The organism is Methanosarcina sp. MSH10X1 (genome assembly GCF_004099695.1).
GTDB lineage: Archaea > Halobacteriota > Methanosarcinia > Methanosarcinales > Methanosarcinaceae > Methanosarcina.
The window spans coordinates 1-45,681 of record NZ_SCHL01000023.1 but is presented as its reverse complement, the minus strand read 5'-3'; the positions used below and the strand labels follow the sequence as shown (position 1 = coordinate 45,681).

The 45,681-nt window shown below is 40.5% G+C and carries 35 protein-coding genes; 9 read left to right on the top strand and 26 right to left on the bottom strand.

All coding sequences use genetic code 11. The features are described from left to right. Positions 1–420: 420 nt before the first annotated feature. From EQO05_RS13665 to EQO05_RS13600, 14 genes are all read right to left on the bottom strand, one after another. On the bottom strand, positions 421–1,095 hold the full coding sequence (locus EQO05_RS13665; protein WP_128507413.1) for a PHP domain-containing protein: 675 nt from the start codon (positions 1,093–1,095) through the stop codon (positions 421–423). A gap of 517 nt (positions 1,096–1,612) precedes the next feature. Beyond that, on the bottom strand, positions 1,613–2,899 hold the full coding sequence (gene hflX, locus EQO05_RS13660; RefSeq protein ID WP_128507411.1) for a GTPase HflX: 1,287 nt from the start codon (positions 2,897–2,899) through the stop codon (positions 1,613–1,615). Continuing rightward, complete coding sequence (locus EQO05_RS13655) at positions 2,896–3,291, bottom strand: DUF2209 domain-containing protein (RefSeq protein WP_128507409.1); 396 nt, start codon at positions 3,289–3,291, stop codon at positions 2,896–2,898. The genes hflX and EQO05_RS13655 overlap by 4 nt, the downstream gene beginning before the upstream one ends. Before the next feature lie 90 nt (positions 3,292–3,381). After that, entirely contained in the window at positions 3,382–4,434 is a 1,053-nt protein-coding gene (endA, locus tag EQO05_RS13650; RefSeq protein WP_128507408.1) for a tRNA-intron lyase, read from the bottom strand. A 366-nt stretch (positions 4,435–4,800) separates the two neighbouring features. After that, positions 4,801–6,288, bottom strand: coding sequence for a Ni-sirohydrochlorin a,c-diamide synthase (cfbB, locus tag EQO05_RS13645; RefSeq protein ID WP_128507406.1), 1,488 nt, complete (start codon positions 6,286–6,288; stop codon positions 4,801–4,803). A gap of 57 nt (positions 6,289–6,345) precedes the next feature. Further along, a complete protein-coding gene (gene cfbC / locus EQO05_RS13640; RefSeq protein WP_128507404.1) occupies positions 6,346–7,143 on the bottom strand; it encodes a Ni-sirohydrochlorin a,c-diamide reductive cyclase ATP-dependent reductase subunit in 798 nt (265 codons plus the stop codon). A gap of 37 nt (positions 7,144–7,180) precedes the next feature. Then, positions 7,181–8,293 (bottom strand): Ni-sirohydrochlorin a,c-diamide reductive cyclase catalytic subunit, encoded by a 1,113-nt coding sequence (cfbD, locus tag EQO05_RS13635; protein ID WP_128507402.1) that lies wholly within the window; start codon positions 8,291–8,293, stop codon positions 7,181–7,183. Between the two features lie 340 nt (positions 8,294–8,633). Beyond that, entirely contained in the window at positions 8,634–10,094 is a 1,461-nt protein-coding gene (cfbE, locus tag EQO05_RS13630) for a coenzyme F430 synthase (RefSeq protein ID WP_128507400.1), read from the bottom strand. 25 nt (positions 10,095–10,119) lie between these two features. Then, positions 10,120–10,512: a sirohydrochlorin nickelochelatase gene (gene cfbA, locus EQO05_RS13625; RefSeq protein ID WP_128507399.1), complete on the bottom strand. Its 393-nt coding sequence runs from the start codon at positions 10,510–10,512 to the stop codon at positions 10,120–10,122. A 231-nt stretch (positions 10,513–10,743) separates the two neighbouring features. Next, positions 10,744–11,130 (bottom strand): DUF2267 domain-containing protein, encoded by a 387-nt coding sequence (locus EQO05_RS13620; RefSeq protein ID WP_255420863.1) that lies wholly within the window; start codon positions 11,128–11,130, stop codon positions 10,744–10,746. Between the two features lie 396 nt (positions 11,131–11,526). After that, positions 11,527–12,006, bottom strand: a complete 480-nt coding sequence (locus tag EQO05_RS13615; protein WP_128507395.1) for a YgaP-like transmembrane domain — start codon at positions 12,004–12,006, stop codon at positions 11,527–11,529. Positions 12,007–12,276: 270 nt separating this feature from the next. After that, complete coding sequence (locus EQO05_RS13610) at positions 12,277–13,149, bottom strand: transglutaminase-like domain-containing protein (RefSeq protein ID WP_240664709.1); 873 nt, start codon at positions 13,147–13,149, stop codon at positions 12,277–12,279. A 778-nt stretch (positions 13,150–13,927) separates the two neighbouring features. Beyond that, positions 13,928–14,158 (bottom strand): ChaB family protein, encoded by a 231-nt coding sequence (locus EQO05_RS13605; protein WP_128507393.1) that lies wholly within the window; start codon positions 14,156–14,158, stop codon positions 13,928–13,930. Positions 14,159–14,552: 394 nt separating this feature from the next. Then, positions 14,553–14,813 carry a hypothetical protein gene (locus EQO05_RS13600; RefSeq protein WP_128507391.1) on the bottom strand — a complete coding sequence of 87 codons (261 nt, stop codon included), beginning with the start codon at positions 14,811–14,813 and terminating at the stop codon, positions 14,553–14,555. Between the two features lie 197 nt (positions 14,814–15,010). Here EQO05_RS13600 and EQO05_RS15650 point away from each other — a divergent pair, with 197 nt between their 5' ends. Next, positions 15,011–15,148, top strand: coding sequence for a hypothetical protein (locus tag EQO05_RS15650; RefSeq protein ID WP_164888563.1), 138 nt, complete (start codon positions 15,011–15,013; stop codon positions 15,146–15,148). On the opposite strand, the gene EQO05_RS15645 is transcribed toward EQO05_RS15650, so the two are convergent. The 5 genes from EQO05_RS15645 to EQO05_RS13580 all read right to left on the bottom strand — a co-directional run bounded on the left by EQO05_RS15645 (position 15,145) and on the right by EQO05_RS13580 (position 20,899). Then, entirely contained in the window at positions 15,145–15,303 is a 159-nt protein-coding gene (locus EQO05_RS15645) for a hypothetical protein (RefSeq protein WP_164888562.1), read from the bottom strand. The two genes, EQO05_RS15650 and EQO05_RS15645, sit on opposite strands and share 4 nt — an antisense overlap. Before the next feature lie 68 nt (positions 15,304–15,371). After that, the gene (locus tag EQO05_RS13595; protein ID WP_128507390.1) at positions 15,372–17,624 is read right to left on the bottom strand and encodes an amino acid permease; all 2,253 of its coding nucleotides are present in this window, start codon (positions 17,622–17,624) and stop codon (positions 15,372–15,374) included. Between the two features lie 1,488 nt (positions 17,625–19,112). After that, positions 19,113–19,460: a hypothetical protein gene (locus EQO05_RS13590; RefSeq protein ID WP_128507388.1), complete on the bottom strand. Its 348-nt coding sequence runs from the start codon at positions 19,458–19,460 to the stop codon at positions 19,113–19,115. Positions 19,461–19,830: 370 nt separating this feature from the next. Further along, positions 19,831–20,133, bottom strand: coding sequence for a hypothetical protein (locus tag EQO05_RS13585; protein ID WP_128507386.1), 303 nt, complete (start codon positions 20,131–20,133; stop codon positions 19,831–19,833). 463 nt (positions 20,134–20,596) lie between these two features. Further along, positions 20,597–20,899: a hypothetical protein gene (locus EQO05_RS13580; RefSeq protein ID WP_240664707.1), complete on the bottom strand. Its 303-nt coding sequence runs from the start codon at positions 20,897–20,899 to the stop codon at positions 20,597–20,599. Between the two features lie 1,127 nt (positions 20,900–22,026). Here EQO05_RS13580 and EQO05_RS13575 point away from each other — a divergent pair. Then, entirely contained in the window at positions 22,027–22,425 is a 399-nt protein-coding gene (locus tag EQO05_RS13575; protein ID WP_128507384.1) for a cupin domain-containing protein, read from the top strand. A 166-nt stretch (positions 22,426–22,591) separates the two neighbouring features. Here EQO05_RS13575 and EQO05_RS16150 read toward each other — a convergent pair whose 3' ends face one another. Both EQO05_RS16150 and EQO05_RS13570 read right to left on the bottom strand, forming a co-directional pair. Next, entirely contained in the window at positions 22,592–22,720 is a 129-nt protein-coding gene (locus EQO05_RS16150; RefSeq protein WP_255420862.1) for a hypothetical protein, read from the bottom strand. A gap of 1,229 nt (positions 22,721–23,949) precedes the next feature. Beyond that, the gene (locus EQO05_RS13570) at positions 23,950–24,660 is read right to left on the bottom strand and encodes a DNA alkylation repair protein (RefSeq protein WP_128507383.1); all 711 of its coding nucleotides are present in this window, start codon (positions 24,658–24,660) and stop codon (positions 23,950–23,952) included. A 151-nt stretch (positions 24,661–24,811) separates the two neighbouring features. On the opposite strand from EQO05_RS13570, the gene EQO05_RS13565 reads away from it, so the two are divergent. Beyond that, a complete protein-coding gene (locus EQO05_RS13565; protein WP_128507381.1) occupies positions 24,812–25,306 on the top strand; it encodes a GNAT family N-acetyltransferase in 495 nt (164 codons plus the stop codon). Between the two features lie 196 nt (positions 25,307–25,502). On the opposite strand, the gene EQO05_RS13560 is transcribed toward EQO05_RS13565, so the two are convergent. After that, on the bottom strand, positions 25,503–25,859 hold the full coding sequence (locus EQO05_RS13560) for a hypothetical protein (RefSeq protein ID WP_128507379.1): 357 nt from the start codon (positions 25,857–25,859) through the stop codon (positions 25,503–25,505). 685 nt (positions 25,860–26,544) lie between these two features. Here EQO05_RS13560 and EQO05_RS13555 point away from each other — a divergent pair. Next, positions 26,545–27,372 carry an ABC transporter ATP-binding protein gene (locus tag EQO05_RS13555; protein ID WP_128507377.1) on the top strand — a complete coding sequence of 276 codons (828 nt, stop codon included), beginning with the start codon at positions 26,545–26,547 and terminating at the stop codon, positions 27,370–27,372. A gap of 360 nt (positions 27,373–27,732) precedes the next feature. Here the strand turns inward: EQO05_RS13555 and EQO05_RS13550 are convergent, their stop codons facing one another. Beyond that, positions 27,733–27,957 (bottom strand): hypothetical protein, encoded by a 225-nt coding sequence (locus EQO05_RS13550; RefSeq protein ID WP_240664706.1) that lies wholly within the window; start codon positions 27,955–27,957, stop codon positions 27,733–27,735. Between the two features lie 638 nt (positions 27,958–28,595). Here EQO05_RS13550 and EQO05_RS13545 point away from each other — a divergent pair. Genes EQO05_RS13545 through EQO05_RS13525 form a run of 5 tightly spaced genes read left to right on the top strand, consistent with a single transcriptional unit; the run spans position 28,596 to position 33,915 of the window. Beyond that, positions 28,596–29,357 carry a glycosyltransferase family 2 protein gene (locus tag EQO05_RS13545; RefSeq protein ID WP_240664704.1) on the top strand — a complete coding sequence of 254 codons (762 nt, stop codon included), beginning with the start codon at positions 28,596–28,598 and terminating at the stop codon, positions 29,355–29,357. A 37-nt stretch (positions 29,358–29,394) separates the two neighbouring features. After that, on the top strand, positions 29,395–30,507 hold the full coding sequence (locus EQO05_RS13540) for a DUF354 domain-containing protein (protein WP_128507375.1): 1,113 nt from the start codon (positions 29,395–29,397) through the stop codon (positions 30,505–30,507). After that, positions 30,504–31,568 (top strand): non-hydrolyzing UDP-N-acetylglucosamine 2-epimerase, encoded by a 1,065-nt coding sequence (wecB, locus tag EQO05_RS13535; RefSeq protein ID WP_128507373.1) that lies wholly within the window; start codon positions 30,504–30,506, stop codon positions 31,566–31,568. The genes EQO05_RS13540 and wecB overlap by 4 nt, the downstream gene beginning before the upstream one ends. Before the next feature lie 20 nt (positions 31,569–31,588). Continuing rightward, complete coding sequence (locus tag EQO05_RS13530; RefSeq protein ID WP_128507371.1) at positions 31,589–32,791, top strand: hypothetical protein; 1,203 nt, start codon at positions 31,589–31,591, stop codon at positions 32,789–32,791. Beyond that, positions 32,734–33,915 carry a glycosyltransferase gene (locus EQO05_RS13525; RefSeq protein ID WP_240664702.1) on the top strand — a complete coding sequence of 394 codons (1,182 nt, stop codon included), beginning with the start codon at positions 32,734–32,736 and terminating at the stop codon, positions 33,913–33,915. The genes EQO05_RS13530 and EQO05_RS13525 overlap by 58 nt, the downstream gene beginning before the upstream one ends. Positions 33,916–34,065: 150 nt before the next feature. Here EQO05_RS13525 and EQO05_RS13520 read toward each other — a convergent pair whose 3' ends face one another. The 3 genes from EQO05_RS13520 to EQO05_RS13510 form a co-directional block, all read right to left on the bottom strand. Next, entirely contained in the window at positions 34,066–37,896 is a 3,831-nt protein-coding gene (locus tag EQO05_RS13520; RefSeq protein ID WP_240664701.1) for a LamG domain-containing protein, read from the bottom strand. Between the two features lie 654 nt (positions 37,897–38,550). Continuing rightward, positions 38,551–43,746 carry a PKD domain-containing protein gene (locus tag EQO05_RS13515; protein WP_128507364.1) on the bottom strand — a complete coding sequence of 1,732 codons (5,196 nt, stop codon included), beginning with the start codon at positions 43,744–43,746 and terminating at the stop codon, positions 38,551–38,553. A 2-nt stretch (positions 43,747–43,748) separates the two neighbouring features. Continuing rightward, positions 43,749–45,407, bottom strand: coding sequence for a hypothetical protein (locus tag EQO05_RS13510; protein WP_128507362.1), 1,659 nt, complete (start codon positions 45,405–45,407; stop codon positions 43,749–43,751). Positions 45,408–45,681 lie beyond the last annotated feature (274 nt).

The window sequence follows — 45,681 nt, the reverse complement described above, 5'->3', positions numbered from 1 at the left end:
GTATCCTCAAAGAAAATAGAAAATTCGTCAAATTTCCCGGCCATTAGAATTTCCCCAAAACAAAATAAGTAAAAATTTAACTGAAACAAAAAATTATTAGAGTTTCCACAATAAATACTTTACTTTGAAAAAGAAAAAATCGATTAATATCAAGAATTTAAAAATGAAAGTAAATTAAAGAAGAAAAATGAAAATCAGTAACATCGTGGTTACATTCAATGTAATAGTACCTATCATATTTGTGATAGTACCCATCATATTTGTGATAGTACCCATCACATTTGTGACAATTATTGTAAAATCAGTATACAAGTAAAAAGAGGATTGACAGTAGGCAATCATAAGAAGATTATAGCTCCTGTTAAGGATATTGTAATCCCTTTGAGACTTCAGATTATGTTAAAAGTTTTATTTTGATTCTCAGGTTTTACGAAACATTTTTCTCTTAATCTTTCGCCCGGCACTGCCTGACATCTGTTTAAGAATAATGTGCGTGGGCGTATTTTTTCCTGCAGGGGCTACTTTTCCTTTCCGGATAGCTTCCAGCACGGCTTCAAGAGTATTTTTCGACGCATCAATCTCGGTGTACGCCTGACCCACCATTTCAGCGATGTGGGAATCGCTTCCTGCAACGCCAGGGATTCCAAGCCTCTTTGCCTCGGTTGCGGCTTTCCGGTTGGCGCTATTGAAAAGGCAGCGGGAGTTGAAAACCTCAACAGCGTCAATATCAAGCCCCTCAAAACTTCCTATGCCGTGAGAACTGCGCTTGAAAGGGTGAGGGATAATAACCGTGCCCCCAAGTTTCCGGGCTCTTGCGATCGTTTCTTCCGGACTCAGAAAGGGCTCGATATTCTGGCTGACTCCGAGCACCAGAATGTGCCCTTTCGAACAGGTAACCTCTACCCCGGGAATGACCGTAAGCTCAAAGCCAAGTTCCAGAGCCCTTTCTCGACAGGTAAGCCCGCCTTCCACAGTATCGTGGTCACAGATAGCAAACCCGTCAAGTCCTTTTTTATGCGCTGCTTCAAGAATGGCGTCGTGGCTCGATTTGCTATCCTTTGAATGCTCGGAGTGTACGTGCAGATCGAATTTCATGCAAACAGGAAAATGAGAAATGAATTTATATAAATTTTGAAACGAAACCTGAAAAAATTCGTCGTATTACGAACGAATCGAGTCATAAAAAATAAAACATAGGAGGAATTGCGAACGGGCCGAAACATAGCAAAATCTGGTTTTAAGGGTATAGTTTATGATATTAGGAGGGTCTGATGTCTTCAGTAGACGCCCGTTCGCATGTATACAAACGACTTTTGAATATAAATACCTTTCGTACTTATACGAACAGTACTCCAGCCATACAAAAAATTTTATAAGAAAAAGATATTGCAAAACGTTCTATTAATATTCCAGCACCTTTTATAAATTTGAAAAGGCTTTATAATCTCCAGAAGAACCTGGGAATGGTCCGGATGCCTTAAGACTTCTTCTGGTCCGAGGAGAGAGTGTGCCAAACTTTTCAGAAAAGTTTGATCAAAACAATATTTAAGTTTCTTTGGGTCCGAGGAGAGCGTGTGCCAAACTTTTCAGAAAAGTTTGATCAGAACAATATTTAAGTTTCTTTGGGTCCGAGGAGAGCATGTGCTCTGTTGATTATCTCGGTTCTAGCTTCATAATCCACATGGATCAGCTCTCCGAATTCAACCCTGTGTACAATTCCCTCTTCATAGAGCCAGGAAAGAATTGACATTCCTTCTTCCGAATTTGGAAGAGAAAGGGAACAAAAACACCACGGAGGCAGGTGCTTGACTATCTCGGCTTTTAGCGCAGTAATGCCGGTACCTTTTTTTGCGGAGACAAATACAGGGTTCGGAGCCATATAACCGATCTGTTCCAGAATACTGTCAAGTTCGGATTCGTCAACCAGATCGACCTTGTTAAGCACAGTGATAATAGGAGCTCCCTGAATCCGGTCCCAGAGAGTGTCGTGAGATGTAGAAAGTTTCTGCAGGATCATCTCGGGTTTTTCGCTTACATCCACGACCAGGAGTATAAGGTCCGAGAGAAAAATTTCGTCAAGGGTGGATTTAAAGGCATCAACCAGCCAGTGGGGAAGATCCTCTATAAATCCCACGGTATCGGTCAGAAGAGCTTTTCGCCCGCCGAGATCCAGAGCCCGGGTCACGGGTACAAGCGTCGTAAAAAGCATATTCTTTGCCTCGACACACTCACTTACAATAGCATTGAAGAGTGTGCTTTTTCCGGCATTTGTATACCCTGCAAGGGAAATTAAGGAAAAGCCTTTTCTATGCCTTAAAGCCCGAAGGGACTCATCGTCTTTTTCTGCCGATTCGAGTTCATTCTCAATCCTTGCTATTCTTTTCTTCAGGTCCTGTTCATACGAATCCTCGTAATCTCCAAGCCCCATGAACCCTGCTCTTTCTTCTTTTTTAACAAGAGAAACAACGGCTCTTGCCCTGGGTACCTCGTACCTCAATCTTGCCAGTTCTACCTGCAGTTTTGAGCGGTGGGTAATCGCCCTTTTTGCAAAGATCTCAAGGATGAGCTGGAATTTATCAATAATCTGGCATTTACAAATTTCCGAAATATTGAAGAGCTGGGTCGTAGAAAGCCTGTTATAGAAAATTACTTTATCTGCACCCGTGTTCCTCACAAGCTCGGCAAGCTCCTCAATTTTCCCCCTGCCCAGCTGATACCTTGAGTCGGGATACCTGGTTTGCTTGAGCTCACCTACCGGCAGGTAACCTGCTGCTTTTGCAAGTTCTCTGAGTTCCTGAAAGAGGTATTCCTCACGCTCCGGATCAGAATTGGGAATTGTCCGTTTAGCAAGAATTACCCTGTTCCCGTTTCCGGGTTTCTGTTCTGCTGAAATTTTCATGCCTCGATTTGAAGTTCTTTTATCAATAGATTGCGGGTGCTCAGGGAAATATGGTGCACGAGCTCGATGGACCGTCTCTCGGCAATGGACTCCTGATACTTGAAAGCTCTGGAAAACATGCTTTCGGTCACCCATCTCGGTTTATTGTACATGTCCCCTTTTTCTGCAACAATTGTGCCCTCGAAGGAAAGCTGGTCAGCCGTATCTTCAATCAACTGCACAATATCCAGCAGGCTGGGAGCTCTTTTTAGCCAGAGGGGCAGGATTTTGACCTGCTTGACCTTCTCAATATAGTTAGCCGAGACCGTCAGAGCTGCTGCTGCACATACCATGTAATAGCCTCCTTTAATCCTGTGCCTGCCAGAGATGTCTACTGCAATTATATCCCACATTTATACTCATCCTCGGCTGAAGATCCTATTCTATGAATTCTAAGGAATGTTGACAGCAGGAGAAAATACTCTGTACATTCCGGACAGGGATCACATTTTCGTCCGGCTGATGTCCAGATATTCGAGATTTTCCCCGTTCTCAACTGCAAAAAGCATAGTTTTCCGCACGCTGTTTGCAAGCCTGACCGCTCCCGACATAACCGGAAGCCTGAACTCGAAATCTATAGGGATGGCATTAACAAGGTACTCCGAATGTGGAATTTTTTCAATCGACTCGACTTTCCGGTATACCCTGAAATTCGTCCCGAACTTAAAGCCGGTTTTGACTACATGCCCAGAATCCCTGAGGTCTTTATATGCACTGTACTTTCTCAGGAAAGAGCTCTCAATCTCCGAGGCTTTCCTGATAAACTCGTCGAATGAAAATACCTTGCCTTTTCTGTCCCGAACCGTTATCACACCTCTGGAGAAGAGGTAAAGGGACTCCACCAGGGAGAGCTGCAGCCTTTCAGAGTCCAGCATTTTCCCGTAAAAGCCCTTTGAATAGAGCGTTTCCGAAGCCTGGGCATCCCACACTATTACCCTGTCTTCCAGGAAAGTAGCATCGGTTTCGACCGCGGGATACGGCTCAGGCATATCTCCTTCAGGGACTGCGGTTTTAACCTCATAGAATGTGAGGTCGCTTTCCTCATCCACCACAGCCAGGATAAACTGCTTGCGTACATTCTCTGCCGAGGCGACCGAGTCCTGCAGAAGTTTTACAGGAAGAAGTTGTCTTTCCGACTGGACATGGACAAAGATCTTTGCTGCACTTTTACCCGGATGGCTGCCTCTGGGGTACACCCGGAAATCCGCGGCTGATGGCTGGACATAATAACCCCTCTCCTTGAGATCCTTGTAAACGATATATTTCAGCTCAAAATTCGGCTGCCTCAAAGAAGCCTGTTCGAAAAAGGTTCTGAAATCAAGCAATTTACCCTCGAGTTCGATTTCCAGCTTTCCTCTGGACAGAAGGAAAGCAGCTTCTACAAGTGAGAGTTCGAGCCCATCACCTTTAGGGCGTCCGAAATAACCAGTTTTGTAAAGTTCGGCTACCGCTTCCTTTCCGGCAAGTACACGGTCTCCTTTAAGTTGTGTTTTCAATAGATTCACCTGAAAAGAAAATAAAATGAAAATAAGTTTCTATAACAGGCTGGCTTGTTGTAATCGACCTGTTATAATTTTGCGTGCAGTAGTCTAATTTATTATAATGTGAGTTATCTTAATCTGGATTCTCATATATAATTTGTTACAGTCCATTTACTATAATCTAACTTGTTATAATGTGGTTTAATATAATATTGCTCTTTCGACCTGCAAAGGTTCAGGCTTTCGGGATTTGAACCTGCAATCTGGAATGTATCATACGGATTAGTTGTTTACAGGCATATCTTCGTCTGAATCCGCACACGTTATTAAAATAATTGCAGCATACGTAAGATGCCTGTATTAACGGAAGTCCTGTGCATACTATGGAAGAGTTCTGGATTCCCGAAACTTCCTTGCAGCCTCTACAAGTGAGCCTGCAAGTTCCCTGTACGCAACTCCATGCAGGTGAGCGTAAGAGCCAAGGGTATTTCCGGAAATCAGCCCGTCCTTATCGTGTTTTATGCCAGTTCCCCTCGACAGGGTTATTGCAAATTCGGCATCCTCGGGAATTTCCCTTATTTCTGAGTGGTGGAACTCGTGCCCTTTGAAACTGTTGCCTTTTTTCCCGATAAGGCAGTCCTTTGTAAGGATTCCGATATTGTAGCTGACCACTCTTGTCTGTCCCATAACAGTGTGTCCTGGGAGAGCCCCGACCATTGAGTACGTGGACTCCGGCATTGAAGCATCGTGATAGGTTCCCTTCCCTGGGACTCCTGTGCTTATTTTTTCCGTAAGGTACATAAGCCCCCCGCATTCGGCGTAAATAGGCATGCCTGCAGCAGAAGCTTTTTTGATATCCTGGCGCATGGACTCATTGGCTTCAAGTTCGGCTGCAAAGAGTTCAGGATAGCCTCCCCCGATATAGAGCCCGTCAACCTCAGGAAGGGATGTATCCTTAACCGGGCTGAAGTAAACTATTTCTGCGCCTGCAAGTTCCAGAAGGTCGAGATTATCGCGATAGTAGAAGTTGAAAGCCTCGTCCAGAGCTACACCTATCTTCAGTCTGGAGACTCCGGCATTGGGAGCAGGAGAAAAAACGCTATTTTCAGGGCTTTTCAGAGGCTCTGCCCTTTTTGCGATTTCCAGGAAACGGTCCACATCAATACCTTTATTGATAATTTCCTCAATGCCCTGAAGGCGGGCATCAAAACCTCCGTCCCCAAGCCGTCTTCGGCCCTCGAGCGCTGGTATAAGCCCTAGATGGCGCATGGAAATCTGCATCGAAGGGTCTCTAGGAACAATTCCTATAACCGGAACGCCTGTATAATACTCGATCGCCTCCTTTGCCTTCTCGGCATGGCGGCGGCTTCCGATGTTATTAAGGATAACCCCTGAAATTTCAACATCAGGGTCAAAGTTTTTATATCCGTTGACAAGGGCGGCACTCGAACGGGTAATGCTTCGTGCATTGATTACAAGAATTACAGGGCATTTGAGGATTTTTGCAACCTGGGCAGTGCTTCCAAGATCGCTCAGGCTCTCAAAACCTTCGTAAAGTCCTCGAACCCCTTCGATAATCGTAATATCAGCCTGATCTCCGGCCTCGCAGGCATGGGTATAGACATCCAGAATCCCGCTCTCGCCCATAAGGTAGCCGTCAAGATTCCTGCAGAACCTGCCCGTTATTTCAGTATGGTAACTCGGATCTATGTAGTCCAGAGCGACTTTGAAAGGCTGGACTTTGTATCCCCTTGAGACTAGGACAGCCATTAAACCCATGGAAATTGTGGTCTTGCCTGAAGAAGAACGGTCTGCGGAGATGAGAATCCTTGGAATGCTCCCTGCTGCGGATTGCCTGTCACTAAGCATTTTTTCGATACCCCTGATCTATTTCATGCGATATTATAAGGTTAAATATGCTTCAGTTCACTTTGTCAATTCCCTTAATCGCTCGTCACTCAGGGAATCGGATGTAACTTTTTTCTCGTTTTCAAGGATTTCTTTTCCAAGTTTGCGGTAAGTATCTGCAATATCGGACTCGGGTGCCTTTTCCATTACAGAGTAACCCTCCCTTTCACAGTCCTGGACAACCTGACTCTTCGGGATAAAAGCCATAAGCCGGCTGCCGATCTCTTCAGCAAACTTCGCAACGATTTCTTCTTCCCTGCTTGCATTTCTGGAATTGCAGATTATTCCGCTGAGAGGCATTCCTATCTTGGAAAGGCCCTTACAGATATTATTAGCTGCGTAAAGGGGCATGTACTCTCCTGAAGTCAGGACATAGGCCTCATTTACGAATCCTTTCCTGACAGGGGCAACAAACCCGCCGCAGACAATGTCTCCGGGCACGTCGTAAATTATCAGATCCTGCTCTTTCAGGAGATCTCCTGAAATACTCTTCAGTTTCTGGATTGCAACAATTATCCCTCGTCCCGCACACCCTATACCGGGTTCGGGGCCGCCGGCTTCCACGCATTTGACTCCTGCATATCCTTCAAAAACCACGTCTTCTTCTTTTATATCCACGCCCTCGCGCAGGAGGTCCAGAATGGTTGGAATTCTCCTGCCTCCAAGCAGGGTGATTGATGAGTCGCTTTTAGGATCGCAGCCTATGATCATTACTTTCTTGCCTGCTTCAGCACAGGCGGCGGCAACGTTTGAGGCCGTACTTGATTTGCCTATGCCGCCTTTTCCGTAGATTGCTATGATCTTTTGTTTTTTCAAAGGATCTTCCTCCTGATTTTATCCCATTTCTTCTCGCTCAGGCTTCCTTTGCAATTTCCCTTAAGGTAGCCCCGAACTCGGATTCCACGATCTCACTGACACCCAGAGTTTTCGGATGAAGGTCGATTTCGACCAGCACATATTCGTGTCCCATCTCTTTTAAGGGCAGGACCTGTCTCGGGCCGTTAGTAATCGAAATCAGCTCCATGCCCCTTATGTGCTCCATAGGGATTGCATGAGGAACGCCCGTAATGATCGCAAAATCGAAATCGCTGTATTTTTCCTTTATAAGTTCACTAACCTTTTCCCCTGCAACCGGATACTCGTCCATGCCGCCAATGATTTCATGCACCTTAACGCCGTGTAAGTTCAGGTCTCTCATTATGTATTCGGCATGCTGCCTTACTCGCGGAAGCCCGAGCTTCGGATCGATATTTGCCATATTAATAAGATTGTCTTTTTTCCCGAGGGCTGCTGCAACCTCATTGACTGCAAGGGTGATATCTGCAAACATGTAGCCGGTCTCCTTTTTGGCATTCATTATGACCAGGCCTTTCTTGCCTTCTTTGAGAAGTTCAATTACACGCTTTGCAACTTTATATTTAACATCCCCCCGGGAGGGGGCAAGATATTCCCTGCTTGCAGCCCCAAACCTCTTTTCCACGTCTGTGGCTTTTGCAAGCAGGTACTCCTGGCGCTCGAATTCTTTATGGTCGATAATCCCGGCATCGAGTGCGGATTCCAGGGCAAAGAGCACGCCTTTTGTATTATTGTGGTAGCCTGCGTGCACCTCAACTTCGATTACAGGGACATCGGGATTTGCCTCAAGCACGGCTTCGTGCATCTCTTCTCCGATAATCATGCTGGCGCAGGTGCCTACAACTCCGATAACCCTGGGGTTAAAAAGTTCCACAGACTTGTTTATTAATTCTACAAGCCTGTCGTGCCCCCCGAAGACGAAACCGCTTTCATCAAGACCTGTGGTTACGACATGTATGCCATCTTCTTCGAGCAGCCTTGCATGCTTGAAAGAGCAGCCGGGAGGCCCGTGCAGGATAGCGACATCGACATTTAAGTCCCTGAGAGTATAAAGAGCCGCAACTATGGAACTCGGGCGGGGATGGATGATTGAAATCTCTTTTCCAGTCATGACAAATCCTCTTATTCTGATAATTGATGCTGATAGGAATAATAAGGTGTGTTTCTTTCAGATGGCTTCTGCATCCAGTGGCATAGGATACCGCCTGTACCGCATGAAGGGTCCGGAAACGCGATCAGTTGAAATTTAAACAAATAATGAGAACGGATACAGATTGGAAGAGCCTGTATAAAACTATATCATAAAAATTCCGGAAAGACACCTGAAACCTTATTTCGGTCTGTATCCGGAATATGGCTCTTCGGAATAGTTACCCGGATAGAAATGTCTCCGGTAATTCTACGGAATTCCTCAGTAATTCTTCAGTGGAAATAACCCGTAAAGGGAACCTTTAACGGAAACATTTTACCGAAGAAAGTATTATATCGTCTCCTCCTGCAAATTCCGAAGCTTTCGAAAGCCCTTCAGGAAGGTTCTGCGCATAAGATACATTTTTTCCGATTATTGCCCTCATCCGCTCTCCTACCAGGATAACCTGCCTGCACTTTGTACCGAATTTTGTTACAAAACCCTGAACGGATTCTGGGGGCAGCCCCTCGCAGACCTGAGAAGCTTCTTCTCCAAGCACGAGGATAATACCTTCCTTTTTCTCGTCCTTTTTCTTAAGAAGAGCATAATCAAGGGCTTTTTCGGCGGAGAGGATATCCATGCCTGAGTTGGAATTATCTATCAGGAAGATCCCGTTTATTTCCTTCTCCTGCATTCTACCCGAAAGCCCGGTGAACCTCTCGATTACTGATATAACAGCTTCACGTCTAGCTCCAAGTTCGAGGGCGGCTGCTGATGCTGCAACGAAGGCAGTCCTGTAAGCCAGAATATTATATCCCGGACGCGGGAAAGCTGAAAAAATTTCCTTTCCCCTGCGCATTAAGCGAACGACAGAACCTGATAACCCCGGAGATGTCGACAATTCTGAAGATGTTAGCGGTTCCCCGGTCCTGTATCCGGTCTCCAGTACAAAATCGGCTATCTGCCCCGAGGTTTCAGAGAATTCGGTATTGAAAGGGTCTTTGAAGGTTAGAATCCCTGCCCGGGTTGTTTTTGCAACTTTAAGGGCTTTTTCGGCTCCTGAATTAATGAGAAGGATACTTCCGGGTTTTGCGTGCCTGACAAGCTGGAGTTTTGCCTCGCTTGCAGGGACGGTATTGTTTGCTATTCCGTAGTCCTGCGAAAGGGTGGTAAGGATCCCGAAATCGGCAGTGCCTGTGCCTCCTATTGAGATTTCAAAGATAAAAAAATCCGGCCTGAAACCTGCTTCAAAAACTTTCTCAACTGCGACCAGAATACTTCCGGGAGTTATGCTCAGACCTTTGTAGATCAGGGAAGAAACGCCCGCTTTCCAGTATTCTAGCCCCCGCGATGTATGCAGCGCTACTTCAAACTGCCCGGATAGCATATCGGCAAGGAGGGATGCTGTACTAGTTTTCGCTTTTACGCCCGTAACCTCAACCGTTTTCATTCCGGAGAGTCTTGAATCGCCTTTGAGAATCTCTCCAACAACTTCATGGTGCGAAAGGACAATTTTTCCCTGCTCTCTGGCTTCTACGAGCATGGGATAGGCAGGGTCCAGATGTACGGGCGCGACCAGGAAATCGAATTCGGAGACAGGAAAAGGAGTTTTTGAGCTGTGTATCCCGTGTTTTTCCTCAAGTTCAAGCAATATACCAGGCTCGACTGTCCCGTAGACGTCTATGCCGGATACTTCGTTTCCAGCGCCTGCAAGACTTTTTGCAATTGGAATGCCGCCGTGGGTCAGGTCGAGCACGGCGAACTTTTTCCTATGCAGGTCCATGATATAACCGGACCAGGCTATGAATTTAAAGGGCTTCCTGAGCCCTTTTGAACACAAGTTCAGCGATAAGCTCATCGGCCCCGAGAGGCTTTGCATAGCACACGGGAATCGTCTTTCCATCAATTTCCAGGGTACCACAGCCTTTTTCATCAAGGCTCAGGATTTCCGGGATATCCTTTGTTATATGAACTCCCGAAGCCAGGAAAACCGGCACTGCTGCAACTCTTGTAACGCCAGTTCCTGAAAAGCCTTCAATTGCTTTTTCAAGCGTTGGTTCACTATTCTCCATAAAACCGGCTCTCACAACAACATCGGAGTGCTTCTGTGCGATATAATTTGCGATCTGAGTCACAACTTCCTTGTTATAAGGCAGCTTGCTCCCGTGGCCTATGGCCAGAATTCCAAGTTTTTCTGTCATTTTTAAAACCTCAATCTCTATTCGGGCTTAACACAATTATCTGAATTTGTAACATTGAAGAGTTTAACATAGTTAGGATTTATATGATATAATTCTTTTGAGAAAGGAACAACGGGAGAAAGTTTTGAAGGAAATGAAGAAAAGATATTTCTAAAGGAAAGAGAAAGAAAAGAGAAACCCGGAATGGACAGATGGAGGGTTTCAGAAAAAATCCAATTAAATGCACGCTTATTATCCCTTTGGTGCGACCTCCTCAGGGAACCATTCCTGAATTTCTTTCGGCATATTCGATCTTACATCCCGAAGCTCGCCTTCACCCATATGCCTGTACATTACCCGCAGCACAGCACGGATAACTTCAGCAGGATTTATATTATCATCGAATTCAAACTGTGCGTGCACCCTTCTTGCAAACTCTTCTTTTTTGAATTTCTCAGGCTTGTCCCTGAGAGTCCAGCCGTCATAATACATCCCTTTAATCACAAGGGGCAACTGTGCCGCGAGGTCGACGGCTTCTTCTGGCGGAAGCCTGTCCCTGAGCGCGTGCAGCGTGCCCCGCAGTGCCTGATAGCCGCTTTCCTTGCTCTGCCACCTCAACTGGCTCAGAATATCCCGTATCCATACATTGGTCAGGTCAATACTTTTGTCGAGATTACCTACTCCCGTAGACGTTTCAATTCCCCCTTAAGTTTAAAAAATGAATATCGTTCGGCAGAATCAAATTATGGTCTGTATTTATTTAATAATATCTAAGAATAAAATTCGAAGAGGAAAACGGGAATTACAGGATGCCGTGGCCAGGAGCAGAAAAGGATTCAGGCTTAGCAGATCAGCAGGGCAAAATTTCCCGAACGAAATAAGCAGGAAAGCCTGGACTTTAATGATTTCAGAAAGCAGCTAAAGTTTCATCAAGCAAACTTAAAAAATAAATCTAGTAAGAAATTTTACTGCAATTAAATCTCAGGCATTTTTGCTGGATATGCGACTCTTATCGTACTATTTTTATCGTAATTATTAGACACTTCTACTGTCAGTTACAGCCTCTTTTGCACGGCTTACGGTGCTTTCCTGATCGGAGACATCGTCAAAGTCCCCGCGCAAAGCTTTAAGTGCGTATTTCTCCACCTCGATCTCACGTCTTGTACGTATGCCAAGCCTTCGGAATACGGATACTGGAGGACACCAACCCTGCACCGCGTGTTGGAGCAGAAAAATCGCTACTGTAAGAGGAAGAATAAACCAGATCCTGCCCTTTTTTAACCCCATTGCAGATCCGATAACGGTAAGTATAGCTGCATTAGCTTCCAGATAGCGCTCGATATCCCATTCCGAATCCAGCTCTATTATCCTTTTGGAGACTTCATAATCGGTTTTGCTCGCATAGAACCGAACTGATGCAGCTATTTCAGTATCGATTGTTTGATTAATCTCGGGAGGCGTATTAGCCCGTACTCTATCTCCACGTATTAGTTCACTGTAGTCGTTCATCATCATAATACTCCCCTTTACTTCTTTTTTAAGATATATAGCCCGTCCGGAATTTCTTATTACTAAAGAGGTAGAGGTATGCCCATATAAAGTTAATCATAAAAATTTAGTTTCAATACTAAAGCCTTTTTCAGGAAAAGGAATCAGACATACTTTGCCGCAGACTTCTAATTTCCTGCCTGCCAGGAAGAAAAATAAAAAGTAATGAAAAAGAAACGGGAAAAATAGGAAAGAGATGAATTTCTACGCTCAAGAACGGGCTCTGGGGAATTTAATTTATGTCCTTATCCGGAACTCGATTAATCCATTCGGATAGTAAATTACCTCAGCTCCTTCAAAATATGCCCCTCCAGGATGCCTGGACCCATTTGAACCACTCCAGTCGAAGTTCAACCAGTACTGAATTTCCCCTCCTTCAAGTTCCCTGCCCGAGCACAAAATGCTTTCAGCATAAGGATATCTGCCATGTACATATCCGAGAATCTCATACGCAGCTTCTTTATTATCCCCTATGTAAAGCTCAGGATAGGCGTGTCCGTAACCCTCATTTGTTGCAGTAACGATCCTTGTATTGAATCCCATATTCCTTAAAAGGGCAGATACGACTATGGAATAATCATCACAGTCGCCTTTATAACCGTCATTTATAGTCTGAGCAGCCCCAAAGAAGAACTCGGCATTTTCATCGTAACGGTATTTCCAGTGCCGGTTCACATAATCAAAAACATCACATGCATCTTTAATATCGTATCCTGAAGTCTTTCCGGTAATATTGAAGATCTCAGATGCAATTTTCTCACTTCCTGACCCGATGCCTCTCTGGAAATTCAGGGATAGCAACCTGTATTCCTTAGGATAAACAATAATTGATTTTTCTTCGGAATAAGTCGGAACATCCGGGATCCCAGAGGATACGGGATCTGCCGGACCTGAAGTACCTTTATTCCTCTCTATATTATTTCGCTCTCCTGAAGCTGCCTCTTCGGGCAAAGAACTGTTTATTCTGTCAGGCATTGAGTCCTGCATATCCTTTACCGAAGCTTCTGAATCCTGATCAGAAGCAGGAGTTACATCAGTAGCCGCAGGATCTATACGCCCGGCAGTGAATCCGGAAGGATAAGAAGGAACAGAAGCAAGCCCAATAGACATAAAGATTTTATCCTTATCACATTGCCAGCTCCCCAAAGTATAATATAAATTCAAAATTGAATATGGATAGATAAGGTTTAGACTTTTAGATAAGCTTTAAGGATTGCCTGTAAAATCCAAGTCTGCGAGTTATAGACCCGTAAGTTGAATACTTTTCAAGTGTAAAATTATTTGGACTACCGGATACTCCAGAGAGATGATACATCCGTGGAAGAACTTAAAAACTTAGATTTCCCGTTGCCTTTTCAAAAATAGCCCGCACTTACAGTAATCCGATCCTTCGCAGTATTTACCTCCTTTCTGGAAATGCGAACATGAAGTACGGTATTTACATTTGCGGCGTATTATGAAGGATAACATACCCATTTTTGATACCTTCCTGCATATATTAAATACTTTGTCCGAATATATAAGAGGTTCTGTTGCCTTTCACTCCATATCCCTATCTCCTAACCTGTATCCCTCAAGCTTCAGGTCTTTAAAAAATCGGTACCCTAAACACTTTAGCACAGTAATTTTCGATTAACTTTTTATAAAAGATGGTTGCGGAGAAATACATTAAAAACTTGCAGAGTCCTCAAATTACTTTATCCATTGTTGACGTGGGCAAAGCCCTCACAAAACAGAAAAAAATTTAGAAAAGTATTCAAAAAAAGTATTCAGAAAGATATTCAAAAAAAGTATTCAGGAAGGTATTCAAAAAATTCAAAAAAATGTTCAAAAAAGAATCCAAAGAAGAATTTAGAAAAGAAACAGCATAACTTTAAAAATCAAGATTTTAATCCTTTTTTACCCAGTTTCCTTTCGAATCCTTCTCGTAGACTCTCTTGACTGCGCTCCAGGCGACCCTGTGAGCAGTCTCTTCCCTTGTGGCATCTCCCCGTCGTTCGGAAGGCTCTTTATACTCTTCCCAGGCGCTATTGAAAGCTTCCCTGTAGATATCCTGCCCGTGTTCCGGCAGGTTCTCCTTAACCGTTTCCGGAAGTTCGGAATTACACCTGTACGGCATTTATTACCCCCATTTAAGTATGGGAGACCATTTTAAAAGGATTTGTACAAACAACGAGGAATCAGTATTGACGGTATTTTCAATGCTGGTTTAAGAAATGCCCTGTGTTCGCATCCGTCTCAGGATTGAGAATAAACTAAATTACAAAAAAAGCAAAAGATATCAAGAATTAAACTGGATTTTAGTGTATAACCCGGCCCAATTTCTTTTATCGATTTAACCAGATTGAGAAACTATAAAAAATAAATAATAATTTAAAACAAGCACCACAATATTTAGTTTTTATTAATATTCTGAGCGCATAAAGATAACTGAAATAACACATTTTCTACAGATTGTATCCGGGCTTTACATGAGTGAATTGTTTTTAGCGGATATTACCTGCAGGCTTACGCTAACAGAGAGCTCCTGAGTATTTTTTGGTGCTGTTTTTCCCCCTGCTGTTTCCGGAGTTTACCCTGGTTATTTCGAAGTAGGGCAGCCCTTTAATAGCCAGATGGGCCATAGCGAGTTCAATATCCTGAGCAGGCTCCTTAATTTTTTCCGGGCCTGCGATTGCGTTGAGCAGTTCCGCGAGTGCAGGACTGTTCGAGCTCCAGGTGCCGTCTCTTCGGGTCTCGGCTGTAAAGATTTGCCATTCTATTTTAACTGACATTAGATTCCCCCTCTCAAATATGCATTGTCCATCAGGACTGCGCACTCAAAAAACAAAAGCTCATTAATAAACTGTTTCAATTATTTTTATAAGCTTTTGCCTATAATGTTATATTAATCTTATATCATATATAGCTCAACTTTGTAACTAAAACCCAGAGCTCTAAAAAGGAAAGGGCAGACGAGAGGGGGCACAGTGTGATAAAATTTACAGTAAGCCATATTCTGATTTATGTTTCTGCGGGGCTTGGAACTCCAGGTTCCAGTTCATCGGGGACTACGACTTATAAGCAGCCTGGAGTCCCGCTGACAATTATCAGCGATTTGACCATTTAAGGGCATACGAGCATAAAATTTATAGCCATTTTTCTGCCAGGAGAGCGGCGCAACACATGTGCACGCCCTATTCCGAGTTCCTGAGGCAGGCAGTATAGATCCTGACGGCGGGAAACCGGCCCGGTTACAGAGTCGGATTTCCCGAAACCGCGCATTCAGAAACGAAGAATCCTTTAGTATTAAATAAAAGCGTCCAACTGCCTTCCATATATCACTATCAAGATTATTCCGGTTTTAACTTTTTACTTTGACCTTTTTTCGTCAGCGGTCCGGCATATATTCTGCGGAAGGATTTTTTAACAAGATAGTTAAAACTTTCTTTAGAAATCGGCTTTGATTTTTTGACTATCACTATAGGTTTCCTGGAATGTCTGGCAACCCTATGTGATAAAGTGCCAAGTAAAGAAATCTTAAATCTTTCACTTGAATCGCCAATGATTGTCAGGTCACTGTTATTTGAAGCCTCGAGCAGCGCATCTTCTATGGAATACTTTTCCAGTATTCTGAAGCTAACAGATACTGAACTTATTTTCTCAATAAGCCTCTCAAGTTCATCAGTAAGTTTCTGCCTTGTTTCCGGAGATTCATCAGGGCTAACGATGCTCAGAATTTCAATTCCGGCTCCTGTATTCGTAGCCAGCTTTTCTGCAAGATAGAGGCCGTAAACCGAATTTTCTCTTCCATTATATCCTACAAGGATTTTATTTATTCTGTCAGGCAGATGCCCCTTTAATAAAGCAATCGGACTTTTCGAAGATTGGAGAATATCATTTGTTACCCCGAGTGAATACTGGAATCTTTTTGATTCATGCCATCCCATAATGATCATATCTACGTTTTCGAGCTCAGCCTGCTCAAGGATTGAACTCGATATGTTGTGGTCAAAGGCAATGATATATTCCCTTTTATGCCCGAGGACTGCAGGATAATTATCAAATTCCTCCTTGAAATGGGAGTCCATCTCGATCTTTCTATCGTGATAGGCTTCCTGAGCTAACTTTAAGGTTGTCTGCCTCGGAACCTCAATGACATGGAGACAAACCATCTCGCTTCCCATGAAATCTGCCAGTTTCAAAAGGTCGCGCTCATGTTTCGGGTTGGAAATCGGCACGAGCACCTTAACCAGGGAGACAGGCTCGACATCCTTTTTTTCGACAGTATCTTCCAGCAGATCGAATAAATTGTATTCTGGCACGGCTTTGCCCCTTCCGTAGAATGAATACCAGCCTACTCCAGCAAAAATCATCATTACGGTGAAAAAAAGAGGTAGTCCTCCAAGCAAAGGCAGCAGTATTATGCTCCCGACTACCCCGAAGATTTGCGTATAAGGGAAAAACGGGTCGCGGAATGTGGGCTCATATCCAGGCAGTCTTCTTTTTCTAAGGATAATCACTGCCATATTTAATAGAATAAATATTAAAATGTTAAAAGCCCCACCCAATCTTGCAAGTTCCTCGATATCGAACAGGAACAAAAGCAGGACCATTACCGTACCTGTTACCAGTATAGCATTGTGAGGAGTCTCGAACTTTTGATGGATCAGAACAAACCATCCAGGCATAAGCGCATCCCTGCTCATGGCAAAAGGAAAACGTGAAGACGAGAGTATAGCCCCGTTGGCTGTGGAAAGCGTTGCAAGCAGCGCGCCCAGAGAGATTGCGATTCTTCCGGATTCGCCTGTCATCACGCCTGCAATATCTGCCAGGGGAGTGACTGATGTCCCGGCTCCCCGAGGATCAGAGAATCCGACAATTACTGCCATTATTCCAACATAAAATAAGGTTACTACAACTGCTGAAGCAATAAACGCCATGGGCAGGTTCCTTGAAGGGTTTTTTACTTCCTCGGAGACTGCAGCAGTCTCTGCAAGTCCCAGATAGGAAATAAAAATCACCCCCGCTGTTGTAATTATCGAAGCGACTCCATGAGATGTGGCAGATGAAAAGTTAGCCGGATCAACCACAAAAGACACTCTGGTTATGAAAAGAGCCAGGATTACAAGCAGGAAAACTACAATGAAATTCTGCAGCGAACCACTACTTTTTGCCCCACGATAGTTAATCACTAAAAGCATCACACCTGTAGCAGCTGCTACGAAATAAAGAGGCAGGGGATAGAAGATTTGGAAATATTCTGCAAGTCCGATGAGTGCAAACGTGCCTTTGAAAATTAAGGCTAGCCAGGAACCGAGGCCGATTACTGCGCCAAGTGCAGCTCCCATTGTTCTGCTGATATAGTAATAGCTGCCGCCTGCCATAGGCATGCCTGTCGCCAGTTCTGCCATACTGATGGCTGTGGCTATTGAGATAAGCCCGCCTATCAGAAATGAGATTATTGCTCCGGAACCCGCACCTGCTAAAGCAATTCCCGGAAGAATAAATATCCCGGCACCAATCATTGTACCGGTACCGATTGCGAAAGTCGAGAAAAAGCCAAGGCTACGCCCCAATCTCTCGGTCGTTTCAACTACTGCCATTTCTATCTCCGTCTGTCATAAGGCTTTCAAACCGGTAAATCCATCCGTTTATAAGTCTCAGATCGCTCTTACTTTGACAATTCGAACGTATATTTCAATTCCATACGTCCGGGCAAACAGCAGGGGTCTTTTGTCCCTGCTGCAATGGATCTGCCTTTTGAATAAATAGCTTCGAAGCACGTGATTTCTCCTGCATGTAGTTTTGATGTCTCTTGAAGCTGAACGGCTTCAATGTCCTATTAATGAGCTTTATTTTTAATTATTTAAAGAGATAAGGCAGCTCGCTCCTGATTAAGGCATTTTAAATCTTATTTTAGTGGATTTTGTTTTCAAATAGTACATATATCTATCCGTTAGAAGGCACATTTCATAAAGAGAATTATACATATTGACAGTATCGGTTTAAAAAGGAAAAATGTTGATTAAAGATTAACAGTAGACGGTCTCAGCTCCTGCTTCAGCAGACCGTACCCGCGAATCTAGTAATAAAAGGGGATTTTTGGATTGCGCAACTGCGGGCAGATAAGTAGATAATAAAAACAGAATTGATAATGGAAGTAGAATACCGTAATGACAGCATAAAATTGCCAGCTGAAGAGTGCAGTGGTGACAGTACAATAAGTGAAGCGAATACCCATTACAGTAACATGAATATCTAAAAAGTGAAAAAGCATTGATTTATACATAAGCAATAGCATTGAGTTAAGGGGTTAATACACAATTATTGGGCGGATATGATGCAAAGTAATGATCTTATTAAAGAGCAGATATTACAGTTAAAAATAGAAATCGCGCAGTTAGAGGCCGAAGTTAATAAATTGGAAATTATGATAGGCGAAAAGAAGTACGCTTTAAATAGATTATCCGAACTATTAGAAATCCGCGGAGTGGCTTTAAACGACAATAGATGAGCTCACTTCATTATAAAGAATCAGCATTCGACACCAACAGATCTTCATCTGGTCAGCAAATAAAATTCATGCCAGTAAGCTTAATTAAACCAGCTGAAGAATGTATTGTTAAAAGCAGAGGTATTACACTGTCAATAAAAAAATGCATGCTGCTAGCAAAAAATTAACGTTGTCAATAGATATAATGTTCAGTTTAAAATATGGCAATTAAGGTTTATTGAAACAGTATACAGTAACGCAAAAGCATAATGAAATGATTACATTGTGAAAGAACGATGTATCTCACGGAAGCTGCGAAAAAAGATAATATTTATGGATGAGCACATACAGCGCATTATTATACTACTGAAAACCCCTGGTTTCAGTTAGAGAAAAAATGAAGCAGCTACTTTCAAAGTAATTAATAATTAACGGAAAAAAGTAATTAATAATTAGAGAAGAAAGTAATCAATGATAGGAGAGATAACAATAGTTAATAAAAGAATTAATTAAAAATTAATAAATTGAGTCAATATATAATAATGAATAGTCAATAAATAATAGAAGTCAGAAATGAATTATTAATTTTGACCCTTACTCATACAAAATTTTTTATAAATTCTGCAAATAGCATTTTAGATTTTTCGAATCCCCGGTCTATTCCTTCTAAATGGCCTCTGGTATAACGCGGTTTTTCGACAACAGTCGTGTCTAAAAGCATTTCAAATCTATCCTGTAAACTTTTTATCTTCGCATCCCTGTCTTCATTCGAATTACTTGAATTGGAATAAACAAATTTTTCCGCGTTCTCCTCAAAAGCATCCTTGGCTATTTCGAGCCCATGGTTTATTCCTTCTTTATAATCAGAATAAGGTTGCCTGTCCTTGTTCCTCTCAATCAGCTTACTGAACATACCAATTGCATCTTTAGCTTTTTGTTCATCCAATCTACCCTCTCCCAATCTTAAAAACTAAAAAAAATTATCTACGCCGTAAAAGGAAGTTTTAACCCTTGATTAAATTAACATGCTTCCAGATAATTAATTGATATATTATATATATTTTATTTCGAATCGATCAATTCATTTAATTCGTCGAGTGCTATAATAAGAAAGGAGAGATAGAGTGGAAAATTAAAACTGATAGAAAAATAAAGAAATAAAGAGGACGCAAAACATAAAAAGGAATAAATTCGAAAGAATAAAAAACTAGAAACCAAAGGCTAAAAAATCAAAATGGAAAAAAGAATAGAACCGGGTAAAAGCAAAATAAATAGAAAGTGGGAAAGTAGAATAACTCAAAATAAAATATGGAGAGTTACATCTTCCACTTTTTCATCTGCTCTTCACGCCATTTTTCCATTGCTTTCCAGATAGGCAGAGGATCAATGCCATGAACTTTGATATATTCGTCTCGCATATACTCATTCATATTTCCGTCTACGAAGCGTAAGGTAGCCTGATCGGGCTGTAGCCTTGCCCCTGCCGGTATTGCTGCAGGGTTTATGCAGACGTCTGCGCAATAACGCCAGTCTTCCCCGCCACTTTTTGATTCTATCCTGAACGGCTTTCCGCAATTCGGACAGACCCCAAACATTGTCTGATCTTCTTTCTCGTCCATAAATTCCCCCCTTATGAATGAAAAAATTCGGATTTATCCAGATGTGCACAGGAGATTATATATTCCATTTTATATATTCATTTTGTTTAGCTTTCGATTCTTCTTGGAATTGTTCCTACTTTCAAATCTTTATAAGTAGACTGGACTTTCCTGCCAGAAGAATTCAAATCTTTATTTTAAAGGATCTTGCCTGTGGATCGGTTTCAGCCGTATAATTTTCTGGACTAAATAACTTTGTATCGAACTAAATAACTTTATACTTAATGTTTTCTTTCTTTTTTCACCTTTATAGGTTCAAAAGCACGACAATTTGAACCCTTTTTAACATCAGAGGTTTCAGGCTCGCTAAAATGGTGGATTATTAAAATTGACAAAAAAGCATAGAGGGTTTGTATTCATAAAAGTGGAGCTTTTAAACTACATAAAAAGAACAGAGCTTCCGGGCTCAAGAAGCTCTAGACTTTTATGTGTTCATCGGGAAAAATGATTCCTTTATAAATTCTTTAAATATTTTTTTAGATCTTTCGAATCCGGTGTGTACCCCATCCAAGCGCTCCTCCGAGCAGTTAGGCGTTTTTGACAGGGTGATCCCGTCTAAAAACTGGTTAAAGTCATTTTCCAGGATTCTTACCCCTTCAACCTGATCATCATCCGGGAAGGATAAAGAAAGTTTTTCCAGATTCTCCTCGAAACTGCACTTGGCGAGATCCAGGCCTTTGTTAACCCCTTCCTTAAAATCTGAATAGGCCTGATAATCTTTATTCATTTCAATACAGATATTGAATTTTCGAACCAGAGTTTTCATTTTTCGTGTATCCAAACTTCTCACATCCTTTTTTAATTAATATTGTTTTTGAAATAATTTTCCAGGTTGTGGATTCTAGCGTTTCAAATCTGTAAAACGCTAAGCTGTGAACTATAGATATAAGTTATCAAGAAAAAATTAAATCAGATATTTTATCATTTCCCATGATAAAAAAGCATGGCATTAAAATAAATTATTATAAATAAAAATAGTATGCACAAGTATATTAAGTTTATTGTAAAAAAAATTAAAGCTATTAAATTTTCAGCTCGTATTTCATTTTTCGTTAATCTTAAAATTTAATTTGCATTGGGATTTATACTGGTTTACATTCTGGTTTGCATCCGGTTTCACTTAAAGTTGGTATAAATATAAGGGCAATATTCCGTGCTTGTTCCCATACTTTCTTATCCTGTTTATCTTCATCTCCACAGTCATCTGGCTTTTATACTCATTTAACCTATTAGTCTCTTTTTAGTGCAGTTTTTTCCTACCCGACAGCTGGTATATAGCCCGGTCCAATGAACCTATAAAGGGAATTCTCTGTCCGTACTTAGAACTCTGCCATGTGAAGAACTTATAGACAAAGAATAACATTATAACAGATATACTTGAGATAAATAAGGTACATATTGACATCTGAACTTCAATCGGTGACATTTTACCTACTCCTTTTTATTTTTCTGCGGCATCAAGCTCACATAATCATAACATCATCTTTTAAGGGTTTCGATACGATTCAATTTCTCTTAAATTACTGCTTTTTTACAGGGAGCGTTGTAAAGAAGTTTAATTTTAATTTCAATTTTAACGGAATCCATTTTTTGATTTGAAATTGCCTTAAAAAGTTTTATTAGTAATTCTACTTTATAAATATTAACTTTATTATTCATCAGCCGATTATTTTCGCTCTTTTTTTCGCTTCTGCCTATTTTTATGTTCTCGGAACAGTTTCAATTTTGATTTAACTGTTCCGATTTCTGATATTATTAAAGCTTTAGGATTTGAGAGTTGAAGATCCCTATATTTAGTTAAGTTGAAACAGTTATCGAGTAACTTTATATACCAGTATCCATGAATTAAAACGTATGAAAGGATACCATATCAATATCGAAGACGCCACTCTGGAAAATGACAATTTCCGTAAGGTGCTTTACACCTCAAAGTACAGCCAGCTAGTACTCATGAGCCTCAGGCCCGGGGAAGATATCGGGATGGAAGTGCATGAGGAAAACGACCAGTTTTTCCGTTTTGAAGCCGGGCAGGGCAAGTGCGTCATCGACGGCAACGAATACGAACTCAGTGACGGAATAGCAATAGTTGTGCCAGCCGGCGCGCAGCACAATATTATCAACACTTCGGAAACAGAAGAACTGAAAATGTATACGATCTATTCGCCGGCACATCACAAAGACGGAATCGTGCGCGCCACGAAAGAAGAAGCCGAAGCCAATGAAGCCGAATTCGACGGAGTGACTACGGAATAAACCTGAAAAATAAAAAGAAGGTTATTTCAGTTAAAAACGTGCTACAATATATTACGGATAATAGATCAAAAATTAATATGTGAAATAAAAAACGTTCATTTTTATTTTTTGAGGGCAGGCATTGAACCGCGCGACAACAGATCTGTGCGGTGTTCAAACTTTTGTCTTAATGGGTCTTGCTCATAATCTTTATTTCCTCTCGCGAACTCGTGAAATAATCAGTAAATTCCTTTTTGTTTACAGGGCGTGAGAGATAGGCTGCTGCAGTACTCTCACCTGGCCCCGGATCACCCATTACTGCTTTTCGTCTTATCAATTCTGGTCGCTTTTCTAGTCGTATATAAATATAGAAAGACCCCAACAATTGACATTACTTCTAAAATTGTGAAATAGATCATTTGTGAGCTGTCACCAGAATTATAATTATGCCAGATGAATAGAAGGTAACCGAAGCAGTAGATCACGTTGGCATAAAATGCTTTATTGATCATGACCATATAAGACGCTATTATATTCGGAATTATTATCCAAATATTTTCTATCATTTTCCCATCCGTGTTTATTATTGAAGCTCGTAAAAGCTCTAGTTTTTGCATTATTATAAAAAGCTTAAATTAAGCTCCCCTTCCATCTTGTGCCTAAAAATGCAGGAGCAAATTAATAACTCAATTGGAATAAAAATAAAAGTAACCAGTATATTAAGTTTGTTGAGAGAAGTTTTGAAGTTATATGGTTTTTAGTAACTTTTATGGAACTGTAAATTGAGTAGGGATAATGTTTCAATCCTTGTTTTAATGGAGCTTGCTTTTTAATTCGGCCAGGTGAGGCTTGTGCAGGCAGAGACGATTACTTTCAACCCTTATTTTAATGAACTTTGCTAGCCAATAAACAATACGGAGATGTATTAACCAATTGCCTAAAAAGTTTCCAATAGATAGATTACAGGTAATTCTAGAAAAATTGCACTGATTTAATCTGGGAAAAGTATGTAAAAATTTACTTTTCTGAGATTAACTAGAAAATACTTTTCTTGATCGGATAACACTCTCAATAGCCCGTTCTCTTACCTTTTCCCTGCTCATTCACATTTTATCTCATTAAATGGAAAATAGGGATACCTGACAACCTGCCTAGTAGAAAAGGGCTATTTAAAGAACCCGGTCGGGGAGAACGATGCTATTAAAAGTTACTTAAATGTTAAGTTCGTATCATAACTGGATAAATAGAACAAAATACTTGTGAAGAGATCCTTCTAATTGTAACCTAGGGAAAAATATGTAAGTGAAGTAAAGTTCCTGCAGAATTCAGTTGCAGGCAAAGATACAGGAATTAAAAGGGAACATCCGGGAGTAAGGAACGAAGATACAGTATGGGGGTACTGTGTCGGGAAAGTTTCTTACTCCCCACTACCACTGACTTTTTCTGATATTTGTCTCTCTTTAAGTGCTACTCGTTATCCGTGTAACATTATCTAATCTTTCAGGTTTCCTGTAAAGCTTCCGTTGCCTGGTTCAAGTTTTCCGGTCATTTCTCCATAGCTCTGGCTCTCAAATCCGGAGGCATCTTCTCGATTGCATACCTGAGTGCGGTCCTGGGCATCTCTTTTTTGTTTTTCATGACGTATTCGAAGACTTCCTGCCGGTGGGGTTTGCTGGCTTCTTTGAGCATCCAGCCGTAGCCTTTCTGCACCAGATCGTCCCGGTCTCTGAGCAGGATGTTGGAAATTTCAAAAACCTCGTTCAAGAAATTGCCTTTTCGGGCAGGCAGGATAAGGGTCACTGCCGCCGCCCGTCGGACCCATCTGTTGTCCGATCTGGCCCAGACTTTGAGGTTCTCCACATACGCCGGAAATTTCTCGATAAAAGAGCCCACGGCATGGTTGCAGAGGGTGTCACACTTCGCCCAGTTGTTAACGTAATTTTCAATCCAGCGTTCAAAGGTAAAGAAGTCGGTCTCAGAGTAATTCTCTCTCACCAGGTAAGCCCACTCGGCTGCGATAAAAGCTTCCTCGCAGTAATCGGACCTGAAAAGTTCTTCGCACAGGGCAAAGACTGTTTTCCGATCTTCGGACTCGATTTCTTTAAAATAATCTTTCGCAATTTTTCCCACAAGCGCAGACCTTACCCCATAGCAGTGTACTTCTTCTTTAAAAAATCGGGAAAAACTGGCTCTGGTTTTCTCGTCCACATTCAGGGTCAGGTCTTCTCTGATCCTGGATACGATATTGGGTTCCACAATCCTTTATTTAATTATAGGTGTACTTATATTTTATTTATATATTATCTGGATCTTTTTTTAACTTTCCTTCAGAAGATAAAACAGAAAAGAAAAGAAATAAAAACCGGGCCTGAAAACGTTTTTCATAGGGAAGATTCAATCTCTGTTTATGCCTGAAGTAAAAATCCGCCCTCAGGAACTCTTTGATGCCGAACGCTTCATTGAGATAATTTCACATACAGACCTTGAATTCATTGAGTTTCCCATAAAAACGCTTGAAGAAGAAAGGTATTTTCTGCAGCTTAATGAAGCCAAGAGAAGGGCTAATTTTGAACACAACTACTCTGTTCTTTATTACGGAAAACTTGTCGGAGCCTGCGGGATCAGGATCGACCAGCACAGGCCCTGGATAGGAGAAATCGGGTACTTCATTGACAGGAACTATCAGGGAAAGGGCATTGCAACCGAGGCTGTGAAACAGCTTGAAAAGCTCGGGTTTGAGATGCTGGATTTACAGCGAATCATCATTCTTATGGATACCCGGAATCTTGCAAGCGAGCGTGTGGCCCGGAAATGCGGGTACCAGAAAGAATGCACTATGAAAAAAGTCCACAGGGTAGGGGAAGATTATTACGACTGCTTCCTTTATGCAAAAACCAGGTAAGAAAGAAAAGCTGGAGTAAAGAGAAAATCAGTTGGCAGGAAGAAAAAATTCAGAGCCCCTGTCAAGACAGAGAGGCCCAGATGGTATAAGAAGAAAATTAGACCGCCCGGAAAAGAGGTTCAGATAAATAATAAAGATGATTCATACCAGCCTGGGAAAAAGAAGAAAAACAGGCAGTTGTATGAGCCTGATAAAATCAGATAAGCCCGAGAACCTGTAAAAGGCTATTCCCGTACCAGACAACCATAAGATTATTCACGGTTACAAAGACACCTACAGATTCAATAATATGTTTTGTAAGAGCCCATCTTTCCGCTGAAGCTTTTATCATGGGTGCTATGTAAAAAAGCAGGAAGATAAACCCTATCTTAACAAGTAACAGGTGGTAAATCCCGTAATTTTCCAGAATCATGGCAGGAACCGGATTATACTCCATGCCCTGAGGCAGGGCGTAAACCGTAGAGGCCCAGTCTCCGATTACATAGAAAAGAATGATAAAGCGTATCTCGTAGAGGTAGGAACTGAATGAACCTCGAGTATTGCAAACTTCCAACAAAGAACCCCCAGAATCCCCCGTTATCCAGTAGAAGCAAAACTATGTTAAAAGATTATATAAACGCCAGAAACAAATACAAGAAACTAAAATAGAGACTAATAATTTTCAGAAAGGTGTTATTAAGAAATTAAATAAGAAAGAGGATTTGAGAAAGCCCTTAAAAGGACACAATGGAATTAAAAAACTCAAAAAGAATATGAGTCAACTATATTTATTTTTATGATTCAATCTTTAGAAATGATTTATAGAATAAGCTGGAATGTCCATAAAACGGGACAGATTAATTATAATTATATGTTTTATTATTATTAATCCGGGGTAGTTTCAGGGAATTCTTCAACAAATTAACCAATTTTTTGAGCCAGTCTTTGAAAATCAATAGAATAGATCTTCGAGAGTTTTCCATGTTTCTTACTCACGGTTAGATATACTGTTTGTTTCAGGTTATATTCGTAAGTATATTCGTGGTTATATTCGTAATTATATTCGTGGTCATGTTACCGGCTACATTCACAGCTATATTCAAAATTATTACCTCCGATTAATTTCTTTGCTTATAATCTCTTCATGAGTTAAATGTAAATCTTTATATTGGAACTACAGGTTTGTTTGCTAATAGAAAAACCGAGTGTAATCTTAGATTTCGAGTATTTATAAGATATTAACCCAGATTTTCGGATAGATGGTAAAAATGGCTCAGAATATGCACCTTCCAGGGAAGACTGATTCCCCTTCCCTACTGGAACTAAAAAACGTAACCGTTGTCAGGGGCGGGAGAAAAATCCTTGACTCTATCTCCCTATCTATCGAGCAGGGGGAGCATGTTGCAATTATCGGGCCTAACGGCTCCGGCAAATCTTCCCTTATCAAGACCTTTACAAAGGAATATCATCCCCTTGCAGCAGCCGACGGGCTTGTTCTTAATATCATGGGCAAAGCGACCTGGCACGTTTTTGAGCTCAGGAAATTACTCGGGATAGTATCCGGGGATCTTCAGCATATATACTGCCGCCAGGTCAGCGTGCTCGAGGTCGTACTCTCAGGATTTTTCAGCAGCATAGGAATTTACTACAACCATAAAATTACCCCTGAAATGGAAGCCAGATCAAGGGAAGTACTTGCCTTTCTTGAAATTTCCCACCTTGCAGACAGGCTCATGTCCGAACTCTCTTCGGGAGAAGCCAGAAGGGTACTTATAGGCAGAGCCCTTGTGCACAACCCGCAAGCCCTTATTTTAGACGAGCCTGCAAATAGCCTTGACCTTAAAGCCCTTCACGGTTTCCGCGAGAGTGTTAGGAAAATCGCAGGTTCGGGAAAAAATATTATTCTGGTTACTCATACCCTTGAAGACATAATTCCCGAAATCAACCGTGTGATCCTTATAAAGGACGGAAGAATTTTCATGGACGGGAAAAAACAGGAAATCCTGACCGATGCAAACCTTTCCGAACTTTTTTCTCTTCCGGTTGAAGTTGTGGAGAAGAAAGGTTACTATCAGGCCCTGATTTGAAGAACCGTTTCATAATTAAAAACAAGAATTTGCCAAAAAAGGAAAGTGTTAACCATTATTGAATAATATAAAATATTGACTCTATAGGAATTTTCTAACTTCCATTTTTACTTAAAGTTTTATAAAAATATGATTGTAAAAGTGCCCTTTCTTCCTTATCTAAAAAAAATAAGAAGCAATCTATACTATCATCAGATAAAGGCTTTGTAGAATTCTTAATTTAATGCAGACTATTTTATCGTTTTTTTGTTTATATTTTATTATACACTATCAGTTTGATTTTTATTTGTAGACTGTATTTTCATGTTATCCATAAACATTTGGGCGGTTGATCTTAGAAAGGATATTAGGGAATCTAAATTAGATAACTTCTGTAGCTTTAAAAATGATAATCCCAATAAAATTAAGAATTAAAGGAATGATTGCAATATTAAAAGAACAGTTAATATCTCTGTTCCATTTTTGAGTTGCAGCTAGGACTTCCATAAGAGATAGAAGTATCAAAAGCCCGGCAATAACGATGTTCCAGTACTCGGGAAGACCGGGAGTTGCGGAAATGATAGGTGAGATAACACTTGTTAGCATAAAGATTCCTGTGAGCAATGACAATGGTTGCTTCAATACTGCAAGAAACTAGTGATCCATTAATACTTCAAGTAAACTAGTGATCCATTATTACTCTAATAACAGATCATTGATGTAAGATATAACAAATTATAAAAGCTTTTCTCTTTATAGACTGGTTTTATTATTTTTACGAAAAATATATAACTATGCAGTTTAAATTGTTTTTTACAAAAAATTGTTTAATTATTTAACATAGGCATAATTATTTTCATAAGGTGCATGAGAGTCTGGTTCTTTTTTTGAACTACCCAAAACTAAAAACTTAGGGGTTTCCTGCTTCTTTCTCCTGACTACTGCCAGCAGTTCAATAGATTTTGCCGCAAAAACAGGTTTCTCAGGCTATTCAGTCCTATACAGAATTTTATTTCAGTGAGCTCTGGCACAATTCAATATTTTTACTAGAAAAGATTTCTATCTCCGAACTTATTTATTTTTTTTAAATTTCACCGCCGTAATATTAGTCTAGTTTGATATTCTAACATCATTGATGAAATGTTATCTTATTGGAATTTCTATCTAATTATATTTCAATAAATTGAAAGGATTAAATATCGTATTCTGTATCTTTCACTTGAGAGTCAAATTGGGGTGTGAATATGAGAGGAGAGTCGAATATTATTGACAAACCTGAGTGTGTAACTTTGAATGATTATCCACACAAAATGCAGACAGCTATCAAACAAATTTCAGTGATTCTTCCTGCTTATAACGAAGAAATTTCCATAGGAAGCATGGTTCACCTTACAAGATTATACGCAGACAAAGTGATTGTTGTTGATGATGGCAGTTCGGACCGGACAGCGGACGTTGCCAGGAAAGCCGGAGCCGAGGTCATTGTCCACGAAGTGAACAAAGGAAAAGGAAGGGCTCTCAAAACTGGCTTTGAAACCGCACTCACTATGGGTGCTGATATAATTGTGACAATGGATTCTGATGGCCAGCATAATCCTGCCGAGATCCCAAGACTGGTGGCTCCTATTGTCGAAGGCGAGGCTGAAATGGTCAACGGCAGCCGATACCTGTATGGTCTGGAAAAGAACACGCCTGCATACCGTCGAATAGGCCAGACCATCCTGGACAGGTTTACCAACATACAATCAGGTCTCAAGATCACGGATTCACAGAGTGGTTTTCGCGCCTTTGCCGCTTCAACAATTGAAAAATTTCGCTTCAATGCGCAGGGCATGGCAATAGAAAGCGAAATGCTTACGGATGCTGGAAATGCCGGCCTCCGACTAAAAGAAGTTGAAATCGGAGTCCGTTACGATGTTGACGGCTCTACCAAAAAACCGGTTTCTCATGGCCTTGAGGTCCTAGCAGCGATTTTGAAAGATATGATCTCGAAGAAACATATTTAAATATAAATTTTGGGAGCAAAATGCAGGGGGTATACTTTTGAAAATTGCATTTTTTATAAATACGCCAGCACATGTTCACTTATATAAGAATGTTATAAAATCTTTAGAACGTAGCGGGCATCAAGCCATTATTTTGGCAAGAAATTATGGAGATACAGTCCACCTATTAGATGAGATGGGTTTTGAGTATTTTGTATACGCCAATGTACCTGATTCAAAATATGGAAAAATCTTAGATCTACCCTTCAATGTGCTAACAGCATATCATTTTCTCCGGAAGAAAAAGCCGGATCTGTTAGTTGGAATGGGAGTTTACTCAGCGTATACATCACAGTTGCTACGTAAAAGATGCATAATTTTTAACGATTCAGAACCTACACCTTTTCAGTTCATGCTCTTTAAGCCTTTTGTAGATGTAGTTCTCACTCCTTCGTCGTTTACTATAGACCTGGGTCCAAAGCACATCAAATTTAATAGCTTTAAAGAAATTGCCTATTTACATAAAAATTATTTTGTACCGGATGTAAAAATTTATGATTTCCTTGGAATAAGTCAGGATGAAGATTACGTACTTTTACGCTTCAATGCATTTGACGCCGTACATGATTTTGGAATAAATGGGTTTTCCATTGATCAAAAAAGGTTCCTGGTTAATGAACTGAGCAAGCATGCACGTGTGTTTATCTCGTCTGAAATAAAATTGCCAGATGATTTTAACAGGTATTTGCTGAAAATCCCGAAATCTCGCATTCACGATATCTTATATTATGCCAAACTTGTTGTGGCTGACACCCAGACAATTACTACCGAGTCTGCAGTCCTGGGAACCCCAGTTGTCAGATTCAACTCTTTTGTAGGCAAGAGAGATATGGGCAATTTCATTGAACTTGAGAACAAGTACAATCTTATTTTCAGCTTCAATGCTCCTGAAAAAGCCATTGAGAAAGCAGTAGAACTTATTCAGCAACCTGATCTGAAAAACAAATGGAAAGAAAGAAGAGATAAGCTCCTGGCTGACAAGATCGATGCTACCAAATTTCTGGCTTCCTTCATTGGCAATTATCCAGATAGTCTAAACAAAATAAAAGAACAGAAAAAATATTCTAAAAGAGATGGCAATTCCATCACCCTGCAGGGTGATCTATTATGAAAATCGCAAGTGTTGTAGGCGTTAGACCTCAGTTCGTGAAAGCTTCTGTGGTTTCAAGAGAATTAAGAAAAACTAACGAAGAATGCTTGATTCACACTGGCCAGCATTATGACTATGAGATGAACAAGGTATTCTTTGAGGAACTCTGCATTCCTGAGCCTGACTACTATCTTGGTGTGGGTTCAGGCTCACATGGTCAGCAAACTGGAGAAATGCTTCGAAAACTAGAAGAGGTCCTTAAAATTGAACAACCGGACCTTGTGCTGACTTATGGAGACACAAACTCGACACTTGCAGGAGCTCTGGCAGCATCAAAGCTTGGAATAAAAAACGCCCATGTCGAATCCGGATTAAGGAGTTTTGACAGGTCTATGCCCGAAGAAATCAACCGCGTTTTGACAGACCATTGCTCAGACATCTTGTTTTGCCCAACTCAGAATGCCGTTGACAACCTGAAAGAAGAAGGAATCACTAAAAATGTGTATTTAACCGGCGATGTTATGGTTGATTCTCTTCTTCTCAATAAGGAGATTGCAGAAACCCAATCCTCAATCTTAAAGGATCTTAACCTGAAGAACAGGGATTATCTGGTTGCTACCATCCACCGAGCAAGTAATACTGATAATATCGGGAACCTTCGAAATATTATTGAGGCTTTTCAAGAACTGGACGGAAATATCATTTTCCCCGTTCATCCACGAACTGAAAAATTGCTAAGGAGCTACGGCTTATATGAGAGCTTACGCTCCTCTGTTACGTTAACAAAACCTCTGGGATTCTTTGATTTCATAAAACTCATGAATCATGCTAAGATGATTCTGACCGACTCCGGAGGCGTTCAGAAAGAAGCATATATTTTGAAAGTCCCGTGTGTAACACTCAGGGAGAACACAGAGTGGATTGAGACCATTAGAGATGGATGGAATGTACTAGTTGGTTCCAATAAAGATAAGATTGTAGAAGCAGTGAATGAATTTATGCCTTTGGCCCAGGAACACCGGAACAGATTCGGGGAAGGAAATGCAAGCAGCAGGATAGCTGCAACAATTAATGCGTTATAAGTTAAACTGGGGGATAACTTATGGCCTTCGATATACTTGTAGATAATTCCATGAGATCGCTTTATAACTGGGTAAAGAGCGAAGAGTACTATGGATGGGACCCTTATGATGCACTGAACAGTGAAATAGTAAACAAATTCTGTTCGAACTCTCAGCTACTTGAGATACTAGTAACTCAATTGAATAAGTACTCCATCTTAAACATCAGGCCAATTATGGGTATTGAAAAAGGGCTAGACGTAAAAGGGATATCCCTTTTTGCCCAATCATTTTCAAAAATCTATTCTTTGACAAATGATCAGCGCTATAAAGAAGATTTATTTGAGTGTATCAACCTTTTAAAAAGCAAGTCTCTCAAACAAACGTATGGGTCTGATTGCTGGGCAGGACACTATTTTAATTACAGGGGATTTGATGGAAGCATACTAGCTCCGGATATACCTGATGTTATCACAACGTCAAATGTGATCAAAACAATGGTTGATAGTTACATAATTTTTAAGGACAAGGAGTTAAAAGATATCGGAAAAAGCGCCTACGATTTCTTAATAGAATATTTGCTGGGAGAAACCGATGATGGTTATTATTACCTGAAGTACGATGTCTTAAGTGAAAATAAAATAGTAATAAACGCTTCTGCCGAAGGTCTTACCGCTATGTGCAGGTTAATGCATCTATTTGACGATGCTGAGATAAGAAAGATAGCTTCTAAACTTTCTGAATTTATAATACATACCCAGGATGCAGATGGTTGCTGGATCTACAGTAAATATAAAAGTGGAAAGATAAGGCGTCAAACGGATTTCCATCAAGGTTTTATAATAGATTCTCTGGTCGAGTACCTTCCTTTTGCTGAGCCGAGAGAACGGGACCAGCTAACAGACTCAATTAAGAGAGGTGTAAATTTTTACAGGAAAAAACAGTTTTTAGATAATGGTAGGTGCTATTACCGATATCCCAAACTGTACCCTATAGATATACATAATCAAGCCCAGGGGATAATTACGTTTAGTAAGTTAAGTACATTTGATCCAGAATTCCTTGAATTTGCAAAAAAGATTCTGGAATGGACAATCTCTAATATGCAGGGTAATTCTGGATATTTCTTCTATCAGAAAAGCCGAGTTTTCACAAACAGAATTCCCTATATGAGATGGGGAGCAGCTTGGATGATGCTGTCAATGGCAACATATTTGGAAAAAGCGGGGGTGGCAAAATGGTAAAAGTTTTAATGTGTGGATCTGTAGCTTCTTCAGGTGGGGTTTCTACACATACCAAGAACTTAATTGAAAATTTGTCTGTTGAGGAGAACGAAATATTATTATATAATTACTACACAAACAAAGCTCACTCAAAAAACACGAACTTTGAGAAGGTCTATCGGCGCACTTTTGGATTATTCTTAGAGATAATATCCAATCGAAAAAAATACGAGATAATCCATGATCAAACATCGGGAGGAATCTTCAGCTTCGTTTCCTCCGTTACGGCATCCATAGCATCAAAGATTGTAGATAAGAAGTTAATTGTTACATTTCATCACTCAAGAACAGAAGAATTCGTGAAAAAGTATAAACTTTTTTTTAACTTTGTTTTAAAAAACGTAGACACGATGATTTTAGTTTCAAATAGACAGAGAGAATTTATCTCAAAGACTTTCCCACAATACTCTGACAAATTAGTTGTAATTCCAAACGGCTACGATTCAGCTATCTTTTTCCCAAGGAATACTGATGAATGCCGGTCTACGCTGAAAGTACCTATGAATAAAAAGGTTATCTTTAACATATCAAACCTAATTGATATAAAAGGTCATAAGTATCTTATTGAAGCAATTGGCAATATTGCAAAAACCAGATCCGATATTTACTGTATTATTGCAGGGAAAGGCTATCTGTCAGAAACTCTAGAGCAACAAATTAAAAATTCCAAACTTGAGGATTATGTAAAACTTGTAGGATGGATTCCTGACAACGAGATTCCAATCTATATAAACGCAAGTGATTTCTTTGTCCTTCCAAGTCTGGGTGAGGGAAATCCCATTGTCATGTTTGAAGCAATCGGGTGTGGAAAACCGTTTATAGGGACGAAAGTCGGGGGAATTCCTGAAATAATAGCCTCAGAAGAGTATGGCTTACTGTGTGAGCCTGCAAGTTCAGCAGAACTGGAAAAGACTATATTATTAGCCTTAGATAAGAATTGGAATAGTTCTAGAATTAAAAAATATGCTGAAACTTTTACCTGGAAAAATATCGCCAAAACAACTAAATCCGCATATGAGCAAAAGCTTCTTAAGAAAAACAAGACGTATTCTCCAGGAATAAACTATCTAGCTGATTTAAAGTAAACTACCACTGAGTCTTTAGCACAGTGATTTTGCATTTTGTTTATAAACCTTTCTTAATGAAGGGCCGTATCCAGCCTTTGAAAAGGCTGGAATTAGCCCTTATTTGCTCCTATCGATTATTTTTCAGTCAATGCGAAGTAGTGAAAGATTTTACTTTCTCTTACATAGGAGCGCGCCAAAGAGACAAACCATACTGCAGGCTATTCCAAAGCCAGGTATGCTCTGTATTTCTTTCTGCTCAGTTTGTTTCCCTTTATTCGACATATTATGTTGATTAATCACCTCGTTCCCTAACTCTGAATCTATTTTCTCTTCATTACCTTCGTTTATCGTTTTATTCCCCGACTCTGACTTTATTTCCTTTCCAATATTTCCAGTTGAACTCGATGATTGGGTAGAGTTAGGTTCCAATATTTTTAGCTTTACCGGATTATCTTTTTTAGTACCTGAAGAACTCTTAGAAGGAGCTTTACTTACAACATTTATCGAGACACTGCTGGAAGCTGTAGTATAGTTAGTCACATCAGCCGGAGTAAACGCAACTTGTAAAGTGTGAGTCCCTTCACTAAGAACCATTCCTGCTTCTGGTGTATAAACAAAAGATCCAGGCACAGATGCAACTGCGTTCAGTTGAGCTTCACCCAGGGGAGTGCCAGATGAAATATCAGCGGGGTTACTCCAGGTTATCAAAGGTAAAGCTTTATTCACGGTTAATGAAACACCGCCTGAAGCCGTGGTGTAGTTTGTTAAGTCAGAAGGAGTGAATGTAGCCTGTAATGCGTGAACACCAGCTCCCAGAATCGCTCCCGAAGCTGGAGTATAGACAAAACTACCGGGTACTGAAGCCAATGCGTTTAATTGAATGCTGCTTAAGGCTGTACCATAAGTTATGTCAGCAGGCTTGCTCCAGGTAATTGAAGGAGTTATACTGTGACTAGTTGCAATCAGTGTAACATCCTTTGATACACTCTTGTAATTTGCGGTATCAGCAGGTGTGAAATCAACATGTAATGTGTGAGTGCCTACACTCAGTACAGTTCCTGCTGCCGGAGTATAGGCAAAAGTACCAGCTACAGTATCTCCAGTTACAGGATCAGTTGCTACAGCGTTTAGCTGAGTGACGCTTAAGGCTACTCCACTTGTTATAGCAGCAGGGTTCCAGGTTATCACAGGTGTAGCTTTATCTACGGTTAACGAAACACTACGTGTAGCCGTGTTATAGTGTGCGGAATCAGTAGGCGTGAAAGTGGTCTGTAAGGTATGAGTACCAGCTCTTGGAATAGTTCCAGAAGCAGGGTTATATATAAAACTACCAGGAACGGAAGCTTTTGCATTTAACTGAGTGCTGCTTAAAGCTGTTCCATAGGTTATAGCAGCAGGGTTACTCCAGGTAATTGTAGGAGTTGCCTTTGTATTTGTATATCCATTATGTCTCCAAAGATCATTCTCGTAATTTTGCCTAACTTCATCTGAGGACAGTGACCTGTTATAGAGTCTAAATGTATACATGCTACAATTGCTGTAATTTAAATCGTAGCCAGAGCCTATTGTGATATTCTGAGCACCTCCTACTATCGGAGAATTCCAGGTGCTAGAGCCTGAATCTACACCATTGATATAAGTATGGGCAATGTTTTTATCGTAAGTTACAACGATATGATACACCTGACCGGCAACAAGACCAGTTGTTGATTCGTAGGATTTCCACCCGGCACTCGTGGCTGCAGCAAAGCGAGCACGGTTGTAAGGAGAGGCAGCAGAAGAGCCCAAATACCAATCACTTACATACCTATTGTGCTTGCTTACAATTGCTCCATACTTCTTGAAATTATTAATTGACCCGATGAACTCAATAGTCAATGGACTGGAAATGTTAGTCTGTGCACTATTAGGAACGTCGATCTTACTATTGACACCGTTGAGGTTTATGTATTTAGCACCAGTTATTGGGTTCGTTCCCTGAGTTACACTCGTGGCATAGCCGATGTTATTGTTTCCGCTGAGATCCACCAGGGAGTTTCCTGATAAATTGCCATCATAATAAACGACCAGACCTGGTGTCCGTGGCGCAGTTGGTTTTACAGTAATTGTGACTTCCTTTGATGCTGTAGTATATTTTGCAGAATCAACAGGTGTGAAATCAGCATGCAATGTGTGTGTACCTACATTTAATACAGTTCCTGCTGCTGGAGTATAGACAAAAGTACCAGTTACAGTATTTCCAGTTACAGGATCAATTGCAGCAGCATTTAACTGAGTGCTACTCAAAGCTGTTCCATTGATTATGTCAGCAGGAGTATTCCAGGTAATTGTAGGAGGCACCTTGGTTGTAACATTAATTGTAACATCCTTTGAAGCACTGGTATATTTTGCAGTATCAATAGGTGTGAAATTAACATGTAATGTGTGAGTGCCTAAACTCAATACAGTTCCTGCTGCTGGAGTATAGACAAAAGTACCAGCTACAGTATCTCCAGTTACAGGATCAGTTGCAACGGCGTTTAATTGAGTGATGCTTAAGGCTGTTCCATTGATTATGTCAGCAGGAGTATTCCAGGTAATTGTAGGAGTTGAGTTATTTGTATTTCCATTATACCTCCAATGGTCATACTCATAATTCTTTAAGACCTCATCCTGGGTAAGTGACCTGTTATAGAGTCTGAATGTGTACATGCTACAATTGCTGTAATTTAAATCGTAGCCAGAGCCTATTGTGATATTCTGAGCACCTCCTACTATCGGGGAATTCCAGGTGCTAGAGCCTGAATCTACACCATTGATATAAGTATGGGCAATGTTTTTATCGTAAGTTACTACGATATGACATACCTGTCCGGCAACAAGACCAGTTGTTGATTCGTAGGATTTCCACCCGGCACTCGTGGCTGCAGCAAAGCGAGCACGGTTGTAAGGAGAGGCAGCAGAAGAGCCCAAATACCAATCACTTACATACCTATTGTGCTTGCTTACAATTGCTCCATACTTCTTGAAATTATTAATTGACCCAATGAACTCAATAGTTACAGGACTGGAAATATTAGTCTGTGCACTATTAGGAATGTCGATCTTACTATTGACACCGTTAAGGTTTATATAACTTTTACCAGTTGTTTGGTTTGTCCCTTGAGTTACATTAGTAGCAAATCCGGTGTTACTGTTTCCGCTGAGATCCACCAGGGAGTTTCCTGATAAATTGCCATCATAATAAACGACCAGGCCATTTCTTAGCAGGTCTCCTCCTAAAACATTGATTGTGACTTCCTTTGATACTGTAGTATAGTTTGCAGAATCAGCAGGTGTGAAATCAGCATGCAATGTGTATGTACCTACATTTAATACAGTTCCTGCTGCTGGAGTATAGACAAAAGTACCATTTACAGTATTTCCAGTTACAGGATCAATTGCAGCAGCATTTAACTGAGTGCTACTCAAAGCTGTTCCATTGATTATGTCAGCAGGATCACTCCAGGTAATTGAAGGAGTCACAAAGGCAGGTAATACATTTATCTCACCTGAAATTGCATCAGGAATTGTATCTTCCGTATAAGGATAAGAGCTATAGTCATAATCGTAAAAAGATCCTTCCGATATGTTTAGATCTGCAGTGCCTGCCTTTTTTCCGGTTATAGTAATGTTTCCTAGCACGACATTAGTGTTGCCGGCAACAGTTTCATTTGTAAGATCTATGGCTTTTATCCAAACCGAATTTGAGGGAACTGTGGAGGTTTCTGGTAGAAAAGTCCAACCAGGGAATGAAACCGCAGTTATTTCCGCAATCTCTGGATCTAAAATAGAAATTGTGAGGTTGAAGCCTGACATTCCGTAGGGAAGTTCATCCATTACAATCTGGATATTCTGGGAAGTACCAATGTCCGTTTGAACTGTCTGAGGATCAAAATAAATGGTATTTGCTGCAGACGCACATGGTATCCCTAGTCCAAAAAAGATTAGAAAAATTAAAATTTTATACAACTTATTCATTTGTTCTATCTCCTTAAACCGTGACACAAAGTATTACTAAATTATCAAAGTTGATTAAATTATTATAAAATTAAAAAAGCAACAGTAGCATTTATTTTACTCAGTGCATGCTACAAGGTGTGTTACGAAGTTTTGTATGAGATCTTGTAAAGTTTTGTCTCCTGTATCTTTATATAAACATTTTATATACGTTTTTATCTCTGTTTAAACAAGATATCCCCTATAACCAGATTCGTCTCCTATCTTTTCTTGATATTTTTGACTTGTCAGAAAGTAACAATACTAATAATAAAACATTCAGACTATTTAAATTTTTTTCTTATGAAATGGGTGGTAGAAATAGATAATAAGACTCTGAGAACCGAACTCGAAGAAATCAAGAAGTTTTTTGACAGCAAGATATAACTAAGGAATGAAACAAACCGCAGCTATTTTCACAATTTCTGAATTTAAAAAGGAAATTATGATGTTTGAATCCTAACATTCAGTCAGGAACTTCATCCATCATATTCCAGACATTCTGGAAAGTACCAATGTCCATCTAAATTGTTTGAGGATCAAACAACTGATGTTTTATACCAATGCACATGATATTCCCAGTCCAAAAACTAGGAGGACTGAAATCTATACAGCTTATTCATATTTTCGGCCCCCTTAAATCATTTTATAAAGAATTATAATATCATCAAAGTCGATTAAGCTGTTTCTGTCATAATCAAAGAAAGCAACAAGATTATTTTCTTTTATCCAATCCATGCTTTCATACAATACTATGACATCATCGAAATCTACTATTTCGTTTCCAATGATATCCTCATAGAGGCCATCGTTGTCCAAATCTTTTGGTGGATTAGTGCAATTGGGCAGAGTAGGTACTGCCTTTGCGGTTATATTCATTGATTTGGTACTTGAACCTGCACCATTAACTGAAGTCAGACTTACTGTATAGTTTCCTGCTACAGAATAAATATGCGTTACATTCTGGCTGGTTGAAGTGTTTCCATCTCCAAAGTCCCAATTCCATCCATTTGGACTGTTACTCGATGTGTCGTTAAACTGAACCATCAACGATCCAGTTTGCTTCGCAGTAAAATTCGCTTTAGGAGGAACTCCTACATTTGTTAAAGTGTATGTTCCATTTCCAACACTCCTGAACTTAATGCCATCAGATGTTCGTTCGAATGGTATCGACACACCATTACAATCCAGATGCGAAGGAGAAATTACAGTCTGTAAATTCAGATTAACTGGATATCCACCAGTCGTATTCAGCTGGAATTTCATACTATTCTCATCAGACTGCAGGATGTCAGTGGTGGCAGTTTGTGCCATTGAGCTATAGTACCATTCCGAGAAACCAACCAGGTTGATACCTTTCGAATTCAGGTTGGTCACAAAAGTCTTGAAAAACTCTGGATCGATTGAGTAGTCTTTTCTCGCTGGGTAATAATCTGTCTCATGTGTGAAACATGGACAAATTGCACCGTGCTCTGAACTTACTGACCACCAGGGCCAAGTTTCATTCCAGAGGGTATCTACACTGGAAACGAAACCCATACCCATCATACCATTTCTATACAGAGCCCCATACTTGTTGTATATATAGTTCGCATGTGTTACGTTATCTTTATTCTCATGGCAACTCCATGAAACAGGCGTCGAACCAAAGGTCGATTTCGCAAGCGCCATGTCCGAATCTATTATTGTTTTGGCTTGCTCGAAAGATACCGTTGCGAGTCCAGGATAGGAGTGCATACCTTCCTCAAACCCGTTGGCAAACAGACTGTTATCATACGCTACATCGTCAGAGTTTTTCAGATTATCCTCCGAGACGTAAACAGTCGCAGTTTGATTGCGAGATATTAAGAAATCTGTACCGTTCTTGTTATTTGCGACAGACGGATAGTCCAGACCAAATCCCATTATGTCGTCTCGTGCATATGGCGTAATAGTATCTCTCGGGATTGACTGTGTAATGTTGTAGAGGTGCACATTAACCCAATCTTCGTCTTTACCCGACGCATAACCGTCTATAAAGATCAGAGGCTGAATTACGTTTGTGTATTGCAGTTTTCGAGTTGTTCCAGTTCTATAGGGGGTGGTCATATTCAGTTCAGGCCCAGCAGTAATAACATTCGTACGGTTTGAATCGTAACTGTGGATACTAACCGTAACTCTATTGTTAATAACTGAACTTGCAGGAATCTGGAGACTAGAACTTTCTGAATAACTACTGCTATTATCAGGCATCCAGTAAGACTTTACCTCATAACTACCATTTAAAGCGTGTTTGACCTCCAAGAAAGCAACTGAAGTACGTAGGTTCCCATATGACCTTGGTGAACTCGAGTCCACTCCCATTGTAAACGTCAAGTTTTCGTTAACAGTGGGGTACGCACCTGTTATGTAAGTTTCCCCACCATCATTGTGCCAGCGAATGGAGTCAACAGAACCCAATGTCGAGTTGTATGTCAGACTAACGTTTGATGTAGTTGTATAATCTTTGCTAGCCGTGTAAATGTTGTCTGGAACATCACTTAATTTACTTGCGTCGAATGTCCAGAGTTGCAACTCATCTTTGTTAACATTGATTGTAGCCAATGCCGAACCTGTGCCATTTGCATTGCTTGCAGTCAAATTAACAGTATAGAGTCCTGAGAAGTTATATACATGAACTGGATTTACTTCTGCAGAGCTACTTCCGTCTCCAAAGTCCCAGTATAATGAGGTTGCGTTTTCTGACAGGTCAGTAAACCGGACAGTTAGAGGAGCAGGACCACTGGTCACATCGGCTGTAAAGTTTGCAATAGGCCCTGGCTTTCTTGTAACATTGATTTGAACATCTGCTGATGCTACTTCATAGGTTACAGTATCAGTAGGTGTGAAATTAACATGTAATGTATATGTGCCTACACTCAATACAGTTCCTGCTGCTGGAGTATAGACAAAAGTACCATTTACAGTATTTCCAGTCATAGAATCAATTGCAGCAGCATTTAACTGAGTGCTACTCAAGGCTGTTCCATTGATTATGTCAGCAGGAGTATTCCAGGTAATTAGAGTTGATTGCTTGGTTCTATTTGTCAAATCATAGTAGTTCTGCTTAATTTCATCATGGGATAGTGACCGATTATAGAGTCTAAATGTGTACATACTACAGTTACCATGGGTTAAGTCGTAACCAAAACCTATGGTGATATTTTTATCATTACCTACTGCAGGTGAATTCCACGTACGAGCATCAACTGGATCCCCCACACCGTTAATATAAATCTGGGAAGTGTTGTTGTCGTAAGTTGTTACAATATGATAGAGTTGTCCAGCAGTAAGGTTAACTTTTGAGTTGTATGCTTTTGATATAGTACCGTTTTCCTTGACTACACTAAAACGAGTTTGATTGTAATAAGGTTCCTCAGGCGAACAACTCAGATACCAACCACTTGATCTGTTATACTTGCTCACAAGTGCTCCATATCTCGTGAAATTATTAATTGAGCCATAGAACTCAATCGTCACAGGACTGGAGATGTTAGTCTGTGCATTATTAGGAATGTCGATCTTGCTATTGACACCGTTCAGGTCTATATATTTTGCACCAGTTGATTGATTTATCCCCGGAGTTACACTCGTAGCATAGCCGGTATTACCGTTTCCGCTGAGATCCACCAGGAAATTTCCTGAGAAACTACCATCGTAATAAACAACCAGACCTGGTGTAGTTTGGTTTACAGTAATTAGATTTGATTTTGTCGAAATATTGTAACCGTTGGCATTACTTGCATTCAAACTCACTGTATAGGTTCCTTCTACAGAATAGGTATGCACTGGATTCTGCTCAGTCGAACTATTCCCATCTCCAAAGTTCCAGGACAAAGCAGTTGCATTTTCTGACAGATTAGTAAACCGGACAGTTAGAGGAGCAGGACCACTGGTCACATTGGCATCAAAGTTTGCAATAGGTCCTGGATTTCCGGAAACATTAATTGTGACTTCCTTTGAAGTTGTAGTATATTTTGCAGCATCAGCAGGTGTAAAGTCAACATGCAAGATATGAGTACCTACCTCCAGCACAGTGCCTGCTGCTGGAGTATAAGTAAAGTTACCAGGCACTGAAGCATTAGCATTTAACTGAGCACTGTTTAATGCTGTTCCGTAGGGAATATCAGCAGGAGTATTCCAGGTAATCATAGGAGTCATTGTAGTATTATCATTATAAAATACAACTTGATAGTTCCCAGAATCAAGAACATATAAAGTGTCGTTGACTATATCCAGTGCAGTCGGGTAACTGAGCCCGGTATATTTATTCAAATAATTAAAGTTGCTGTCATACTCAAGCACCCTGCCGTTGAAGTAATCAGCCACATAAATATTTCCAGCTGAATCGTTTGCAACTGCTATAGAGCTATTAAATTGAGTATCATCAGTTCCTTTGCTACCTAAGCTTGATATGTAATTCCCGTTTAAATCAAATTTCTGTATCCTGCAATTTCCCATATCAGCAACGTATACATAACTTCCACTTACCGTAATTCCAGTCGGCGAGTCAAGATTTTCGTTACCAGATCCTAATGTACCCCAGCTTGTAACGTGCCTGCCTGAAGAATCTAATTTTTGAATCCTGTTATTATTCATGTCTGAAACGTAGATGTTCCCTGAGGAATCTAATGCAACCCCAGCAGGAACTCTAAAAGTCCCGTTTTCCGTTCCAGTGCTGCCCCAGGTGTTTAAAAGAGTTCCATTGGAATTAAGTTTCTGTACTGAGTCGTTTACAGTCGCGTAAATGTTTCCAGCTGGATCAATTGCAATATCTCTAGCTGGTATATTGAACTGGGTGAGATACGCGCCATTTCTACTGAATTTTTGTACTCTGTTATCAAGCTCAGCTACATAAATATTGCCAGAATTATCAGCAGCAATCCCACTCATGCCGTAAAATTGTGCACTCTTATTGCCGAATGAGCCCCAATGGTGCTGATCTGGAGGTTGATCTGGGGGTCGATGAGAGGCAATACAGACACGATAATTCCCAGAATCAAGAACATATAAATTGTCATTGGCTTTAACCAGTGCCGTCGGGTAACTAAGCCCGGTATATTCATTTAAATAATTAAAGTTGCTGTCATACTCAAGCACCCTGCCGTTGTAGTAATCAGCCACGTAAATGTTTTTAGATAAATCGCTTGCAACAGCTATAGAACCATTAAATTGAGTATTGCCAGTTCCTTTGCTACCTAAGCTTGATACATAATTCCCGTTTAAATCAAATTTCTGTATTCTATAATTGCCCGTATCAGCAACGTATATATAGTCTCCATTTACAACGATTCCAGCTGGCGATTTGAAATTTCCGTTACCAGATCCTAATGTACCCCAGCTTATAACGTACCTGCCTGAAGGGTCTAGTTTTTGAATCCTGTTATTCTCCATATCTGAAACGTATATATTCCCAGAGGAGTCTAATGCAATTCCAGTAGGGAACTTAAAATACCCATTTTCCGTTCCAGTGCTACCCCAGGTGTTTAAGAGAGTTCCATTGGAATTAAACTTCTGTATTGAGTCATTTACAGTCGCGTAAATGTTTCCAGCTGAATCAATTGCAATACTTCTAGCCGGGATATCGAATTGGGTGAGATATGTACCGTCTAGGCTGAATTTTTGTACCCGGCTATCAAGCTCAGCTACATAGATATTGCCAGAAATGTCAGTAGCAACGCCACTCATACCGTAAAATTGTCCGCTCTCATTTCCAATTGAACCCCAACTCTGTGAAGATGAAGATTGAGCAGAGGCGACTGAAATAACAGAAAGAGCACCAAGTAATGCTAATATAGCTATTAATTTCTTCATCTTCAGGCCTCCAGTGTAATAGTATGCGTACCAGTCAGCAGATCCATCCAGAAAATCGTATCTCCTTTATTGGGTTTTGTATTACTCAGGGGCACACCATCAAGTTTCGGCGTGTAAGCTCCTTTAACTCTCATAGAAAAGCCATCTAATGTGTCGGGATTATGATTCACAACAGTGTAAGTATTTACCCCTGTGCATCTCACCTCTACATTGCTTGCAGCAATCCAGTAATCAATGTACTCGGATGCTGTTGGATTCCAGAGCTTACCATCTCGTTTTTGGTCTGATATATTTGTCAAAAAACTGTCAAAAGTTTCATTAATCATATACGACGGCTGGCTCCGGACATAATAGTAATTGGGTGCTGAAGAATTATCAGGCCAATAATCGTGCCATATACTTACCCCGTAAGTTGAAAGCATGTGATCAACTGTACTATTAGTATAGTAGGTAAGCCCTAATCCCTTTCCTGTAGCACATGTTTTCCATTGATAGACAGGAGTACCGTTTGGAAGTGCGAGATTTGTATTTTGCCAAACAATATCAGCAGGCAACCCAACTGAACTATTCTTAGATGTACTGAGTCCTTTTGCATCATCGGGTTTTGCATCAATAAAAGACCAAGCATATGTGATACCTTGATCCTGAAGCAAATCCATAATATAATACTGGCTACTAGTAGGATCCCATCCCAGGCTCTTGAGTTGAGAGTTTCTGGCACCACTAGCCAGACCATGATCTATCCAATCCCTGCACGAATAATTTTCTTCTTCAACGTACCAGGGTAGATAAGTTTCTACCATTTTACGGTCAGGAGTGTTGTTATTTACTATTGCGGAGAGACTATGCGGTGTAATCTCGAAACCGTGATCATACATATCGTCAACCACAGATTTCAACTCGGGACTATCAAGTCCCTCCCCACCGTATGATGAAACCGCAAACACCGACCAAGTTGCTTTAAGATTATGCCCGATAAAGCCCTTTGTCCCGTAAGTAGGATCACTTGTATTATTGGTTCCATACATAATAGTCCGTAGAGAATCGTGATCTGTATAGTCCGCATGTTCCGTAAAAATTAAAGCCCCCAAATATCCAGAAGGAACAGACATAGGAGTTAACTCAGGTGAAGAAAGTGGAAGGTCTAATGAACTGGCTCTAGTAGTGTTACTATTCCTGGTTTGATAATATGAATATGCTTCTTTACCTGTTTCGTTATACAGTACATTGCATTGAATTTTTGCGTTGTCTGTGTACAGTATAACGTTATTTCCACCAGCATCATTTTGACTAATAGTGTTTAAGCCGTCTCCATAGAACTCATATGCACTGCCACCGTTTATAGGCACGCCGTCTTGGGTAGTCCGAGTTTGATTTAAATACGTAACTGAATGATTGAGATTAAAAGAGTCATTGGATAACAAGCAGGTATTTTTGATACTACGATTCTCTCCTTTGTATGTTAAAACAGCACTTGAGCCAGGAGCATAATAGTTTTTCCATCGAATGCCATTAATAGTAGATCCTACCAGTGAACAGTTAGTCAATGAACTGCTATCATGGTTCTGGAAAAATGGCGTTCCTATGGAGCTATTAATACTCAAATCTTTATTTAATACATTTAAACCATAATCAGATTGCTGAATTGCATATGACCCCATATACCGAGGTAACCCACCGTCGCCATACACCCGTCTTTTAATTATTGTTGTATCATTAACTGGAACATATGTTACATTCTCGTAATTCTGCTTAATTTCATCCTGGGATAGCGACCGGTTATAGAGTCTAAAAGTGTACATACTACAGTTACCTGGGGTTAAATCGTAGCCAGAGCATATGGTAATGTTTTTATCATTCCCCACTGCAGGTGAATTCCATGCACGAGTGTCCGCTGGATTCCCCACACCATTAATATAGATCTGAGAAGTGTTG

Excerpts from the sequence above, each read along its gene's own strand:
- EQO05_RS13665 (WP_128507413.1), bottom strand. The coding sequence starts at position 1,095 with ATGAAATTCGATCTGCACGTACACTCCGAGCATTCAAAGGATAGCAAA.
- hflX (WP_128507411.1), bottom strand. The coding sequence starts at position 2,899 with ATGAAAATTTCAGCAGAACAGAAACCCGGAAACGGGAACAGGGTAATT.
- EQO05_RS13655 (WP_128507409.1), bottom strand. The coding sequence starts at position 3,291 with ATGTGGGATATAATTGCAGTAGACATCTCTGGCAGGCACAGGATTAAA.
- cfbB (WP_128507406.1), bottom strand. The coding sequence starts at position 6,288 with ATGCTTAGTGACAGGCAATCCGCAGCAGGGAGCATTCCAAGGATTCTC.
- cfbD (WP_128507402.1), bottom strand. The coding sequence starts at position 8,293 with ATGACTGGAAAAGAGATTTCAATCATCCATCCCCGCCCGAGTTCCATA.
- cfbE (WP_128507400.1), bottom strand. The coding sequence starts at position 10,094 with ATGGACCTGCATAGGAAAAAGTTCGCCGTGCTCGACCTGACCCACGGC.
- cfbA (WP_128507399.1), bottom strand. The coding sequence starts at position 10,512 with ATGACAGAAAAACTTGGAATTCTGGCCATAGGCCACGGGAGCAAGCTG.
- EQO05_RS13615 (WP_128507395.1), bottom strand. The coding sequence starts at position 12,006 with ATGATGATGAACGACTACAGTGAACTAATACGTGGAGATAGAGTACGG.
- EQO05_RS13610 (WP_240664709.1), bottom strand. The coding sequence starts at position 13,149 with ATGTCTATTGGGCTTGCTTCTGTTCCTTCTTATCCTTCCGGATTCACT.
- EQO05_RS13605 (WP_128507393.1), bottom strand. The coding sequence starts at position 14,158 with ATGCCGTACAGGTGTAATTCCGAACTTCCGGAAACGGTTAAGGAGAAC.
- EQO05_RS13600 (WP_128507391.1), bottom strand. The coding sequence starts at position 14,813 with ATGTCAGTTAAAATAGAATGGCAAATCTTTACAGCCGAGACCCGAAGA.
- EQO05_RS15645 (WP_164888562.1), bottom strand. The coding sequence starts at position 15,303 with ATGCGCGGTTTCGGGAAATCCGACTCTGTAACCGGGCCGGTTTCCCGC.
- EQO05_RS13595 (WP_128507390.1), bottom strand. The coding sequence starts at position 17,624 with ATGGCAGTAGTTGAAACGACCGAGAGATTGGGGCGTAGCCTTGGCTTT.
- EQO05_RS13585 (WP_128507386.1), bottom strand. The coding sequence starts at position 20,133 with ATGGACGAGAAAGAAGATCAGACAATGTTTGGGGTCTGTCCGAATTGC.
- EQO05_RS13580 (WP_240664707.1), bottom strand. The coding sequence starts at position 20,899 with ATGAATAAAGATTATCAGGCCTATTCAGATTTTAAGGAAGGGGTTAAC.
- EQO05_RS13575 (WP_128507384.1), top strand. The coding sequence starts at position 22,027 with ATGAAAGGATACCATATCAATATCGAAGACGCCACTCTGGAAAATGAC.
- EQO05_RS16150 (WP_255420862.1), bottom strand. The coding sequence starts at position 22,720 with ATGGGTGATCCGGGGCCAGGTGAGAGTACTGCAGCAGCCTATCTCTCA.
- EQO05_RS13565 (WP_128507381.1), top strand. The coding sequence starts at position 24,812 with ATGCCTGAAGTAAAAATCCGCCCTCAGGAACTCTTTGATGCCGAACGC.
- EQO05_RS13555 (WP_128507377.1), top strand. The coding sequence starts at position 26,545 with ATGGTAAAAATGGCTCAGAATATGCACCTTCCAGGGAAGACTGATTCC.
- EQO05_RS13550 (WP_240664706.1), bottom strand. The coding sequence starts at position 27,957 with ATGCTAACAAGTGTTATCTCACCTATCATTTCCGCAACTCCCGGTCTT.
- EQO05_RS13545 (WP_240664704.1), top strand. The coding sequence starts at position 28,596 with ATGAGAGGAGAGTCGAATATTATTGACAAACCTGAGTGTGTAACTTTG.
- wecB (WP_128507373.1), top strand. The coding sequence starts at position 30,504 with ATGAAAATCGCAAGTGTTGTAGGCGTTAGACCTCAGTTCGTGAAAGCT.
- EQO05_RS13530 (WP_128507371.1), top strand. The coding sequence starts at position 31,589 with ATGGCCTTCGATATACTTGTAGATAATTCCATGAGATCGCTTTATAAC.
- EQO05_RS13520 (WP_240664701.1), bottom strand. The coding sequence starts at position 37,896 with ATGAATAAGTTGTATAAAATTTTAATTTTTCTAATCTTTTTTGGACTA.
- EQO05_RS13515 (WP_128507364.1), bottom strand. The coding sequence starts at position 43,746 with ATGAAGAAATTAATAGCTATATTAGCATTACTTGGTGCTCTTTCTGTT.
- EQO05_RS13510 (WP_128507362.1), bottom strand. The coding sequence starts at position 45,407 with ATGGGGTCATATGCAATTCAGCAATCTGATTATGGTTTAAATGTATTA.